This is a genomic window from Streptomyces sp. NPDC013457, from assembly GCF_043089925.1.
Classification (GTDB): Bacteria; Actinomycetota; Actinomycetes; order Streptomycetales; family Streptomycetaceae; genus Streptomyces.
In genome coordinates this window covers 1-54734 of record NZ_JBICBL010000020.1, presented here as the reverse complement: position 1 = coordinate 54734, position 54734 = coordinate 1, and the positions used below count along the sequence as shown (strand labels likewise).

General features: G+C 72.0%; 55 protein-coding genes (1 of these 55 running past the window's edge). 28 read left to right on the top strand and 27 right to left on the bottom strand.

Features of this window, described 5'->3' with window-relative positions; translation table 11 throughout:
* Together ACF1G2_RS34940 and ACF1G2_RS34935 are read right to left on the bottom strand one after the other, a co-directional pair.
* Positions 1-223: the 5' portion of an aldehyde dehydrogenase family protein gene (locus ACF1G2_RS34940; protein WP_391802186.1), read on the bottom strand. Its footprint begins 1301 nt before the window's first position; the window shows 223 of its 1524 coding nt (coding positions 1-223); the start codon lies at positions 221-223; its stop codon lies off the left edge, out of view.
* Positions 224-268: 45 nt separating this feature from the next.
* Positions 269-1534 (bottom strand): GAF domain-containing protein, encoded by a 1266-nt coding sequence (locus ACF1G2_RS34935; RefSeq protein ID WP_391802190.1) that lies wholly within the window; start codon positions 1532-1534, stop codon positions 269-271.
* Positions 1535-1891: 357 nt separating this feature from the next.
* On the opposite strand from ACF1G2_RS34935, the gene ACF1G2_RS34930 reads away from it, so the two are divergent.
* A complete protein-coding gene (locus ACF1G2_RS34930) occupies positions 1892-2746 on the top strand; it encodes a bifunctional 5,10-methylenetetrahydrofolate dehydrogenase/5,10-methenyltetrahydrofolate cyclohydrolase (protein WP_391802185.1) in 855 nt (284 codons plus the stop codon).
* Between the two features lie 121 nt (positions 2747-2867).
* On the top strand, positions 2868-3449 hold the full coding sequence (locus ACF1G2_RS34925) for a hypothetical protein (protein ID WP_391802184.1): 582 nt from the start codon (positions 2868-2870) through the stop codon (positions 3447-3449).
* 143 nt (positions 3450-3592) lie between these two features.
* Here ACF1G2_RS34925 and ACF1G2_RS34920 read toward each other — a convergent pair whose 3' ends face one another.
* Entirely contained in the window at positions 3593-4951 is a 1359-nt protein-coding gene (locus ACF1G2_RS34920; protein ID WP_391802183.1) for an SWF or SNF family helicase, read from the bottom strand.
* On the bottom strand, positions 4948-8031 hold the full coding sequence (locus tag ACF1G2_RS34915; protein WP_391802182.1) for a DEAD/DEAH box helicase: 3084 nt from the start codon (positions 8029-8031) through the stop codon (positions 4948-4950). The genes ACF1G2_RS34920 and ACF1G2_RS34915 overlap by 4 nt, the downstream gene beginning before the upstream one ends.
* Positions 8032-8305: 274 nt before the next feature.
* Between ACF1G2_RS34915 and ACF1G2_RS34910 the strand changes: the two genes are divergently transcribed.
* The 3 genes from ACF1G2_RS34910 to ACF1G2_RS34900 all read left to right on the top strand — a co-directional run bounded on the left by ACF1G2_RS34910 (position 8306) and on the right by ACF1G2_RS34900 (position 10329).
* Positions 8306-9394 (top strand): fatty acid desaturase family protein, encoded by a 1089-nt coding sequence (locus tag ACF1G2_RS34910; RefSeq protein ID WP_391802181.1) that lies wholly within the window; start codon positions 8306-8308, stop codon positions 9392-9394.
* Positions 9395-9410: 16 nt separating this feature from the next.
* Entirely contained in the window at positions 9411-9593 is a 183-nt protein-coding gene (locus ACF1G2_RS34905; RefSeq protein ID WP_361444727.1) for a hypothetical protein, read from the top strand.
* A 190-nt stretch (positions 9594-9783) separates the two neighbouring features.
* Positions 9784-10329: an MOSC domain-containing protein gene (locus ACF1G2_RS34900; RefSeq protein ID WP_391802180.1), complete on the top strand. Its 546-nt coding sequence runs from the start codon at positions 9784-9786 to the stop codon at positions 10327-10329.
* A gap of 54 nt (positions 10330-10383) precedes the next feature.
* On the opposite strand, the gene ACF1G2_RS34895 is transcribed toward ACF1G2_RS34900, so the two are convergent.
* From ACF1G2_RS34895 to ACF1G2_RS34880, 4 genes are all read right to left on the bottom strand, one after another.
* A complete protein-coding gene (locus ACF1G2_RS34895) occupies positions 10384-11775 on the bottom strand; it encodes a tannase/feruloyl esterase family alpha/beta hydrolase (RefSeq protein ID WP_391802179.1) in 1392 nt (463 codons plus the stop codon).
* A 195-nt stretch (positions 11776-11970) separates the two neighbouring features.
* Positions 11971-12825, bottom strand: a complete 855-nt coding sequence (locus tag ACF1G2_RS34890; RefSeq protein ID WP_391802178.1) for a hypothetical protein — start codon at positions 12823-12825, stop codon at positions 11971-11973.
* 123 nt (positions 12826-12948) lie between these two features.
* Positions 12949-13254 carry a hypothetical protein gene (locus ACF1G2_RS34885; protein ID WP_391802177.1) on the bottom strand — a complete coding sequence of 102 codons (306 nt, stop codon included), beginning with the start codon at positions 13252-13254 and terminating at the stop codon, positions 12949-12951.
* Between the two features lie 86 nt (positions 13255-13340).
* On the bottom strand, positions 13341-13955 hold the full coding sequence (locus ACF1G2_RS34880; protein ID WP_391802176.1) for a class I SAM-dependent methyltransferase: 615 nt from the start codon (positions 13953-13955) through the stop codon (positions 13341-13343).
* A 151-nt stretch (positions 13956-14106) separates the two neighbouring features.
* On the opposite strand from ACF1G2_RS34880, the gene ACF1G2_RS34875 reads away from it, so the two are divergent.
* The 5 genes from ACF1G2_RS34875 (at position 14107) to ACF1G2_RS34855 (ending at position 19566) form a co-directional block, all read left to right on the top strand.
* Positions 14107-15009: an MHYT domain-containing protein gene (locus ACF1G2_RS34875; protein WP_391802175.1), complete on the top strand. Its 903-nt coding sequence runs from the start codon at positions 14107-14109 to the stop codon at positions 15007-15009.
* A 102-nt stretch (positions 15010-15111) separates the two neighbouring features.
* Complete coding sequence (locus ACF1G2_RS34870) at positions 15112-18105, top strand: nitrate- and nitrite sensing domain-containing protein (RefSeq protein ID WP_391802174.1); 2994 nt, start codon at positions 15112-15114, stop codon at positions 18103-18105.
* Positions 18102-18536: a roadblock/LC7 domain-containing protein gene (locus ACF1G2_RS34865; RefSeq protein WP_352192636.1), complete on the top strand. Its 435-nt coding sequence runs from the start codon at positions 18102-18104 to the stop codon at positions 18534-18536. The genes ACF1G2_RS34870 and ACF1G2_RS34865 overlap by 4 nt, the downstream gene beginning before the upstream one ends.
* A gap of 15 nt (positions 18537-18551) precedes the next feature.
* The gene (locus ACF1G2_RS34860) at positions 18552-18968 is read left to right on the top strand and encodes a DUF742 domain-containing protein (RefSeq protein WP_391802173.1); all 417 of its coding nucleotides are present in this window, start codon (positions 18552-18554) and stop codon (positions 18966-18968) included.
* Complete coding sequence (locus tag ACF1G2_RS34855) at positions 18949-19566, top strand: ATP/GTP-binding protein (RefSeq protein ID WP_361444698.1); 618 nt, start codon at positions 18949-18951, stop codon at positions 19564-19566. Before ACF1G2_RS34860 ends, ACF1G2_RS34855 begins: the two co-directional genes overlap by 20 nt.
* Positions 19567-19685: 119 nt before the next feature.
* Here ACF1G2_RS34855 and ACF1G2_RS34850 read toward each other — a convergent pair whose 3' ends face one another.
* Positions 19686-20111 carry a PPOX class F420-dependent oxidoreductase gene (locus ACF1G2_RS34850; protein WP_391802172.1) on the bottom strand — a complete coding sequence of 142 codons (426 nt, stop codon included), beginning with the start codon at positions 20109-20111 and terminating at the stop codon, positions 19686-19688.
* A gap of 163 nt (positions 20112-20274) precedes the next feature.
* On the opposite strand from ACF1G2_RS34850, the gene ACF1G2_RS34845 reads away from it, so the two are divergent.
* From ACF1G2_RS34845 to ACF1G2_RS34825, 5 genes are all read left to right on the top strand, one after another.
* Complete coding sequence (locus ACF1G2_RS34845) at positions 20275-20679, top strand: roadblock/LC7 domain-containing protein (RefSeq protein ID WP_391802171.1); 405 nt, start codon at positions 20275-20277, stop codon at positions 20677-20679.
* Positions 20680-20834: 155 nt separating this feature from the next.
* Positions 20835-21773 (top strand): DUF6397 family protein, encoded by a 939-nt coding sequence (locus ACF1G2_RS34840; protein WP_391802170.1) that lies wholly within the window; start codon positions 20835-20837, stop codon positions 21771-21773.
* A gap of 203 nt (positions 21774-21976) precedes the next feature.
* Positions 21977-22687 (top strand): DUF6333 family protein, encoded by a 711-nt coding sequence (locus tag ACF1G2_RS34835; RefSeq protein ID WP_391802169.1) that lies wholly within the window; start codon positions 21977-21979, stop codon positions 22685-22687.
* 216 nt (positions 22688-22903) lie between these two features.
* Positions 22904-25195: an LAETG motif-containing sortase-dependent surface protein gene (locus ACF1G2_RS34830; RefSeq protein WP_391802168.1), complete on the top strand. Its 2292-nt coding sequence runs from the start codon at positions 22904-22906 to the stop codon at positions 25193-25195.
* A 600-nt stretch (positions 25196-25795) separates the two neighbouring features.
* The gene (locus tag ACF1G2_RS34825) at positions 25796-27343 is read left to right on the top strand and encodes an ATP-dependent DNA ligase (RefSeq protein WP_391802167.1); all 1548 of its coding nucleotides are present in this window, start codon (positions 25796-25798) and stop codon (positions 27341-27343) included.
* 15 nt (positions 27344-27358) lie between these two features.
* Here the strand turns inward: ACF1G2_RS34825 and ACF1G2_RS34820 are convergent, their stop codons facing one another.
* A complete protein-coding gene (locus tag ACF1G2_RS34820) occupies positions 27359-27874 on the bottom strand; it encodes a DUF6328 family protein (RefSeq protein ID WP_391802166.1) in 516 nt (171 codons plus the stop codon).
* A 146-nt stretch (positions 27875-28020) separates the two neighbouring features.
* On the opposite strand from ACF1G2_RS34820, the gene ACF1G2_RS34815 reads away from it, so the two are divergent.
* From ACF1G2_RS34815 to ACF1G2_RS34800, 4 genes are all read left to right on the top strand, one after another.
* Positions 28021-28431 (top strand): hypothetical protein, encoded by a 411-nt coding sequence (locus ACF1G2_RS34815; RefSeq protein ID WP_391802165.1) that lies wholly within the window; start codon positions 28021-28023, stop codon positions 28429-28431.
* A 195-nt stretch (positions 28432-28626) separates the two neighbouring features.
* Positions 28627-29430 (top strand): polysaccharide deacetylase family protein, encoded by an 804-nt coding sequence (locus tag ACF1G2_RS34810; protein ID WP_391802164.1) that lies wholly within the window; start codon positions 28627-28629, stop codon positions 29428-29430.
* Positions 29431-29822: 392 nt separating this feature from the next.
* Positions 29823-30521, top strand: coding sequence for a hypothetical protein (locus tag ACF1G2_RS34805; protein ID WP_391802163.1), 699 nt, complete (start codon positions 29823-29825; stop codon positions 30519-30521).
* Positions 30518-30886, top strand: coding sequence for a peptidase inhibitor family I36 protein (locus ACF1G2_RS34800; RefSeq protein WP_352192593.1), 369 nt, complete (start codon positions 30518-30520; stop codon positions 30884-30886). The genes ACF1G2_RS34805 and ACF1G2_RS34800 overlap by 4 nt, the downstream gene beginning before the upstream one ends.
* Before the next feature lie 49 nt (positions 30887-30935).
* Here the strand turns inward: ACF1G2_RS34800 and ACF1G2_RS34795 are convergent, their stop codons facing one another.
* The 6 genes from ACF1G2_RS34795 to ACF1G2_RS34770 all read right to left on the bottom strand — a co-directional run bounded on the left by ACF1G2_RS34795 (position 30936) and on the right by ACF1G2_RS34770 (position 35313).
* On the bottom strand, positions 30936-32123 hold the full coding sequence (locus ACF1G2_RS34795) for a globin domain-containing protein (RefSeq protein WP_391802162.1): 1188 nt from the start codon (positions 32121-32123) through the stop codon (positions 30936-30938).
* 84 nt (positions 32124-32207) lie between these two features.
* A complete protein-coding gene (locus ACF1G2_RS34790) occupies positions 32208-32660 on the bottom strand; it encodes an RrF2 family transcriptional regulator (RefSeq protein ID WP_391802161.1) in 453 nt (150 codons plus the stop codon).
* A gap of 56 nt (positions 32661-32716) precedes the next feature.
* Positions 32717-33556 (bottom strand): hypothetical protein, encoded by an 840-nt coding sequence (locus ACF1G2_RS34785; protein ID WP_391802160.1) that lies wholly within the window; start codon positions 33554-33556, stop codon positions 32717-32719.
* A 95-nt stretch (positions 33557-33651) separates the two neighbouring features.
* A complete protein-coding gene (locus tag ACF1G2_RS34780; protein WP_391802159.1) occupies positions 33652-34044 on the bottom strand; it encodes an SHOCT domain-containing protein in 393 nt (130 codons plus the stop codon).
* A gap of 148 nt (positions 34045-34192) precedes the next feature.
* Positions 34193-34648 carry a peroxiredoxin gene (locus ACF1G2_RS34775; RefSeq protein ID WP_391802158.1) on the bottom strand — a complete coding sequence of 152 codons (456 nt, stop codon included), beginning with the start codon at positions 34646-34648 and terminating at the stop codon, positions 34193-34195.
* A 95-nt stretch (positions 34649-34743) separates the two neighbouring features.
* On the bottom strand, positions 34744-35313 hold the full coding sequence (locus ACF1G2_RS34770; protein ID WP_391802157.1) for a PadR family transcriptional regulator: 570 nt from the start codon (positions 35311-35313) through the stop codon (positions 34744-34746).
* A gap of 340 nt (positions 35314-35653) precedes the next feature.
* Between ACF1G2_RS34770 and ACF1G2_RS34765 the strand changes: the two genes are divergently transcribed.
* Positions 35654-36448, top strand: a complete 795-nt coding sequence (locus ACF1G2_RS34765; protein ID WP_391802156.1) for an ArsR/SmtB family transcription factor — start codon at positions 35654-35656, stop codon at positions 36446-36448.
* 29 nt (positions 36449-36477) lie between these two features.
* Here the strand turns inward: ACF1G2_RS34765 and ACF1G2_RS34760 are convergent, their stop codons facing one another.
* The 5 genes from ACF1G2_RS34760 to ACF1G2_RS34740 form a co-directional block, all read right to left on the bottom strand.
* On the bottom strand, positions 36478-36969 hold the full coding sequence (locus tag ACF1G2_RS34760) for an SRPBCC family protein (RefSeq protein WP_391802189.1): 492 nt from the start codon (positions 36967-36969) through the stop codon (positions 36478-36480).
* Between the two features lie 98 nt (positions 36970-37067).
* On the bottom strand, positions 37068-39566 hold the full coding sequence (locus ACF1G2_RS34755; RefSeq protein WP_391802155.1) for an ATP-dependent Clp protease ATP-binding subunit: 2499 nt from the start codon (positions 39564-39566) through the stop codon (positions 37068-37070).
* Positions 39567-39832: 266 nt separating this feature from the next.
* Positions 39833-40981, bottom strand: coding sequence for an MFS transporter (locus ACF1G2_RS34750; protein WP_391802188.1), 1149 nt, complete (start codon positions 40979-40981; stop codon positions 39833-39835).
* A gap of 80 nt (positions 40982-41061) precedes the next feature.
* Entirely contained in the window at positions 41062-41628 is a 567-nt protein-coding gene (locus ACF1G2_RS34745) for a Chromate resistance protein ChrB (RefSeq protein ID WP_391802154.1), read from the bottom strand.
* Positions 41629-41740: 112 nt separating this feature from the next.
* Complete coding sequence (locus ACF1G2_RS34740; RefSeq protein ID WP_391802153.1) at positions 41741-43348, bottom strand: poly(3-hydroxybutyrate) depolymerase; 1608 nt, start codon at positions 43346-43348, stop codon at positions 41741-41743.
* 180 nt (positions 43349-43528) lie between these two features.
* On the opposite strand from ACF1G2_RS34740, the gene ACF1G2_RS34735 reads away from it, so the two are divergent.
* A complete protein-coding gene (locus ACF1G2_RS34735) occupies positions 43529-44080 on the top strand; it encodes a tetratricopeptide repeat protein (protein ID WP_391802152.1) in 552 nt (183 codons plus the stop codon).
* A 46-nt stretch (positions 44081-44126) separates the two neighbouring features.
* Here ACF1G2_RS34735 and ACF1G2_RS34730 read toward each other — a convergent pair whose 3' ends face one another.
* Complete coding sequence (locus ACF1G2_RS34730; protein WP_391802151.1) at positions 44127-44444, bottom strand: cupin; 318 nt, start codon at positions 44442-44444, stop codon at positions 44127-44129.
* Positions 44445-44581: 137 nt separating this feature from the next.
* Positions 44582-45898 (bottom strand): amidohydrolase, encoded by a 1317-nt coding sequence (locus ACF1G2_RS34725; RefSeq protein ID WP_391802150.1) that lies wholly within the window; start codon positions 45896-45898, stop codon positions 44582-44584.
* A 150-nt stretch (positions 45899-46048) separates the two neighbouring features.
* On the opposite strand from ACF1G2_RS34725, the gene ACF1G2_RS34720 reads away from it, so the two are divergent.
* On the top strand, positions 46049-46390 hold the full coding sequence (locus ACF1G2_RS34720; RefSeq protein WP_391802149.1) for a DUF5713 family protein: 342 nt from the start codon (positions 46049-46051) through the stop codon (positions 46388-46390).
* Between the two features lie 126 nt (positions 46391-46516).
* Here ACF1G2_RS34720 and ACF1G2_RS34715 read toward each other — a convergent pair whose 3' ends face one another.
* Entirely contained in the window at positions 46517-47101 is a 585-nt protein-coding gene (locus tag ACF1G2_RS34715) for a TMEM165/GDT1 family protein (protein WP_391802148.1), read from the bottom strand.
* A gap of 309 nt (positions 47102-47410) precedes the next feature.
* Between ACF1G2_RS34715 and ACF1G2_RS34710 the strand changes: the two genes are divergently transcribed.
* The 3 genes from ACF1G2_RS34710 to ACF1G2_RS34700 all read left to right on the top strand — a co-directional run bounded on the left by ACF1G2_RS34710 (position 47411) and on the right by ACF1G2_RS34700 (position 50666).
* Entirely contained in the window at positions 47411-48016 is a 606-nt protein-coding gene (locus ACF1G2_RS34710; RefSeq protein ID WP_391802147.1) for a TetR/AcrR family transcriptional regulator, read from the top strand.
* Between the two features lie 14 nt (positions 48017-48030).
* Positions 48031-49473 carry an MFS transporter gene (locus tag ACF1G2_RS34705; RefSeq protein WP_391802146.1) on the top strand — a complete coding sequence of 481 codons (1443 nt, stop codon included), beginning with the start codon at positions 48031-48033 and terminating at the stop codon, positions 49471-49473.
* A gap of 89 nt (positions 49474-49562) precedes the next feature.
* A complete protein-coding gene (locus ACF1G2_RS34700; RefSeq protein ID WP_391802145.1) occupies positions 49563-50666 on the top strand; it encodes a PP2C family protein-serine/threonine phosphatase in 1104 nt (367 codons plus the stop codon).
* Between the two features lie 80 nt (positions 50667-50746).
* On the opposite strand, the gene ACF1G2_RS34695 is transcribed toward ACF1G2_RS34700, so the two are convergent.
* The gene (locus tag ACF1G2_RS34695) at positions 50747-51160 is read right to left on the bottom strand and encodes a cupin domain-containing protein (RefSeq protein ID WP_391802144.1); all 414 of its coding nucleotides are present in this window, start codon (positions 51158-51160) and stop codon (positions 50747-50749) included.
* Positions 51161-51212: 52 nt separating this feature from the next.
* Here ACF1G2_RS34695 and ACF1G2_RS34690 point away from each other — a divergent pair, with 52 nt between their 5' ends.
* Positions 51213-52229, top strand: a complete 1017-nt coding sequence (locus ACF1G2_RS34690; RefSeq protein ID WP_391802143.1) for a GlxA family transcriptional regulator — start codon at positions 51213-51215, stop codon at positions 52227-52229.
* On the opposite strand, the gene ACF1G2_RS34685 is transcribed toward ACF1G2_RS34690, so the two are convergent.
* Positions 52226-52810 carry a nucleosidase gene (locus ACF1G2_RS34685; protein ID WP_391802142.1) on the bottom strand — a complete coding sequence of 195 codons (585 nt, stop codon included), beginning with the start codon at positions 52808-52810 and terminating at the stop codon, positions 52226-52228. The genes ACF1G2_RS34690 and ACF1G2_RS34685 overlap by 4 nt on opposite strands.
* A 78-nt stretch (positions 52811-52888) precedes the next feature.
* Here ACF1G2_RS34685 and ACF1G2_RS34680 point away from each other — a divergent pair, with 78 nt between their 5' ends.
* Complete coding sequence (locus ACF1G2_RS34680; protein WP_352192870.1) at positions 52889-53092, top strand: cold-shock protein; 204 nt, start codon at positions 52889-52891, stop codon at positions 53090-53092.
* 50 nt (positions 53093-53142) lie between these two features.
* On the opposite strand, the gene ACF1G2_RS34675 is transcribed toward ACF1G2_RS34680, so the two are convergent.
* Entirely contained in the window at positions 53143-53514 is a 372-nt protein-coding gene (locus ACF1G2_RS34675; protein WP_391802141.1) for a hypothetical protein, read from the bottom strand.
* 109 nt (positions 53515-53623) lie between these two features.
* On the opposite strand from ACF1G2_RS34675, the gene ACF1G2_RS34670 reads away from it, so the two are divergent.
* Positions 53624-54734 (top strand): Hsp70 family protein (locus ACF1G2_RS34670; protein ID WP_391802140.1); only part of this gene is annotated, 1111 nt, incomplete at its 3' end.

Here is a 54734-nt window from a genome sequence, read left to right as displayed (position 1 = left end):
GGCCCCAGGCGGGGGCCGCCGCGTGCGCCGCGTCCAGGGCGCTCTCCACGTCCTCCGCCGTGCCGCGGGCGATCTCGGTGAAGGGGCGGCCGTCGACCGGGCTCGGGTTCTCGAAGTACCCGCCCCGGGCCGGGGCCACGTACTCACCGCCGATCCAGTGGTCGTAGCGGGCCTGGTACGACATGATCGCGCCCTCGGTGCCGGGTGCGGCATAACGGGTCATGGACATGGCCTCCCTCGGAGCGCGCCCGCCGTCCCTGGCCGGCGCTCACCGCCGAGTCTGCGAAGCCGGACGTTGCAACCCTGTTGCGCCCGCCGACAGTTCGGCGTCCAGAGCCCGCAGCCGGGCCACCGCCGGGGGTCGCCCCTCAGCCGGAACGACCTCCGACAGCGCCCGCCACATCTCGACGTCGTCCTCTCCCCAGGAGCTGTACGTCCAGTCCGCGAGGAGCGCCGGATCTCCCCGGTTAACCAGCGCCGCCCGCAGCCGGTCCGCGAGCCGTTCGCGCAGCCGTACGACCCCGGGGGCCCGCGACGCCGGCAGCAGTGGACCCGCGTAGTCGGCGAGCGCACCCGACAGCGCACCCGAGCCGAGGCGCCGGTCCACCGTGACGAAGTCCGCGTCCACCGTCGCGGCCAGCCGGTACGGGCGGGAGCGCAACAGCTCCGGACCGAGCAGCCCGCGGAGCCGGGACAGTTCGGCCCGCAGCGTGACCGGGGTGACCGACTCGTCCTCGTACAGCAGCGTCAGGAGTTCGTCGCCGCCCACCCCCTCCGGGCGGTGGACGAGCATCACGAGGATCTCGCTGTGCCGCCTGCTCAGCCGCAGCCGCCGGCCGGCGACGCTCAGCAGAGCCTCGTCCCGGCCGAGCGCCGCCAGCCGTACGCGGTCCGCGGCCGGCGCCGGCGCGAGGAGGGCCAACTGGGACTCCGCCGCACGCGCCACCGCCTGCACGAACGCCAGGCTGTGCGGATGCGCCAGCCGGTCGCCGCCGGTGATGTCCACCGCGCCGAGCAGCCGCCCGGTGCGCGGATCGTGTACGGGAGCGGCGGCACACGTCCACGCCTGCACCGGCCGCCGGAAGTGCTCCGCGCTGAACACCTGGACCGGCCGGTCCACGGCGATCGCGGTGCCGGGAGCGTTCGTGCCGGCCACCGACTCCGACCAGCGCGCTCCGGCGACGAAGTTCATCGCCCGCGCCCGCCGCAGCGTCCCGGGGTGACCCTCCACCCACAGCATCCGTCCCGCCGCGTCGCAGACCGCCAGCAGATGTTCGCCGTCCGTCGCATACGTGCCCATCAGCTCACGGATCACCGGCATCGCCGCGGAGAGCGGATGCTCCTCGCGGTGACCCGCGAGCTCGTCGTCGGCGAGCTCCACACAGGCCGCACCGTCCGGACTGACCCGGGCCCGCGCCGAGCGCCGCCACGACTCCGCCACCAGCGGACGTACCGGAGGAAGGTGGACCTGGCCGCCGCTGGTGAACACCTCGTGCGCCCGGCGCAGCGCACCGGCGTCCGGCTCCGGAGCCATCCACGCATCGCTCAACTCGGCCTCCAGGTCGAGGTATCACGCTCGAATCGCCCGTATCGTCGAACCGCTCGTATCGTCGGTCCGTCGAACCGCCCGGTCCGTCTCTCCGTCCGTCATCGTCGTGCGCGCCGAGCGTGTCGACAAGCTTCCCGGCGCCACCGCGTACGCACCCTGTCCGGACACCGCCCCTGTGGGCTCCCTCGGGCCTCACGTAGAGTAGGGCTCGGGCCGTGACTGGCGCTTGAGGTGGATCACCACCGGGGAGCGGTCCCGCCGGACCCCGCGCACCCGCGCGGATCCGACGCTGCCGTGCGCCTGGGCGATCTCCCTGTCATCGACGACGCCCAGGAGTGGCCCATGTCCACCAGCACCGCATCCCTCATGGACGGCACCGCGCTCGCCCGCCGTACGGTCGAGGAGACCTCCGCACGTGCCGCCGAGATCACCCGCCGCACCGGCGTCACGCCCTGTCTCGCCACGGTGCTCGTCGGCGCGGACCCCGCCTCCGTCACGTACGTGAAGATGAAGCAGAACCGCTGCGCGAAGGCCGGAATCCGCTCCAAGCACGTCGAGCTGCCCGCCGAGACGACGACCGAGGAACTCGTCGCAGCGATCACCGCGCTCTCCCAGGACCCCGAGGTCCACGGCATCCTGCTCCAGCATCCGGTGGGTCCGCACATCGACGAGCGTGCCGCCTTCGAGGCGATCGCGCCGGAGAAGGACGTCGACGGCGTCACCATGGCCTCCTTCGCCGCCATGGGCTTCGGCCTTCCCGGCTTCGTCTCCTGCACGCCCGGCGGCATCATGCGCCTGCTCGACGCGTACGACGTCGAGCCGAGCGGCAAGCGGGCCGTCGTCGTCGGCCGCTCCGCGATCCTCGGCAAGCCCGCCGGCCTGCTGCTGCTCGGCCGCGACGCCACCGTCACGTACTGCCACTCGCGCACCACCGAGCTCTCCTCGATCGTCCGTGAGGCGGACATCCTCGTGGCCGCCGTGGGCAAGCCGCGCTTCATCAAGGGCGAGGACATCAAGCCCGGCGCCGTCGTGATCGACGCGGGCTACAACCCGGGCAACGTCGGGGACGTCGACTTCGAGACGGCCGCCGAGCGCGCCTCCCTCATCACCCCCGTACCGGGCGGAGTCGGCCCGATGACGATCGCCGTGCTCCTCGCCCAGACCGTCGAGGGCGCGGAGCGTCAGCTCGGCCTCTAGTACGACGAGTGGCGGCCAACGGCCCCTACAGGTAAGGGAATTGTCACAGTCCTGTACGGGACGTGCTGCAACTCGACGGGCGACCGGGTCCGATGGGGTACTTCGGGCGACCCTGGTCGCCATGTCACCGCGCATCGGCGAGCTGTCGTCGTCCCTCCGGCACCTCCTCGTGCCGCTCCTCCTCCTCGTCGTGGCGATCATGCTGGCGAGCCGTCAGGACGCGGAGAGCCGGCTCTCGGCCGCTCCCGGGGCACGGTCGGCCGCTTCGGACGATGCCACCGTCGACGCCGCGCCCGCCGCGGGCGGACGGCTCGCACCACAGGGAGGGGCGGCCGGCGGGCCCGCCGCCGTCCCGTACGACCGCCTGAGGGCCGGGCAGTGCTTCGACATCGACCGGGCCGAGCCGGGCACTGTCGTACGGCGCGACTGCGACCGGCCCCACGACGCCCAACTCGTCACCGTGTTACGGCTCGCGGGCGACCACCGCACGGACGGGGACATACGGGACGCGGCAGCGGCCCTGTGCCGCGAGCCGCTGCACCGCAAGGCGGCACGGCAACCGTCCGGCACGCGCTGGACCACGTTCGTCCAGTACCCGTACCGCGCCGGCTACCTCCTCGGCTCCGACACCGTGGCCTGCAGCCTCACCGCCTACACCCGCCCCGGCGCCACGGCGCGCCCGCTCACCGCGCCCCTGCTGTGAGCGGGCCGTAGGCCGCCGCCCTGCCGGCCACCGCGCCCTGCTCGGCACCGTGCCCTGCCGACCGCTGCGCCCCGCCGACCGCTGCGCCCCGCCGGACACCGCGACCCGGCGAACACCGCGACCCGCCGGACACCGCCCTCCCGTCATTCCTCCCGCGCCGACAGCGCCGCGAGCGCGGCGGCGGGGTCATGGTCCGCGGGGCCTGCCGGGATCCACTGGCCGCGCTCCTTGCGGAACGGCCACCAGCGACCGTCCTCGCCCAGACGGAGCTGCGCCTCCGCACCGACCACCGTCCAGCCCGCCGCCCCGGCCTGTCGCAGCACGGGCCGGGCGTCGTCCTCCCAGGCCTCCCCGAGCACCGCCCGCGCCCGCGCGAGGGCCTCCGCACCGGGGGTCCACTCCTCCTCCAGTACGGCGAGGGCGGCAGCGCCCCCGTACCGCCACGCGCGCGCCGCCACGTCCAGCTCCGACCGCCGCCGGCCGGACCCGTCCGCGAGACGCGCCGCGATCCACGACGGGGGAGACCCGGCGGCCAGCCGCACCGCATCCTGAGCGATCGTCAGGGCCTGTTCCGCGCCAGGGCCCGTGGCCGCCACCATGCCTGTGCCCGACCTTGTTCCCGACCACGTGCCCGACCCCGTTCCCGAGCCTGTTCCCGACCGTTCCCGACCCGGAGCGGCGAGCGCCTCGGCGAGCAGCCGGTGCGCCCGGGCGGTGGCGTCCGCCGCGAGGACCTCCAGCGCCGACGGATCGATCCCCGGCTCGGGCGCGGTCTCGGTGTCCAGGGACGGCGGCTCGCCGGGCGTCGGCGGAAGCACGGGCGGAGCCGGCAGCGGGGGCAGGATGTCGCGTGCGGCGAAGGCCTCCTCGGCCGGTACGCCCTCCGGAACCGACTCCTCGACGGCGGACTCCTCCGTCCCCGCCCGCGCCGCGCTGCGTTCCTGGAGCGCCTCGACGAGCGCCCGCTCACCGCGCCCTCGCATCAGCAGCAGTACGAACGGGTCCTCGTCGAGCAGCCTGGCCACCTGGTAGCAGAGGGCCGTCGTGTGCGGGCAGTGGTCCCACGCCTCGCACCCGCACTCGGGGTCCAGATCGCCGATGCCCGGCAGCAGTTCGAGCCCGGCCGCCGCCGCGTCCTCCACCAGGTGCGGCGGCATCTCGTGATCGAGCAGGGCGGCGATGTGTCCCGCGCTCTCCACCGCCAGGTCGAGCAGCCGGTCCCAGTCGTCCTCCGAGAGCTCCTGGAGGAGGACGTCGCTGCGGTACGAGGAGCCGTCACGGTCTTTGACGACCGCCGTGATCCGGCCCGGACGCACCGACACCGCTCCCACCGCGCCCGCCCTCGCCTGCCGCCGCCCCTGCTTCAGCTGCTCGCCGTCGAGCGCCGTGTCCTCCAGGGCCTTCAGCCACGCCCGGCCCCACCATGTGCGGGCGAACGTCGAGCCCCGCGCCGGCGGCATCGCCGCGAAGGTCCACTCCTCGTCGTACGCGTACCCGCTCATCGTCCGTCCCCGTTCCTGTTCCGGTCCGCGTTCCCGTTCCCGTGCCGGTCGCCGCCGTCGTCACGGCCGCTGTCGCTGTCGCTGCCTCTGCGGTCGCCGTCGCTGTCGCCGTCGCCGTCTCCACGGAGCCGGACCAGATCCGCCAGCTCGGCGTCCGTCAGTTCGGTCAGGGCCGCCTCGCCCGAGCCGAGCACGGCGTCGGCCAGCGCCCGTTTCCGCAGCAGCATGTCGGCGATGCGGTCCTCGATCGTGCCCTCGGCGATCAGCCGGTGGACCTGCACCGGCTGCGTCTGCCCGATCCGGTACGCGCGGTCGGTGGCCTGGGCCTCGACCGCCGGGTTCCACCACCGGTCGTAGTGCACGACATGCCCGGCGCGGGTCAGGTTGAGCCCGGTTCCGGCCGCCTTCAGCGACAGGAGGAAGACCGGCACCTCACCGGCCTGGAAGCGCGTGACCATCGTCTCCCGCTCGGCGACGGGAGTGCCCCCGTGCAGGAACTGCGTGCGGACGCCCCGCGCCGCCAGATGCCGTTCGAGGAGCCGCGCCATCTGCACGTACTGGGTGAAGACCAGCACGCTCGCGTCCTCGGCGAGGATCGTGTCGAGCAGTTCGTCGAGCAGCTCCAGCTTTCCTGAACGGCCTTCGATGCGCGGCCGTTCCTCCTTCAGGTACTGGGCCGGGTGGTTGCAGATCTGCTTGAGCCCCGTCAGCAGCTTCATCACCAGACCGCGCCGCTCCATGCCGTCCGCCTCGGCGATCGCCGCGAGCGTCTCGCGCACCACCGCCTCGTAGAGGCCCGCCTGTTCCTTGGTCAGGGAGACGGCCCGGTCGGTCTCGGTCTTCGGCGGGAGCTCGGGCGCGATGCCCGGGTCGGACTTGCGACGGCGGAGCAGGAAGGGGCGGATCAGCGCGGCCAGTCGCTCGGCGGCCGCCGGATCCTCGCCTCCCTCGACGGCGGCCGCGTACCGGGACCGGAACGTGCCGAGCCGGCCGAGGAGACCGGGCGTCGTCCAGTCGAGGATGGCCCACAGCTCGGAGAGGTTGTTCTCGACCGGGGTGCCGGAGAGGGCGACGCGCGCCTTGGCGCCGATGGTGCGGAGCTGCCGGGCGGTGGCCGAGTACGGGTTCTTGACGTGCTGGGCCTCGTCCGCGACGACCATTCCCCAGGTAGGGGCGGAGAGTCGGTCCGTGTCCAGTCGCATCGTGCCGTACGTCGTGAGGACGAACTCGCCGTCGGCCAGGGCCTCCAGACTGCGCGCCGGACCGTGGAAGCGGCGCACGGGCGTGCCGGGGGCGAACTTCTCGATCTCCCGCTGCCAGTTGCCCATCAGGGAGGTCGGGCAGACGACGAGAGTGGGTCCCGCGCCCGACGGCTCGCTCTGCCGGTGCAGATGGAGCGCGATGAGGGTGATGGTCTTGCCGAGTCCCATGTCGTCGGCGAGACAGCCGCCGAGACCCAGCGAGGTCATGCGGTGCAGCCAGTTGAGACCGCGCAGCTGGTAGTCGCGGAGCGTCGCGGCGAGCGCGGCGGGCTGGACGACCTCCTGCGGGCCGCCCTCGGGGTCGTCGAGGCGGGCGCGCAACTGCTCGAGCCAGCCGGTCGCCTGGACCTCGACCCGTCGGCCGTCGACCTCCGTGGTCCCCGTCAGTACGGCCCCGAGCGCGTCCACCGGGGTGAGCTTGTGGTCCCTGGCGGCGCGGGCGCGGCGTACCTCAGCCGGGTCGACGAGGACCCACTGGTCCCGCAGCCGGACGACCGGGCGTCCGGCCTCGGCGAGCTGGTCGAGCTCGGCCCGGGTGAGCTCCTGGTCGCCGATGGCGAACCGCCAGTTGAAGGCGAGCAGCGCGTCGGCGGAGAGGAAGGAGGGGAGCGCGGAGGAGCGCGGGTCGGGGGAGCGAGGGTCGTCCTCGTCGGCGTCGTCCCGGGAGCCCGCGTAGGCGTCGCCCCAGGGCCCGAGTCCGGCCTGCCCGCCGCCGTCGGGCGCGCCGCCGTCCGGCCCGCCGCCGGCCCGCTCGCCGCCGCCGTCCGGAGGGCCGATGACGGCGCGGGCGGTGAGGCGGTGGGCCAGGTCGCGAGGCCAGTGGATCTGGAGACCGGTGGCGGCGAGCGCCCGGGCCGCCGGGCCGAGCAGCTCCGTGACCTCCTCGTCGGCCAGCTCCACGGAGTCCGGCACGGCCGCCGAGAGCAGCGGTGTCAGCGGTGCCCAGGCGCGGGCGGCGCGGCGCAGTGCGAGCAGGGCGTCCATCCGGGCCCGGGGTCCGAACGACGCGCCTGCCGGGCTCGAAGCGGCCCAGACCTCGGCCGCGTCCGCGATGAGCGCAGGGTCGGCGACGCTGTGCATCTGGAGCACGGCCCGGAAGGCCGGCGCTTCCCGCTCGTCGAGCCCGGGCAGCTCCAGACGAAGCGAGAGCCGTACGCCCGCGTCATGTCCGGCGGCCACATCCGCCGCCCAGGCCCGCTGTCCGGGCAGCTCCTGAGGCTCGTCGGCGGCGAAGGCCGGTCCGCCGGCGGCGAGAGGGGCGGCGGGGGTGCGCGGCAGACCGTCCACGACGGCGTCGACGAAAGCGCGCAGCAGCTTCTCGGGATCGGGGAGGAACAGCGGTTCGGCGTCCGGCGCGGATCCGTGGCCCGACAGGGGTACGGCATGGGCGGCGGGCGGCATCGACGCGGCGAGCGCCCGGAGTTCGGCCAGTTCCTCGGGGCCCAGCGGTCCGGCCCGCCAGGCGTCGCGATCGGTGGCCGTGAGGCCGGGCAGCAGCAGACCCCGCGCCGCGAGGTGCAGCGCGAGGAGGGTGGCGGCGCCCCAGAACGCGGTCGCGGGCGAGGCTCCGTCCGAGAACCGGGCGCGTGTGAGGAGCGGCAGGGCGTCCCGTACGGGGATCAGGGCGGCCGCGACCGACTGCGGGCGCACGTCGTCGGCCACCACGGTCAGCCGGTCCTCCATAACCGGCAGTCCGTCGGCGGGCGGGGTCCCCTTGGCGGACCAGAAGGCGATCCGGCCCGCTCTGGGCGGATCGGCGGGCAGGAAAACGGCGGAGCAGCGGGCGAGTTCATCGAGTCTCTGGGACGGCGACAACACATTCCTCAAATTTGACTACTGGGGCCGAGCGGCCGAGGGTACAGGAACGCTCCGGGCATCCGGGAGCGCAATCGCCGTGACCTGGCTCACCTCCCGCGACTCCGGGCCGGGGAGCGAACCCCTAGGGGTGGAGCCAGCCCCACCCCGGCCCCCGGGGCAGCCCCCGGGCACCTCGGGGGGTGACGCCATGGCTGCGGAGGATCACCGATCCGTACGTTCGAGGGAGTCCGGGCGGCCCGCCCGGGCCACCGCCCCACGGACACCGGAGACCTACATGCCCCAGGCCACCGCAACGCTCGCGGCGCCCGATCGGAGCCCCGCGACCCGCCGCGGCGGCGACCGCGGCGGCAGTGAATTCGCACCGCTGCTGCGGACCATCAAGGAGCAGGGACTCCTGGAACGCAGGGTCGGCTGGTACGCGCGCGGCATGGCGGTCAACCTCCTCGGCCTCGCCGCCGTCGTCGCGGGCCTCGTCCTGCTCGGTCCCTCGTGGTGGGCCCTCCTCCTCGCCGTGCCGCTCGCCCTGCTCTCCGCCCGCGTCGCCTTCGTCGGCCACGACGCCGGACACGCCCAGATCAGCGCGGACCGCCGGCGGAACCGGATGATCCAGCTCGTCCACGCCAACCTGCTGCTCGGCATGAGCCAGGAATGGTGGAACGACAAGCACAACCGCCACCACGCGAACCCCAACCACCTCGACAAGGACCCGGACGTCGCGGCCGACATCCTCGTCTTCGCCCAGCATCAGACGGCCGGTCGCGCCGGGTTCCGCGGCTGGCTCACGCGCCACCAGGCCTGGCTCTTCTTCCCGCTGACCACCCTGGAGGGCATCGCGCTGAAGGTGTACGGGTTCCAGGCCCTGTTCTCCGAGGACGGGCCCTACCGGACCCGGCGCGAGCGACTCGTCGAGGGCGCCCTGCTCCTCGCCCATGTCCTCGGGTACGCGACGCTGCTCCTCACCACCCTCACCGTCGGCCAGGCCCTCGCCTTCGCCCTGATCCACCAGATGCTCCTCGGACTCCACCTGGGCATGGCCTTCGCGCCCAACCACAAGGGCATGGAGATGCCGGACGCCCACCCGGACGGCGAGAGCTGGGGGCATCTGCGACGCCAGGTGCTCACCTCGCGCAACATCCGGGGCGGACTCCTCACCGACTGGTTCCTCGGCGGACTGAACTACCAGATCGAGCACCACCTCTTCCCGAGCATGCCGCGGCCGCATCTTCGGCTCGCTCAGCCCGCCGTGCGTGCGCACTGTCGTACGGTGGGTATCCCCTACACAGAGACCGGTTTCGTCGAGTCCTACCGACAGGCGCTCGGACATCTGCACGAGGTCGGGGAGCCGCTGCGCTCGGCAGCGTGACAAGGAGGCGTCGGACATGTCGACACGGACGAAGATCGTGATCGGGGGAGTGGCCGTCGGCCTCCTCCTGTGGCCCCTCATCGGATTCTGGTTCTCCCTGCTGATCGTGCTCGGTGTCCCGGCCGTGGCCTATCTGGCCCTGGATCCCAGCCAGCGGCGCCGACTGCGCCGGATCTCCCGCAAGGAGCTCAACCGCTGAGGACACCGCCCTGCGTGCGGGCCGTCGCGCGTGCGGGCCGTCGTGCGAGCGGGCCGCCCCGCGTGTGGGCCCGCGCGGTGGTCGGCCATGAGGCGGCGGCTGCGCGGCGCCGGCCTCGACGTACGTCTGGCGTACGCTCGACGGCGATCACGGTCATGTGATCATCGGATCGGAGAAGGGGGCTCCCGTCATGAGCAGCGCCACCGTCACGACGGTCAGCAGCAACGGCGTCTACTCGTTCACCAAGCCGAACCGGGACAGCGTCACGCTGCTCACCGGTCTCGGCGTGGAGGGGGACGTCCACGCCGGTGCCACGGTCAAGCACCGTTCCCGCGTGGCCAAGGACCCGACCGTGCCGAACCTGCGTCAGGTGCACCTGATCCACGCGGAACTCTTCGACGAGGTCGCCGGCGCCGGTTTCGAGGTCGCCCCCGGCGCCCTCGGCGAGAACATCACCACCCGGGGCATCGACCTCCTCGGCCTGCCCGTCGGCACCCGGCTGCACCTCGGAGCCGAGGCCGTCGTCGAGGTCACGGGGCTCCGCAACCCCTGCGCGCAGATCGACAGCTATCGGCACGGGCTGCTGAAGCAGGTCCTCGGCCGGGACGAGAGCGGGCGGGTCGTCCGCAAGGCCGGGATCATGAGCATCGTGCTCGCCGGTGGCGAGGTGCGGCCCGGCGACCCGATCAGGGTTGAGCTGCCGGCCGAGCCGCACCGCCCCCTGGAGATGGTCTGAGCCCCGGTCCGCCGAAGCGCGTCCTGGACCGCCCCGGGGCCGTGACCCGTCGCGCTAGGGGTGCGGCAGCGCACAGGAGTTGACCACGTCCTCGCCCGCCTGCCGTGCGATCGTTCGGCTCGCGGGCGGCGCCGTACCCTCCTCGACCCACCCGCGCAGCGCGGCGAACGCCGAGCGGTAGCAAGGCAGGATCGGCCGCAGCCGGTCGGGGTAGGTGTCGTACAGCCCGTCCGTGTGCGTCCCGTCCTGGACCGTGTAGTACCGGTGCTTCCCGGACCGGCCGCGCGCGTCGACCATCCCGGCGTACACGTCGGAGTCGGTCGCGATCGGCAGCAGTGTGTCCAGATCGCCGTGCAGGGTGATGAGCGGCTTGCCGATCCGCCCCGTAAGCGCCACCCCGGCGACCGCGCGGCGGACGGACGCGGGGCGGGAGGCGTAGTCGTACGAGGCGTCGGAGGCGCAGGGGGCGAGGATCTCCTCGACCGTCGAACCGGCCGTCGTGCCCGGGCACGCGGGGTCGTACGCCGGATCGAACTCGGCCCGGAAGCTCTTCTGCGTCACGCCCCAGTACGCCTTCTCGTGGTACGGCCAGAGAAAGCGGGAGCCCTCCGCGAATCCGGCGCCGATCAGGTCCTCGTCGGAGGCCCGGCCGAGTGAGCGGGCGACGGTGACCGGAAGACTCGTCAGCAGGTTGGGCCCGTGGGCCGTCCAGAGGACGCCCTCCCAGTCGACGCCGCCGTCGTACAGCTCGGGGCGGTTCTCCAGCTGCCAGCGGGTCAGATAGCCGCCGTTGGAGATGCCCGTCATGTACGTGTGCCGGGGCGCACGGCCGTAGTGCAGCCGCACGGTCTTCTTGGCGGCCCTGGTCAGCTCCGTCACCCGCCGGTTCCACTCGGCGACCGCGTCGCCCGGCTCGCGCCCGTCGGTGAAGAAGTCCGGACCCGTGTTGCCCTTGTCGGTGGCGGCGTAGGCGAAGCCCTGGGCCAGGACATGGTCGGAGATGAGAGTGTCGGTGGCGTACTGGCGCCGGGTGCCGGGCGCGCCGGTGACGACCAGACCGCCGTTCCAGCGCTCGGGGAGCCGGATGACGAACTGGGCGTCATGGGACCAGCCGTGCGTGGCGTTGAGGCGGGAGTCGTCCGGGAAGTAGCCGTCGACCTGCACGCCGGGGACGCCGGACGGATTCCGGGTCCCCTTCGCGGAGAGCCCGGCCTGGTCGGCCATGTCGGTGTACCGGGTACCCGCCAGGCCCGCGGTCGTCAGATCGGCGAGGCACGCGGTCTCCTGGTGCGCGGCCCCGGGGACATGGACGGGGTGGGCGCCCGCGCAGCCGGGCCGGGTGGGACCGGACTCGGCCCCGGCCGGTACGGCAGGGCCGGCGACGGTCAGCGCGGCCAGGAACGCGGTGAGGAGCGGAACGCCTCGGAACAGGCGCGTGGACGGCATGGACAGCCTCCGATGGGACGACGGGAAGGGGTGCGCCGCCACATCGTGCGGCCACCTCTTCCCGAGCGGCCATGGTTCCGCGCCACACCTCGGGTCCGTCTGCCATGTGTGGGAACAGCCTGGGGCGGATCGGTGGGCACACCCGGCGCGGTGTGCGGACCCGTGCGCGGACCCGGCGGGGGGATGAGGCGCGGATCAGGCGGGGCGCACCGCGATCGCGTCCAGGGCCTCCAGGAGCGCGGGCAGCTTGGGGCCGCGGGCCACGGGGAGGACTTCGCGCGGCTCGTCGTCCAGGAGGACGAAGGCCATGTCGTCGGTCCGCGCGACAAGGGACCAGCCCGGTCCGTCGGCCCGGAGCATGCGGGCCTCACCCGTCGCGAAGCTCGACCGCACCCGGCCGACCGGCGGGGCGTCATCGAGGTAGCCGCGCAGCTCGCCGAGGGCACGGCGCACCCCGTCGTACGGGTCGTGGGAGGCCTCCGTCCCCGAGCCGTCCGCACCACCCGCATCACCGGCGGTACCGGCCCCACCCGCGGCACCCGTCTCCACCGCGGCCTCGTCGGCCGTCGCGTCGTCCTCATCCATCTGGGCCCGCCAGGCAGCCCACTGGAGTGCGACCTCGTCGGCACCGAGCCTGCGCTGCGCAGGACCCCAGCCGTCCTCCTCGGGCGGGGACAGCGGAGCGCGGTCGCCCTCCTCCGGCTCGGGGTCGTGCGGGGCCGGCAGGCCGGGCGCGGCCGAGGCGACGGCGAGCGGCCAGCCGGGGAGCGCCGCCACCACCGAACGCTCGTCGGGGGAGAGGTCGTACTCCATCCCGCAGTCCCAGGAGGCGATGGCCACGGCGACCAGCGAGACGTCGTCGACGATCACGGTCCAGCGGGCTCCCACGCCGTCCTGGCCGAGGACCAGCCCGTACCCGCCGGCGTACGGTTCGATCTCCAGCGCCGCGCACGCCGCCGGGTAGTCGTCGCCCAGCACGCTCGGAAACTGCGCGGGCGTGAGCAGCACGGCGGTCAGCACATACAGCGCGTCGTCGTCGGCGGTAGCCACGGCAGCCTCCCCATCTGGTCGTCGGCGCACCTTAACCAGTGGGTAACCCGCGCGTCGAGAGTCTCCGGAAGGGAATGTGGCCCGGAGGGCGACGGAGGGGGCGCGCGGTCCCTTCCGTACGGTTCAGGCCGGGGGCAGCCCGAGCAGCGACCGTGCCACGGTCTCGGGCGACTCGTCCCGTTCGCGCGCCAGGGCGATCACCGCCCGGCAGGCGAGCTCGTTGATCCCGAACGTCATGGCCTCGGGGGAGACCCAGGTGACGGCCTCGTCGATCCGGTCCTGATCGTCCTCCACACAGCCCGCGACATACGTCGCCGCCGCTTCGAAGATGTTGTGCTGCCGTCGCACCGGGGCGGGTTTGCCCGGTGCGTCCGGTGACCTTCGCGCGGCCGGCAGGAGGGCGTTGAACAGTGCTCGCACACGGGCCATGGCCTGCCGCCTCTCCCGGACACGGCTGCCCGGCCCTTCCACGGTAGACAGGTAACTGCCGGGAAAGAAGGGTGCGTCGGGCGTCTCTACGACGGAACTCGGTCGTCCTGCCGTACGGCGAGCACGAGGTAACGGTCTTCCTCGTCCACGTAACTGAGCATCCGCCAGCCGGAACGGGCCAGCAGCGGACGCACGTTGGGTTCGGCGCGCAGGTCGTCGTCGGTGATCTGCCGCCCGTGCCGGGCGGCGAGCGCGACCCGTCCGATGGGATGGAAGAGGGCGAGCCTGCCGCCCGGGCGCACGACCCGGGCCAGTTCGCGCAGGTCGGCGGCCGGGTTCGCCAGGTGGGAGATGAGCCCGGCGCCGAACACGGCATCGAGAGCGCGGTCGCGCAGGGGCAGCCGGGCGACGTCGGTCCTGATCAGCTCCCCGGCCCCGTCACGCCCGGCCCGTACCGCCTCTTCGAGCATCTCGGGGGTGAGGTCCGCTCCGATGACGGTTCCCGTCGGGCCCACGGCCGTGCGGAGCGCGGGCAGCGCCCTGCCGGTTCCGCACCCCGCGTCGAGCACCGCGTCCCCGGAGCGCAGGCCGAGCTCGGCGACGGCCGCGGCGTACGCGGGGCCGTCGTCCGGGAAGCGGGAGTCCCAGCCGGCGGCGCGGGGGCCGAAGAACTCTTGGACACGGGTGGGATCATCGCTCATGCGTGCATGATGCCTCAGCCTCAGGGGTGAGCGCCCGGTGTCCATGTTCGAGCGCGGCACGATCGTTCTGGAACATCTCTGCGTCATATTCCATCAGCTTTCGAAATGCGCCCCTGATGCGCCCCCCTGTGCGGTCTAGCGTCCCTGGGTCATGGGACACCTGGACCACGCCGCCTTCGGCTGGCTGACACCTGTGCTGTCGTACGCGATGGCCTGCATAGGCGCCGCCCTCGGGCTGCGCTGCACCGTACGGGCGCTCGACGCGACCGGCCGATCCCGCCGCAACTGGCTGCTCACCGCCGCGTCCGCCATCGGCACCGGCATCTGGACGATGCACTTCGTCGCGATGCTCGGCTTCGGGGTCACCGGAACCGACATCCGCTACAACGTTCCGCTCACCATTCTCAGCCTGCTCATCGCCATGGCGGTGGTCGGCGTCGGCGTCTTCGCCGTCGGCTACGGACGTGAACGGGGCCGCTCGCTCCTGATCGGCGGACTGACGACGGGGATCGGCGTCGCGAGCATGCACTACATGGGCATGGCCGCCCTGCGTCTGCACGGCCAGGTGACGTACGACCCGATGCTGGTCGGGCTCTCCGTCGCCATCGCCGTCGTCGCCGCGACCGCCGCGCTGTGGGCCGCGCTCAACATCCACGCACCGGTCGCCGTGGCGCTCGCCTCGCTGGTCATGGGGGCCGCCGTCAGCAGCATGCACTACACGGGCATGTTCGCCGTCGAGGTCGAGGTCGTCCCCTCGACGGCCGGACTGCCCGGAGCCACCGCCATGCAGTTCATCTTCCCGCTGGCCGTGGGTCTCGGCTCCTATCTCTTCATCACCTCTGCCTTCGTGGCCCTCTCCCCGACCGCCAAGGAGCGCGCCGCGTACGCCTCGGCCGAGCGGATCACCGAGCCGGACGAACGCGCGGTCGACGTGGCGCCTCCCGGCTTCCGTACCCAGGTGCGGGGAGACGACATCGTGGAGCCCGGGACCGCGAGGCCGGGAGCGGCCGACGCCCCGCCCTCCTACGCGTACCGGGCCCGCACGGTCGACTAGGCCCCGCCCCCTCGTAGGCGACGCGCCCATACCGCTCGGAACGTCGTCGCCCGCCCCGCACGCACATCGCACCAGGACAGACGCAGCCGGAACGAGGAGGCCATGCGAACTCCCCGCAAGACCCAGGACGCCCGGACGACGGCGCCGCCGCAGGCGGCGCGCGGACGGCGCGCGCACGCGGGGCCTCCCGCCGATGAACTACCGGCGCACGCCTCCGAGGCACCCCCCGGCGGGGCCGCATCGTCCGGGCGATCGGATCCCACCGAGCCCTCCCACGCGTCCGGATCCACCGTTCCGTCCGGACCTTCCGCCCCGTCCGGATCCTCCGCGCGGTCCGTGCCGTCGGGCCGTCGCGGGCTGCGTCCCCGGACCGTCCGCGCGAAGATCGTCTCGCTGCTGATGGTCCCGGTCGTCTCCCTGCTGGCCCTCTGGGGATTCGCCACGGTCACCACCGCCCAGGACATCGCCCGGCTGCGCCAGCTCCAGAGGGTCGACGCGGAGATCCGCGAACCCGTCGCCGCCGCCGTCACCGCGCTCCAGGCCGAACGCCGGGCCGCCGTGCGTCAGGTCGCGTCGCCCGGCACAGGACGGGCCGCCGAGCTGAAGGACCAGGCACGGCGCACCGACGCCGCCGTCGCCCGGCTCCGCCTCGACGAGGGACACACCGTCGGCGACAGGGGCGACCTGCCCCGGGACGTCGCCGACCGGATCGGCCGGTTCGTCACCGCGGCCGAGGGCCTGGGCGGGCTTCGTACCGCAGCCGCGGCCGGCAAGGGCGACTGGGACCAGGTGTACACGGAGTACACCGCCGCCATCACGGCCGCCTTCGACGTCGGCGGCGCCCTGACCGGCATCCAGGACGCCGAGGTCGGCGCCGACGCGCGCGTGCTCCTCGAATTCGGCCGCGCCGGTGAGATGCTCGCCCGCGAGGACGCCCTGTTCGGCTCGGCCCACCTCGACGGCGAGCTGAGCGCGGAAAGACTGCGCCGGTTCACCGGAGCGGTCGAGACGCGCCGCACGCTCATCGAGTCCGCCACCGCCGACCTGCGCGGCCCCGAGCGCGCCGCCTGGAAGGAACTCGCCGACCAGCGCGGCTACCAGCAGCTCACCACCGCCGAGGACCGCATCGGAGCGGCCGCCCCCGGCCGGAAGGCGGTCCAGGCCGTGCCCGCCGCCACCTGGGACGACGCCATGGCGGTCGTACGGGGCGGGCTCGCGTCCATCGAGACCGACGCCCGCCGCGCCGCCGCCGACCGGGCGGACCCGTTCGGCGGAGGCGCCTTCACCGCCGGTGGCGCCGCCGTACTGCTCGGCCTCGCCGCCGTCGCCGCCTCCCTCGTGATCTCCGTACGCATCGGCCGGGGCCTGGTCATCGAGCTCATCAGCCTGCGCAACACGGCTCTCGGGATCGCCCGGCGCAAACTCCCCGGCGCCATGCTGCGGCTGCGCGCCGGGGAGGAGATCGACGTACAGGCAGAGGCCCCGCCCGGTCCCGCCCCGCAGGACGAGATCGGTCAGGTCGGAGAGGCCCTCACCACCGTCCACCGGGCCGCGCTCTCCGCCGCCGTGGAACGCGCCGAACTCGCGAGCGGGATCTCCGGCGTCTTCGTCAACCTCGCCCGCCGCAGCCAGGTCCTGGTCCACCGTCAGCTCAACCTGCTCGACAGCATGGAGCGCCGTGCCGACGACCCGAACGAACTCGGCGACCTGTTCCGGCTCGACCACCTCACCACGCGCATGAGACGTCACGCCGAGAGCCTCATCATCCTCTCCGGCGCCGCCCCGGGCCGCGCCTGGCGCATGCCGGTGCCGCTGACCAACGTCGTACGGGCCGCCGTCTCCGAGATCGAGGACTACGCGCGCGTGGAGATGCGCCAGCTGCCCGAGACGTCGGTCATCGGCGGCGCGGTCGCCGACCTCACCCATCTGTTGGCCGAACTCATCGAGAACGCCGCCCAGTTCTCCCCGCCCCACACGAAGGTGCGGATCAGCGGGGAGCCCGTCGGCAACGGCTACGCCCTGGAGATCGAGGACCGGGGTCTCGGCATGGGCAAGGAGACCCTCGCGGAGGCCAACACGAGGATCGCGCAGTCCGAGGCGCTCGACCTCTTCGACAGTGACCGGCTCGGCCTGTTCGTGGTCAGCCGGCTCTCCTCCCGCCACGAGATCAAGGTCCATCTGCGGACCTCGCCGTACGGCGGCACGACCGCCGTCGTCCTGCTCCCCACCGACGTGCTGCAGGGCGCGCTCCCGCCCGGAAGGAGCACGGCGCACGGGCGGACGGCAGAACCGGCGCGCGGGGACGACCCGCGGGAGTACGCGGTGCACCGCGAGCGGCCGGGTGCCGAGGAGGCGCCCTACCCGCGGCACCGCGCGCAGTCGCCCGCCTCCGTGGGCGCCGTACCGCCCCCGGCCCAGACCCAGGCGCTGCCCCCGTCCCGGAACGTGTCCTCGCCCCGGCCCCATTCGTCGCCCGCGTCGGCCTTCCCGCCGGCGTCCCCCGCGTCCGCGTCGCCCTCCGCTCAGCCGTCGCCGTCGCCGTCGCAGCCGCAGTCACCGTCGCCGTCGCAGGCGTCGGCGGCCTCGCTGCCGCGCCCGCCCCGGATACCCGCCCTCGCGGGGCAGCCGGAGGCGCAGGATCAGGGGTCCCCCGAGCAGCCACCGGCCGGCGTCACGACCCTGCGTCAGCGCGCCCGCTCCGCCACTCCGCCGCCGCACACACCCTCCGCGGCGCCCGCGCCCGGTCCGTCGGAGCCGCCCTCCGACGACTCCGGCGACCTGCCCCGGCGTGTACGCCAGGCCAGCCTCGTACCGCAGCTGCGCGAGGCGCCACCGGCCGACCTGCCGCCGACCCCGGCTGTCCAGGGCGCGGAGGAACGGACCCCCGAGCAGGTCAGGGACCGGATGACCGCCTACCGCGACGGCTGGGCCCGGGGAGGCGGCCCGGCCCCCGGCACCAGACGGCCACTGGGAACGGGCGCCGGCCGTGACGCCGGCCGTGAATCCGCTCCGGGCTCCGGCCCCGGCTTCGGTAACGCCTCAGACCACGGCCGCCACTTCGGCCACGACTTCGGCAGTGAAGGAGACCACGCATGATCGACCACGAGAGGATGTCCCACCACCGCTCCGGTGAACTCGACTGGCTCCTCGACGACCTCGTCGTCAGGGTCCGCGAGGTCCGGCACACGGTCGTGCTGTCCAACGACGGACTCGCCGTCGGCTCCTCCAGCGGACTCAGCCGCGAGGACGCCGAGCATCTGGCCGCCATCGCCTCCGGCTTCAACAGCCTCGCCAAGGGCGCGGGCCGCCAGTTCCACACCGGGGGCGTACGCCAGACCATGGTGGAGATGGACGACGGATTCCTGTTCGTCGCCGCCGCCGGTGACGGCTCCTGCCTCGCCGTCCTCAGCTCCGTGAGCGCCGACATCGGCCTGATCGCCTACGAGATGGCCCGGCTGGTGAAGCGAGTCGGCGAGCATCTGCACACCCCGCCGCGGCTCACCGCCACCCCGCCGGCCGCCGGCTGACCGGAGACACCATCCATGAACCAGGACAGCCCCGGCGACGGCCAGGCCCCGCCGGGCAGTCAGTGGTACGACGCGGACGCCGGGCCGCTCGTCCGTCCGTACGCCATGACGGGCGGCCGCACGAAGCCGGGGCCCAGCAACGTACGGTTCGACCTCATCGCACTCGTCGTCGTCGACGACGACCCGCCCGGCCGGGCCGAGGAGTCGCTCCTCGGCCCCGAACACCGGGCCCTGCTCACCCTGTGCAGGGCGGAGACGCAGTCGGTGGCCGAACTCGCCGCCGACGCCGATCTGCCCGTCGGCGTCGTCCGGGTCCTCCTCGGCGACCTCCTCGAAGCGGGCTTCGTCAGGGTCAGCCGACCCGTACCGCCCGCGCAGCTGCCCGACGAACGGATCCTGAGGGAAGTCATCGATGGCCTACGAGCGCTCTGAGAGCACGGGTGCGGGCGGCGGCGTGGACACCACGGCCCTCGCCCTGAAGATTCTGGTCGCCGGCGGATTCGGCGTCGGCAAGACCACGCTGGTGGGCGCCGTCAGCGAGATCCGTCCGCTGCGCACCGAGGAACAGCTCAGCCGGGCCGGGGAGTCGGTGGACGACACCGGGGGAGTCGACCAGAAGACCACCACGACGGTCGCCATGGACTTCGGCCGCATCACGATCCGCTCCGGCCTCTCCCTGTACCTGTTCGGTACGCCGGGACAAGACCGGTTCTGGTTCCTCTGGGACGAGCTCTCCCAAGGGGCTCTCGGAGCCGTCGTCCTCGCCGACACACGACGGCTCGAGGACTGCTTCCCCGCCGTCGACTACTTCGAGCACCGCAAGATCCCCTTCGTCGTGGCGGTCAACTGCTTCGCGGGGGCACGGAACTACGGAGCGCACGAGGTCTCGCGGGCGCTGGACCTGGACCGCGGCACGCCGGTGGTGCTGTGCGACGCGCGCGACCGGGACTCGGGCAAGGAGGTGCTGATCAGACTGGTCGAGTACGCGGGACGCATGCACACGGCGCGGTTGCTCGACTCGGTCGGGTGAGGCGACCGCGACGAAGCGACCGCGACTTGGCGGTCGCGAGGCTGCTCCGGAGCCTCGCGACCGATTCGTCGTGGGTCGCGCAGGTCGTGAGGTCGTGCGGATCGTGCGGTCGTGCGCGGTCAGTCGGAGACGCCGCTCTCGGCGGTCACCTTCTCGATCCGCAGGCGTACGAGGAGTTCGCCGGGGACACCGTTGCGGGAGCCGAACTCCTCGGCGCGTTCCTCGCCCATGTACCGGGCACCGATGCGAGCGGCCCAGCGGCGCAGCTCCCCCGGGTCCTCGCTGATCTCGGCGCTGCCCCGGAGCGAGACGAAGGCGAACGGCGGCCGGTCGTCGTCGACGCAGAGGGCGGCCCGTCCGGTGCGGGCCAGGTTGCGGCCCTTGACCGTGCCCTTACCCGTGTTGAAGACGATGTCGTCGCCGTCGAGCACGAACCAGATCGGGACCACGTGCGGACTCCCGTCGTCGCGTACGGTCGCCAGCTTTCCCGTGCGCGTTCCCTCGGACACGAACGCCCGCCACTGTTCCTCGGTCATCTTCGGCATACCTCCATGGTGCGCCACCGGGGCATGTGCGGCGTGCTCGCCACCCCCGGCATCGCCAGGGGTGCTTGCTCTGTCCACGACAGTGCGTAAGGCTTGCCGCGACAGGCGGACCGCGGGGACTGCGGGGTCACGGGGACGCCACACACAGGGGGAAGGACCACAGATGGCGCTGGACAAGGAACTGGACTGGCTCCTGGACGACTTGACCCGGCGGGTCGAGTACATCCGGCACGCGCTCGTACTCTCCAACGACGGGTTGGTCACAGGAGCGAGCAGCGGCCTGGAACGGGAGGACGCCGAGCATCTGGCCGCCGTCTCCTCGGGCCTGCACAGCCTTGCGCGCGGCTCGGGCCGGCACTTCCAGGCCGGGCGGGCACGGCAGACGATGGTCGAGTTCGACGAGGCCCTGCTGTTCGTGACGGCGGCGGGCGAGGGCAGCTGCCTGTGTGTGCTGAGCGGTGCGGACGCCGACGTCGGTCAGGTGGCGTACGAGATGACGCTGCTGGTCAACCGGGTCGGCGAGCACCTCGGGGTGGCGGCGCGGCAGTCGGGAGTCGGCGGCCTGTGAGTTGTCCACAGGCCGAGCGGGAGCCGGCCTGACGGAGGTACGGTCGTCACCGAGAGTAATCGTCACTCACGGGGGAGACCGTCATGACAGGAGAAAAGACCACTCGCGTCGCGCCCGCGCCGGCCGGGCCGCCCACGCCGGCGGAGCCTGGGCCCATGCCCGCGCCGGTGCCCGCGCTGGCGCTGACGCGGGCAGCGCTGGAACTGGAGCTGCGGCGGGACGAGTTCCAGCTCGCCGTCCAGCTGGGTCTGGTGCGGACCGTGCCGGGAGGTGCCGGCACGCGGGGCGGAGGTCGACGTGTGGAGCGGTCGGAGATCGACCGGCTCAGGGGCGCGCCGGACTTCCCGGCCGGACTGCGCGACCGCGTTCGCACGGTCGGTACGGGCGAGGCCGCCGCCTTGCTCGCCGTGCCGCCGGAGCGCTTCACCAGGCTCGCGAGGACCGGGCACTTCAGCCCGGTGCGGTTCTATCTCAACCGCTACCGCGCGGTGGTCTGGCTCTATCTCGCCGGTGAGCTGGGCGATTTCGCCCTGACCCATCCAGGGCTGCTCACCGGGAGACTCCCGAGGGAGACCAGGGAGCGCCTCGACGGCGGAGAGGACCGACGGCCGCGCAACTGGCGGGCCCGCCGCCTGGGGCTCCTGCTCCGGTCGGCCGAGGACCCCTGGGCGCGGGCCGCGGCCATCGCCTCGCTGCTCGACCCGGGGCAGTTGTCCGAGGTCGTCGACGACCCGTACGAACGCACCCACCTCGACCGTCTGCGCCCCGAACCTCCCTCGGGGCGAACGGAGTCGGCGGCCGCGCGCGACATCGTGGACCGGCTGACCGTGGCGGACGACCCAGACGAGATCCTCTGGCATCGCATGAGCCTCGCCCTCGCTCTGGACGAGGCCCGAGCGGACCGTCCCGCCCCGCGTCCCGACACCGCGCCCGCGCCGGACGCGCCGACACCACGCCCACCCCGCTCTTCCGTCCTGATCCGCCCGCCCGCCCACCGCCCGCCCGCGCACCGTCCGCGCCGCAGTCTCCTCGACCGTCTGAGGCGCCGTAGGGGGTTGGCCGGCGCAGAGCCGGAGGGGAGGCCACGGGGCTAGCTCCTGTCGGCGACAATCGGCGTCCCGGCCCATCATCGACGGCCACGACCAGCACGTTCGCTTCGTAGCGGACGGCAAGGGCCGGCCGCGCGGACGGCCCGGTGGCACCCTTGCGGCCGCAACCGCTCCCGCCCGCGGCCGATGTGACGCCGCGTGATCCGTCTTCGCCCTCTCCGTCGTCGCCCGCACTACGGTGGATGGCTATGACCGACGACACCCTCTGGGACTCCCCGCCCGACGCCCCCATGCTCCGCGGCGGCACCTACAGCCTCACCGTCATCGACGAGCCCTCGCCCCGTGAGGTTCAAGCGCTCCCCGCGCACGATCCCGCACGCGCGCGAGAGGTGGTCGCGTCCCTGATCACCGTCGCCGGCGTCGCCGCGGAACTGGCTCCGCAGCCCGCCACGGAACTGGTGCCGCAGGACACCCGCGCCGACCTCGAGCGGGTGCGGGTGGGCTGCTGGGGCTCGGTCACCGAGATCACCGACGCGGCGCTGGCCTTCCGGGGCGGCTGCTTCCCGTTGGACGACCAGGCAGCCGCCTTTGCCCAGCGATACCCGGGGGCAGCCGTGATCGGGTCGGTCCGCGTCGACTTCCCCATCCGGTACGGGGCATGGGTCTTCCTCCACCCCGACGGAACTCGCCTCTGGGCCGAGGGATGGTCGGGTGAGGGCCCGTGGAACGTACAGGGAAGCGTCGAAGGCATCCTCGACGCCTTCCAGGCGCGGACCGCTCTCGACGCCGACTTCGACCTCGACGCGGAGCCGCCGACGATGGACTTCAGCGAGCTGGAAGACGCCGTGCTGCGCACGATGATGCCGCTGGACCGGCGCGAGCGCGTCCTGTCGGTCTTCCGCGTCGAGCGCACGCCCGAGGCCGTCGATCACCTGGAGGAGACCTGGATGGAAGAGTAACGATCGGGAAACATAAGGAAGTTGTCAGCAATCGATCGTCGTGTTCTTGCCTTCGCACTTGCTATGTCCCCTAGGGTGGTCGGTCTCCAGTGCCGCACCCATCGCCGATCTCAGGAGCCCCGCGCGGCGCTGTACACGGGCTCTCCCAGGGGGACAAAGAACGTGACTGCACAGATACGGCCCTTAGGCCGCACCCGTCGACTGTGGCCACGCACCGTGCTGGCTCTGAGCGCGGCGACCGCCATATCCCTGACCGGGCTTCCGGGGCTGCCGGGCTTCCAGATCGACGAGGCCGAGGCGGCGCCCAAGCCGCAGCGCTGCGACGAGATGTACCTGGGGCACAGCTACGGCAGGACCCCGGCCAACTCCGGCCCGCCGATGACCGGTGACTACGACCCGTTCCCGACGGACGAGAACTACACGTACGTCAACCCGGCCAAGGACTTCGACGGGGTTCTCGCGCCCACCGACAAGCAGCGCGAGAAGGCGGGCACGAACTACCGCAAGTGGCAGCGGCTCTGGGAGAAGAACGGCAACCCGGCCGACCGCGTCATGGAGATGTACGCACGCTACAACGCCCAGTACAACAACTCCACCGGCTACAAGAACTGGGACGACTGGAAGCAGATACGCTGGCTCGCCCCGCACGGGAACCCGCCGCGCGGCTTCGCGTTCATGCAGCGGATGGTCAAGAAGTACAACATGGTCGGCCCGGACTGGTGGTGCGAGGACACCCTCGAATACACCGACGAGAAGGGCAACAAGCAGGAACGCCGCATCGACGCACGCAACCGGGCCAAGGGCGTCAACGTCGAGGCGAAGTCCAACGGACACATCGAGAACGACCAGTTGAAGGGCGACAAGGCGCTCGCCAAGCAGTACCCGAAGGACAAGTTCCAGTACCTGACCGGGCAGACGACCGAGAAGGGGACCAAGGAGAAGGTCGACGCCTTCAACAAGGAGATGAAGGCGGACCGGGGCACCAGTGCGCGGCAGGCCAACATCGTCGAGCGCCGCTCGAACGCCATCGAGCGCCCGCTGAAGCCGAACGTCTACACCGCCGCCGACCCGCGCTTCAACGCCGACCCGCTGAAGGCCGGTCGCTCCTCGATCATGGACCAGGCACTCCGCTCGGGGAAGACCCCCGCGGAAGCCCTCCGTATGCAGAGGCAGTACGAGGCCAACAACCGGGGCGGCTACTTCAACCGGGGCCCCGGCGGGATCGACTTCTCCAGCATGGAACTGAACTACGTCTCCACCCCCGCCAAGGGCAAGGGGATGCGGTACTCCATGAAGACGACGTACGTCCCCGACGCCGAGGCCAAGCCCGGCTGGGGCGGTGAGGCGCGCCTGAACCTCGCCAACGACGCGTTCTTCACCTGGCTGGCACTGACCCCCGACAAGTTCTGGGTGAACCTCAACCCCGTGCAGCCCGACGTCATCATGGACAAGGAGTTCGCCAAGACCGACGCGGGCCGCATCCTGCTGGAGGCGGACCTCACCCTCAAGCACGACTACGCCGACGCCATGAACCCCGACAAGTACGAGCGCGGGGAGCGATTCTGGCGCGCCGCGCCGCGCACCGCCGAGGGTGCGCCCTGCCTGCCGATCATCCGGCAGTGGATCACCCCCAAGACGGCGACGGTCCGTGAGCAGGACGGCGGCATCTACATCCTCGACGCGCCGCTGAAGGTCAACATGGAGGTGGCCAGCGGTCCCAACAAGCCGCCGAACACCTGCGACATCACCGAGGCGCAGTCCAAGCAGGCCGAGGCGCTCATCCGCAGTGAGATCCTGCCGGAGGTGGAGCGCCGCGTGAACCAGGAGGCCGGCTACGCCGACCTGCGCTACGTCTACCGTTCCCGCGTCGCCGCCGAGCACGTCCGCCGTGCGGACGCCGCCCAGCCCACCGACTTCCGCACCGTCATCAACAGCAACGACGTCAAGCGGTGGCCGCTGAGGGGCGAGAACAAGGACTGGGACAAGAAGACCGTCTACGACAAGTACGTCCACTCGTTCAAGAACGGCGACTACAAGTTCGAGCGGGTCTACGACGGCAAGGTCTGGATCCTGTCCATGGGCGGGGTCGACTTCTCCAAGTCCCCCAAGCGCAACATCACACGGACCGAGTTCAACGTCCAGCACCGTGACCTCGACAGGACCACCAGGACGTCTCTGCAGACCGAGACGACACACCGCGGTACCGAAGAGGTCTTCCTCGGTTCGTCCGGTGAGCGTGACGGTGGCGGCGGTCCCACGCCGACGCCCACGCCGACTCCGTCGGGCACCGGCAAGCCCACCGAGCAGCCGACCACTCCGGCACCCGGCCCCTCCACGCCCGGCGGTGACCACAGCGCGCCGCCGGCCACGAAGGATCCGGACGGCGACCTCGCCGACACCGGCAGCAGCACCCCCGTCGGCATGATCGTGGGCATCGCGGCGGTCCTCGCCGTGGCCGGCGGAGCACTGCTGTGGTGGATGCGGCGTCGCAGGACGGCCGGCGAGTAGGCCGTCCGGTCCATGACGGGACCCGGCGGCGGGCCGGTGGGCGCAGAACAGCGTCCGCCGCCCGCCGCCGGGCCTTTGCGCCGGCAGTTCGGACCGACCCCGACCGGCCGGCTGACGTTCGACCTGAACAGGGGATCCTCGATCGCGCCGAGATCCCGGGTCCAGTAGGTGACCCGGGGGTTGGTTCCGACGTCGAGGCCGCCCATCTCGTCGGAGGGCGAGACAGGCGGCATCGCCACGTTCCGTTGCTGCCGGGGGCGCGGTCCAGATAGCCGATGGGCAGCGCCTGCATGGCGACCGTCTTCTCGCCGCCCCTGAAGAGGTACCCCGGCGTACTTCTCCTCGCCTCGATCGACCCGTCGATCTCGGCGTCGAAGCCGACGTACGGGTGGTGGGTAGAGGGTGCGGGCCTTGTCGCCGGGGGCGCCGGGGTCGCCCGGAGTCGTGACCGGACTCCGCGCGGCATCGGACGTGCTCGCCTGGGCGGAGGACCGTTACGGACCCCGGACGAGTAGGTGACCAGTCCGTTCGCGTCGCCCACGCGCCGTCCGGCCCGTGTCCGACGTGCGGCCCGCGCCACCGGCGGGGGAGTATGGGCGCATGCTTCTGGCACGACTCGCCGACGCGTCCCAGCAGGTCGCCGCCACGTCCGCCCGCTCGCGGAAGATCGCGGTGCTGGCCGAGCTGTTCTCGGAGGCCGTGCCCGAGGAGAGCCCGCTCGTGATCGCGTATCTCTCCGGCCGGCTTCCGCAGGGGCGCATCGGCGTCGGCTGGGGCGTGCTCAAGAACGTGGTCCCACCGGCCGTACCGCCCGCCGCGCACCCCGGCCTGACCCTCGCCGGCACCGACGCCGTCATGACCGAGCTGGCCGCCGTCTCCGGCGCCGGGTCGCAGGCCGAGCGCGTCCGTATCGTGCACGAGCTGATGGCTGCCGCGACCGTGGAGGAGCAGGAGTTCCTGATCCGGTTGCTCTCCGGGGAGGTACGGCAGGGAGCCCTGGACGCCATCGCCCTCGAGGGGGTCGCGCGCGCCGCCACCGTGTCCTCGGCCGAGCTCCGCCGGGCCGTGATGCTGGAGGGTTCGCTGCCCCGCGTCGCCCAGGCGGTGCTGGCCGAGGGGACGGCCGGCCTCGAAGGCTTCGCGCTGCGGGTCGGTGTCCCCGTCCAGCCGATGCTCGCCCATACGGCCGCCTCGGTCACCGAGGCCGTCGCGGGTCTCGGACGGTGCGCGGTCGAGGAGAAACTCGACGGCATCCGGATCCAGGTGCACCGCCGCGGCGACGAGGTGAGGGTGTTCACCCGCTCCCTGGACGACATCACCGGCCGGCTGCCCGAAGTCGTCGCCGTCGCCCGGGAGACGGCCGCCGACCCGTTCATCCTGGACGGAGAGGTGATCGCCCTCGACCCCGCCACCCGTCGGCCGCTCGCCTTCCAGGACATCGCCTCGCGTGTCGGCTCCCGCGTCGACGTCGCCGCCGCCAGCGCCACGGTGCCTCTCTCACCCGTCTTCTTCGACGTGCTCGCCGCCGACGGCGAGGTGCTCATCGACCGGCCGGGCCAGGAGCGCCACGCCGCGCTGGCCCGTCTGCTGCCCGAGAACCGGCGGGTCCGTCGCTTCGTCGTGGACGATCCCGGCGTGCTCGGACAGGTGGAGGCGGCCGAACGGTTCTTCACCGACACGCTGTCCCTGGGGCACGAAGGCGTCCTGGTGAAGGCCCTGGACGCGCCCTATGTGGCCGGCCGCCGTGGACGTACCTGGCTCAAGGTCAAACCGGTCCACACACTCGACCTCGTCGTCCTCGCCGCCGAGTGGGGCCACGGCCGCCGCACGGGGCTGCTCTCCAACCTCCACCTCGGCGCCCGGGCCGCCGACGGGACCTTCGTGATGCTCGGCAAGACGTTCAAGGGCCTCACCGACGAGATGCTGCGCTGGCAGACCGAGAAGCTGGGCGAACTCGCCGTGGACGACGACGGCTTCACCGTACGCGTCCGGCCCGAGCTCGTCGTCGAGATCGCGTACGACGGTGTCCAGCGCTCCACCCGCTACCCCGCAGGGGTCACCCTGCGCTTCGCCCGCGTCCTGCGTCACCGGCCGGACAAGCCGGCCTCCGAGGCCGACACCGTGGAGCGAGTCGTCGCGGGAGCCTGACCCGGGGGAGTTCGCTCAGTCTCCGCTGGTGTAGCGACGCCGCACCCAGAGCGGGAGCACGTACCAGCACAGCAGGTACCAGGCGACCAGCCCGGTCACCAGCCACGGCACGTACCCGTCGTGCGTCGCCACCCGCAGGACGAGCAGCAGCGCCGAGGTCAGTGTGGCGAGCAGCAGCAGGAGCCCCACGAACGTCAGCCGCGAGGCCCAGACCACGGTCTGCGGCTTGATCCGGCGCCCCGCCACGATGCGGTGGAACGACACCGGCCCGATCAGCGCCCCCGTCGCCGCCGCGCCCAGCGACACCGTGACCACGTAGATGGCCCGGTCGGTGTCCGACAGGTCGGCGAACCGGGGCGCGAAGACGACCGTGAGCAGGAAGCCGAACAGGATCTGCACGCCCGTCTGGGCGACCCTGATCTCCTGCATCAGCTCGGCCCAGCGCCGGTCCGCGCGTTCCTCCTGCGTCTCGTGACGACCACGGACGAGATCACCGCCGTCCGACTGTTCCCGCACTGGTCGAGTGGACACGGAACCTCCTGTTGTCGGCCCTCTCTTCGCGGGTAACCGCTTGGAGCCCGCTTCAATCCCGGGCCGCCCGAGCCAGGGGGCGGCCGCGCCCGCCCCGGGTGCGCGGGGACGTCGCGGGACGCTCCGGCGCGAGGGATGCTGGAAGCGTGGCAGGACGGCCAACGCCTGGCAGCGAGGAGATGAGCTACGTGTACGAAACCCACATCGACACCGACGTCACCGTGCAGCTGAGCGACTGCGACCGACAGGACGCCCAGGCGGTCTTCGACGTCCTCGACCATGTCTACCGGCTCGAGGACATGAGCGCCCCCGGCCCCAAGGCGGCCTCGGCGCCCGCCCCCACCGTCTGGATGGCGACCTTCGACACGGCCGGCGGGCGTCGGGAGGACGCCGGTCCGGTCCATCTCGCCGGACAGGTCGGCGCGCTGCTGACCGGTGGGTACCACGCGGTCGAGGAGGTCGAGAAGACACTCGCCGCCACCTTCGCGGTGCGGTCGACGCAGTCCGTCTCGGGCGACCAGGAGACCGAGGCCCGCCTGCTCCTCGCATCCCGCTGACCCGGTCGGCCCCGCCGGCCCACTGACACCCCCCGGACGGAGCGGACGGGCGCCGTCCGGGGCGTTTCTCTGCCCCGCACCCCCTATGCATCGCGTGTATACACGATATGTAGAGTGCTCCGTATGCCGCGACGGCGCCCCTGACCAGGCGCATGTCGCCCTTCGAAGCCATCTACGGGGAAAGCGGGTTGCAGCATGTTCCGAACCGATACGCGGAAACGCCGGGGATCGGCCGCCGCCCTTCTGGCGGCGGCCACTCTCGTACTCGCCCTCAGCGGGTGCGGGGTCGATCCGATCACCCCGGCCGAAGCCAGGGGCAAGGCGGCCGGATCGGACGACAAGCGGGGCGGGGAAGGCGCTGAGGGATCGGGCGGTTCGGCCGGGCCCGTCGACTGCGCCAAGGCGAAGTGCATAGCCCTGACCTTCGACGCCGGCCCCGGCAAGGACACGCCCCACCTCCTCGACGTGCTCAAGGAGAAGAAGGTCCCCGCCACGTTCTTCCTGCTCGGCAAGAAGCACGTCGATCGGTATCCCGACGTCGTCAAGCGCATCGCGGACGAGGGGCACGAGGTCGCGAACCACACGTGGACGCACCGCATCCTGACCGACCTGGAGGCCGGCGAGGTGCGGGAGGAGCTGTCCCGCACCCAGGACGCGATAGAGGAGATCACCGGAAGCCGGCCGACTCTCATGCGACCTCCGCAGGGGCGGACCGACGACACCGTCTCGGAGGTCAGCCGGGACCTCGGGCTGGCGCAGATCCTGTGGAGCGTCACGGCCAAGGACTACTCCACGACCGACTCGGACCTCATACGGAAGCGGGTGCTCGAAGGGGCGCAGGGTGACGGGATCATCCTGCTGCACGACATCTACGACGGCACCGTCCCCGCCGTGCCGGGCATCATCGACGAGCTGAAGGAACAGGGGTTCACTTTTGTGACGGTCCCTCAGCTCCTTGCGCCCGGCAAGGCGGAGCCGGGGTCGGTCTACCGTCCGTGATGTGAGACGCACGAACGGTAAAAAAGGGGGTGAGGTGTCTCACATCGGGCACCCTGGAGTCCTCGGAACTCGTCTTGAAGGTTTATCGTTCATCAATGTGTGATGGCGAAGGGGCCCGGTCCCCAGGTCCCCCCCTTGCGGTGACCGCTCTTCGTCGTCGCGGCAATCGGCCCCGGTTGGAATCCCCCGTCCAACCGGGGCTTTGTCGTTCCTCGGGCCGTGTCCCCCGTCGATTCCCGGGCGCGGACCGCTCGTGAGGGGCGCACGCTCCGGCGCGTTCAACCCCTTCGGGTGACTCCCCGCATGCACCTTCCGTGACCGGGCAAGATCGTCACGGGCTGTGACGACCCGTTACTCAGCCCGCTGACCTGGGACGTCACGAGGGGGCCGCCATGCCGGACACGATCGCGCACATCCGCCGTGCCGTCGGCGCCCTCGCCGCCGGGCTGCTGCTCGCGGGATGCGTCACGACCGACGGTCCGGCCGTTCCGCGGACGCCGCAGGCCCAGGACACGCTGCTCAGGGCTGTCGAGCGCACCCTGGTCGACCGCTGTCTGGACGCCCGCGGACTCACCCTCGCCCGGCGGCCGGACACCCCGGAGGAAGACCGGCGCCTCCAGGGGGCGCTCTTCGGCACCGGCCCCCGCGAACTGTCGCTCACCCTGGCTACCGGACACACCGTCACCGCCCACACCGACGGCTGCCTCGCCTCCGCCCGCCGGACCCTGTACGGGGACCAGACGCGCTGGTTCCGCGCCCAGGTGACCGTCGACAACCTGCGCGCCGAGGCCCAGGACCGGATGAAGGACGACCCCGCCCACCGGGCCGCCCTCGCGCGCTGGAACCGGTGCGCGACCCCGTCCGGCCGCCCGCGCACCGAACGGCCCGACCCCACGGTCGTCGCCCGCTGTGACCGGGAGAGCGGACTCGCCGAGGTGCGGGCGCGGCTGGAACCCGCAGAGCTGGCGAAGGTGCGCGCACTGCGCGGCGACCAGCTCACCACCTACCAGCAGCTGCGCACCCGCGCGCTGCGGCGGGCAGCCGAGCTGTCCGCACCCGTCACCGCACAGGAAGGCAACAACGCTTCATGAAGCGCATCCTCACCACGGCCGTCGCCCTGCTCGCCCTCACGGGCGGACTCGCCCTCACCGCACCCGCCCAGGCGGCCGATTGTCCGAGTGGCGAGTTCTGTGCCTGGGAGAACGCCAACTTCGGGGGCCAGCGCGCCAACTGGAGCGGCGACGACGGCTGGTGGGAGAGCTGGATCGCCGACACCGACTCCTCCTGGGCCAACCACGGCATCTCGGGACCGGGCATCAAGGACCACGTCCGGGTCTACGAGAGTGCCCATCAGGGCGGCGCGATGACCATCTGCCTGACTCCCGGCCAGGAGGTCGGGTACAACGGCGTGGCCAATGACCGCGGCGACTCCCACACCTGGGCGATGAGCTGCTGAGCGGTTCTCCCGCCATGACGCCCCCGCCCCCCTCCGGGTGCGGGGGCGGTCAGTTCCCGGCGCCCAGCCACAGGTCCGGGCCGAAGACCTCGTAGTGGACGGCCGAAGCGGCGACGCCGCCCGCCAGCAGGTCGCCGCGCACCTGACGCATGAAGGGCAGCGGACCGCACAGGTACGCCGTCACGTCCGACGGCAGGTCGAGCGTGGTGACGTCCGCGCGGCCGCGGAGCGCGTCCGTCGCGCCCGGCTGTTCGTACCAGAGGTGCAGGGAGCTGTTCGGAGCTGCGTCGACCAGTCGGCGCAGCTCCTCGCGGTGCGCGTGGTCGGCGGGGGAGCGGTCGGCGTGCACGACCGTGACCGGACGGCGCGAGCCGGTGGCGGCGAGGTGGTCGAGCATGGCCAGCATCGGCGTGCTGCCGATCCCGGCGGAGGCGAGGAGCAGCGGTCCCTCACCCTCCGGCAGGACGAGGTCCCCGAACGGCGCGGACACCTCGACGGTGTCGCCCACGCGCGCGTGGTCGTGCAGCCAGGTCGACACCTCGCCCGCGGGGTCCCCGTCGATCCGCTTGACCGTGATCCGCCACTGAGGACGGCCCGGTGCCGCGGAGAGGCTGTACTGACGGATCTGCCGGGCGCCGTCGGGCAGTGTGACGCGCACGCTCACGTACTGCCCCGGCCGGAAGGATCCCGTGGGACGTCCGTCGGCGTGGCGCAGGACGAAGGAGACGGTGTCGGCCGTCTCCTGATGCCGTCCGGCGATCTCCATGGGCCGGTGTACCCCGCCCTCCTCGACACCCGTCTCGTCGTAGAGCCGGGACTCCAGGGCGATGAGGGCGTTGGCCATCAGCCAGTAGACCTCGTCCCAGGCCTGGGCGACCTCGGGTGTGACGGCGTCGCCGAGCACGTCGACGATCGCGGCGAATAGGTGCTCGTGGACGACTTTGTACTGCTCCGACGTGACACCCAGCGAGGCGTGCTTGTGGGCTATGCGCGAGACCATGACGTCCGGCCGGGTGCCGGGGCTCTCCAGGAGCGCCCCGGCGAAGGCCGCGATCGAGCCGGCCAGTGCCCGCCGCTGGTCGCCATTGACCTGGTTCCCGCGGTTGAAGAGGTCGCGGAGCAGTTCAGGGCGGGCGGCGAACATCCCGGCGTAGAAGCGCTCGGTGATCTCGCCGAGCGAGGCCCCGACGACGGGGAGAGTGGCTCGGACGACGGGGGTCGCCTGCTCGGACAGCATCGAAGCTCCTATTGTGGTAGATGATCTACGTATTTAAGAGGGTGAGTGGACGGGCGGTGAAGTCCTGTGGACCGAGCGTGGGCGTCAGCCGTCGTGCCGGATGCCCAGCGAGACGAGCACCGGCCCCGTGGGCGACTCGACCAGGTCCGCCACGGTCAACGGGTCGAGCGACGCGTAGAACGCCTCCTGCGCCTGGCGCAGCGCGCCGCGCAGTCGGCAGGCCGCGCGCAGAGGGCAGGGGGTCTCGCCCTCGCAGTCGACGACCTCCTCCTCGCCCTCCAGCGTCCGGACCAGCCACCCGACCGAGGCCCGTCGCCCGGTCTCCGTGAGGGTCAGGCCGCCGCCGCGTCCGCGTCGCGCCTCGACGACGCCGAGGTGCTGGAGCCGCGTGACGACCTTCGCCATGTGGGCGTAGGGCACGGCCATCACCTCGGCCACCTCCCGCGTGGTGATCGCAGGTTCCTGGCCGGGTGTTCCGAGGACCGCCAGACGCATCACGGCACGCAGCGCCAGGTCGGTGAATTTCGTCAACCGCACACCGGGACCGTATCAAACAAGTATTCTCGATACCTATTTAGGGGGTGGGGCCCTGCTCAGTGTGAGCGGCGAGCCGAGAGGTGGCGCCAGAGCCACGTGCCGCCCACCACCAGGGGAGTGACCACCAGGACGAGAGCGAGCAGCGGCCACCGCCCGCCGCCGAGTTCCCGGTCCGTGAAGAGGACCACGATCACCGCCACCAGGGGGAGCACGATCGACGCGAGCGCCCGCAGCGAGGCCACCACCATCTCCGGCTGAAGCCGGCCCGTGCGCGGCGGAGGAGGGTCCGGGGTGCCGCAGTAGAAGACGACGGCGCGATGCAACAGCTTGGTCGTGGCCTTGTGGTACGAGACTCCCATGTACGGCAGCCACACCAGAGGCGCCACCAGGCCGGTCAGGATCACCGCGATCAGCAGCAGCCACTGACCGATCCGGGCGAGCCTGCCCGGGCCGTCGTCGTCCGGCGTGACGATGCCGAGAAGACGGGCCATCCGCAGGGTCAGCTTCCAGAGCACCGCGATCCGGCCCGGGCGGGGCTCTGTGTCGTCGGCGGGAGCCGGGCGGGCGCGCAGACCGGCCGCGGCGGCCGTCGTGTCCGCGTACACCCCCTGCAGGACCAGGAGCTCGGCGGCGCGTTCGGGGTCGGTGGTGTCCCGGCCGTCCAGACCTGCCAGGACGAGGATCGCCCGCGCCTGGAGCAGCAGCGCGCCGCAGAAGGCGACGGGGATCAGGAGCATGAACGGCCCGCCCACGAAAGCCCCTTCGGCGGTGACCGCCCGCCGGCCGCGTGCCGCGACCAGGGCACGCAGTTCGGTGGGGGTCGCCTCCGGATGGTCGCGGCGCAGCCGCTCCACGGCCCGCCCGGCCGGCGGGCCCATGTGTCGCAGGGCGAACATGGCGAGCAGTTCGGGCAGCCAGCCGGGCTGGGTCCAAGCCTCCCGCAGAAGCGAGCGGGAGAGAACGGGAGCCGGTGTCTCCGCGGCGCCCTTCCTCAGGACAGGACCTTGGCCTTCGCCTTCTCGAACTCCTCGTCCGTGATGGCGCCCTTGTCCTTGAGTTCGGCGAGCCGTGCCAGTTCGTCGGCGTGGCCGCCGCCACCCGTACCCGCCGTCGTGCGGATGTACGACTGGAACGCGGCCTCGTTCTCCTTGGCCTGCGCGATGTCCCTCCGGGTCATGCTCTTGCCGCGGGCGATCACGTAGACCAGCACGCCGAGGAAGGGGAGCAGGATGCAGAAGATCAGCCACCCCGCCTTGCCCCAGCCGCTCATCTCGTGGTCGCGGAAGATGTCGGTGATGACCCTGAACAGGAGGAACAGCCACATGATCCAGAGGAAGAACCAGAGCATGGTCCAGAAGAGGTTGAGTGCGGGGTAGTCGTCCATTCCTGCGCTCCGTTCCTGCGGTGGCCGCCCGAAGTCGGCCACTCGTATGAGCGAGTTTCGCCCACCCCCCGCCGGCCCGCATGTCGAAGGCTCTCCGGATCTTGAATATTGGATCCACGGTCCGATATCCACGATCCGATATCCACACTCAGGCCGTGCGTGCCCTCAGCGCCGCCAGAGCACGGTCGGCGTGGGCGCTCATCCGCAGCTCGCTGCGGACGACCTCCAGGATCCGGCGGTTCTCGTCGATGACGAAGGTGACCCGCTTGGTCGGCGCGAGAGAGAAGCCGCGCTTCACGCCGAACCGGTCGCGGACCGAGCCCTCGGGATCCGAGAGCAGCGGATAGCCGAGGGAGTGCCGGTCGGCGAACTCCTGCTGTCGCTCGACGACGTCGGAGCTGATGCCGACGGGGCGCGCTCCCGCCTCCTGGAACTCGGCGGCCAGGTCACGGAAGTGGCATGCCTCCGCCGTGCAGCCCGCCGTCATGGCCGCCGGGTAGAAGAACAGGACGATGGGTCCGTCCGCGAGGAGGCCGACCAGCGATCGGGGTGTCCCCGTATCGTCCGGAAGAGTGAAGTCCTCGACGATGTCACCGACGTTCATCCGGCCCGCCCCTTGTCTCCGACCGGCCCGTCCGGTCGTCGACGGGTGACGCTACCGCAGGGTAGGAAGGTGCGTCACCGGCGGGCGGACGAGTCTCAGGCCCGCTGCCGCGCGGCGAGCCGCCGGTCCAGAATCGCGAGTACCTGCTCGCCCCAGCGCAGGTTCTCCTCTTCGAGGTAGCGGCCCCGCATCAGCGTGAGATACGGCCCGATCCGCTCGGCCTCGCTCAGGTACGTGGCCTCGTCACGGCCGGCGAGCATCCACTCCCGCAGCCGCTCCCACCGGGCGAGCTTGCCCCGGGCCCACTCCATCCGCTCCTGGACGAAGCCGCGTACCGCCTCGGTGTCGCCCTCGTCGCAGGCCTGCACCTGGACCATCAACTCGTCCCGGATCGCGGTCGGACGCGGCGGCTGGGCCGTGTACGCCATGAGGTCCTGCCGGCCCGCATCGGTGAGGGAGAACATGCGCTTGTTGGGGCGCCGTTCCTGTTCCACGACACGTGCGGCGATCAGTCCGGCCTCGGAGAGCCGGTCGAGCTCGCGGTAGAGCTGCTGGGGCGTGGCGGCCCAGAAGTTGGCCACGGACACGTCGAAGATCTTGGCCAGGTCGTATCCGGACGCCTCGCCCTCCAGGAGGGCCGCGAGGACCGCGTGCTTCAGGGACATCCGGACACGCTAGCAGCCCGGTTGACCAGGTGGTTTCGCGTCGATTCGACAGGTTGGGGCGGTGCGGTGGGTTCCGCGGGGCGCGGCGGGGCACGGTCGGGGTGCCGCACCCGTTCGGCCCTGCCGAGCGGACCGGTCCGACGCCTGCGCTCGCCACGTCTGCCCGTCGAGAGCGTGCGGGACCCCGAACTCCGCGAAATCCTGGTCTTACGGGAAAGTCTCCGCGGAGGAGGTGGAAGGACTGGTGGTGGCGGCCCTGCGGCGTGGTCGGCCTTTGACATGCAGCTGATTGGCTGCCTATCGTAGAGGCAGTCAAATGGCTGCATGTTGAGGTGGGGCGATGGACGAGGTGTTCAAGGCGCTGTCCGATGCCAGTCGGCGACGGCTGCTCGACAGCCTGAACGCCCGCAACGGCCAGACCCTGCGCGAACTCTGCGCGGGCCTGGACATGGCACGGCAGTCCGTCAGCAAGCACTTGGCGCTCCTGGAGGCGGCTGGGCTGGTGGTCACGGTGCGGCGCGGGCGGGAGAAGCTGCACTACCTGAACGCCGCTCCGATCCACGCCATCGGGGACCGCTGGATCAGCCGGTACGCCCGCGAGCGCGTCAGCGCGCTCGCCGACCTGAAGTCAGCATTGGAGCAGAGCCCGATGGACAGCAACGCGTTCGTCTACACCACCTACATCCGCACCACGCCCGACGAGCTCTGGCAGGCGCTCACCGACCCGGACTTCACCCGGCGCTACTGGGGTGTCGCCTTCGAGACGACCTGGACCGCCGGATCCCCGATGGTCTGGGACGAGGGCGGCCGCAGGACGAGCGACCCCGAGCAGGTCGTCCTCGCCGCCGACCCCGGCCGCCGCCTCTCCTACACCTGGCACACCTTCACACCCGAGTGGGCCGAAGCGGTCGGGATCGGCGACGAGGTGTACGCCAAGCTCGCCAAGGAGCGCCGCTCGAAGGTCACCTTCGACATCGAACCGGCCGGCGACATGGTCAAGCTCACCGTCGTCCACGACGACCTGGAGCCCGGCGGCACCATGCGCGGCATGATCGGCGAGGGATGGCCGGCTCTGATCTCCAGCCTCAAGTCCCTGCTCGAGACGGGCGAGGAACTCCCGGAACCCCCGCGCTGAACCGTCCCGCCGCCCGGCGTCACGGCAGATCAGTCCGTCGCTTCGCGGACGTCCTTTCCCTGCTCGGCGAACGCCTTGAAGTCCCGCATGTGCTGTTGCGACTGCTTGCGGAAGGCACCGGGCATCAGAAGCGCCACCAGTTTCATCATGAAGCCGCTGAACCGGTATTCGTTCTCGCTCTCCCAGAGCGTCGTCCCCGGGCCGGACTCGGTCAGCCGGTCGCGCACCGCGCTCCACATTCCCTCGCCGACGATCTCGCGGTCGAAGCGAACGACGCTCGTTCTCGGGATCTCGCGCAGGTCAGCCGGCTCCCGGCGTGTGATGGTCTCGGTGCACTCCATCTTCCGCCGGTCCATCTGCATCACGACCCGCGACGTGGTGCCGAGCTGCCCGTGCTCCCCACTCAGCGGCTCGTGCGCCACGAGCCCCCGCAGCCAATTCGGCAGGTGTGCCGGGTCGGCGAGCAACTGGGCCACCTTCTCCCGCGGCAGGGCGATCTCCATGGAGACGGTGTATTTCATGGGGCGCATCACTCTTTCCTGCTGGGTATAGGACCTCATGGCCGCGGGGCCTGAAGCCGAGGACAACACGCTTCAGGCCCCGCGGGGTTCGAGGGGCGTCAGCGCGTGGCGGCTTCCTGGTGCTGCACCTGGCACACCAGCGCGTCGTTCACGACGTCCGCGACGATCGTGTCGCCCGGGTCCGCCTCACCGCCCAGGATCAGGTCGGCGATCCGGTTGTCCAGTTCCGTCTGGATCGTGCGGCGCAGCGGCCGCGCGCCGAACTCCGGCTGGTACCCGTGCGCGACGAGCAGCTTCTTCGCCGCCTGGGTCACCTCGAGCTCCAGCCCCTGCGCACGGACCCGGCGCTCGCTCTGGCGCAGCAGGAGGGCGAGGATGTCCCCGAGATCGTCCTCGCCCAGACCGTGGAAGATGATCGTCTCGTCGATGCGGTTGAGGAACTCCGGCGTGAAGTGGCCGCGCAGATCCTGCCTCAGATCGTCGCGGATCTCCGAGACGTCGCCGTGGTGGGCCAGGATCCGCTGGGCGCCGATGTTCGACGTCATGATGACCACGCAGTGACGGAAGTCGACCGTCCGGCCCTGCGAGTCCGTCAGCCGCCCGTCGTCCAGGACCTGGAGCAGGGTGTTGAAGACGTCAGGGTGGGCCTTCTCCACCTCGTCGAAGAGCAGGACGCTGTACGGCCGGCGGCGCACCTTCTCGGTGAGCTGGCCCGCCTCCTCGTGGCCGACGTAGCCGGGCGGCGCACCGACGAGTCGGGAGACCGTGTGCTTCTCCTGGAACTCGCTCATGTCGAAGCGGACCATCCGCGTCTCGTCGCCGAACAGCAGCTCCGCCAGCGCCTTCGCGAGTTCGGTCTTGCCGACACCGGTCGGGCCGAGGAACAGGAAGGAGCCGACCGGACGGTTCGGGTCGCCCATGCCCGCCCGGTTGCGCCGCACGGCCTGCGCGATCGCCGTGACCGCCTCGTCCTGGCCGACCACCCGGCTGTGCAGGGCGTCCTCCAGCTTGAGGAGCTTCTCCTTCTCGCTCTGGGTCATCTGGGCCACGGGGATGCCGGTACGGCGCGACAGCACCTCCGCGATGTCGTCGACCGTCACCTCCATCACGCCCTCGCGCCGCTCCTCGAGCCCGGCCAGTTCGGCCTCCAGCCGCGCGATCTCGTTCTTGTGCCCGTTGGCCTTCTCGAAGTCCTCGGCAGCCACGGCCTCGTCCTTCTCACGGCGCAGCTTCGCCAGCCGGTCCTCGCGGTCGACCACCTCGGTCGACTTGCCCAGTGAGCGCAGCCGCACCCGGGCGCCGGTCTGGTCCATCAGATCGATCGCCTTGTCGGGCAGGAAGCGGTCGGTGACATAGCGATCGGAGAGCTCGGCGGCGCCCACGAGCGCGGCATCGCTGTAACGGACCTGGTGGTGGGCCTCGTAGGAGTCCCGCAGCCCTTGCAGGATCTGGACGGTCTCCTCGACCGACGGCTCCGGGATCAGCACGGGCTGGAAGCGCCGTTCCAGGGCGGCGTCCTTCTCCACGTACCGGCGGTACTCCTCGATCGTCGTGGCGCCGACCACATGCAGTTCACCCCGTGCCAGCGCGGGCTTGAGCATGTTGCCCGCGTCCATGGCACCCTCGCCCGCGGCGCCCGCGCCGACCACGGTGTGCAGTTCGTCGATGAAGAGGACGGTCGAGGCGGCGTCGGCCTTCACCTCGTCGATGACGTTCTTCAGCCGTTCCTCGAACTGGCCGCGGTACTGCGCGCCGGCGACAAGACCGGACAGGTCCAGGGCGATGACCCGCTTGTCCTCCAGCGTCTTCGGGACCTCGCCCGCCACGATGCGCTGGGCGAGCCCTTCCACGATCGCGGTCTTGCCCACGCCCGGCTCGCCGATCAGCACCGGGTTGTTCTTCGAGCGGCGGGAGAGGATCTCGACGGTCTGCTCGATCTCCTCGGCCCGCCCCACCACGGGGTCGAGCTTTCCCGCCCGCGCCTCCTCCGTCAGGTCCCGGCCGTACTCGTCGAGCGTGGGAGTCCTGCTCTCCGGCCGTGGCGTGGCGGCGCCGTCGGGCCGTACCGCGCGCTCGGCGGTCGACCGCAGTCCGTCGACATCCGTCCCGTACGCCGTCAGCAGTCTCGCCGCAGCCGAGTGCGGGTCGTCGAGGAGTGCGCCCAGGATGTGCTCGGGGCCGATGTACGAGACCCCCGAAGCCTGGGAGCGCTCGTATGCCCGCAGCAGGACGCGTTTGGCCGACGGGGTGAGTCCGGGTTCCGCCGACGGGATGCCGCTCTCGCCGGGCAGCGCGCCGGCGATCGAGGTGGCCAGCTGGTCGGGATCGGCGCCCGCTTGGGCGAGCAGGGAGCGCGCCGGGTCGATCTGGGTGCAGGCCCAGAGCAGATGCTCGGTGTCCAGGTCGGCGCTGCCGTCCTGGGAGGCGCGGACGGTGGCCCGGCCGATCAGGTCCCGCGCGGAGTCCGTCAGGAGTCTGCCGATCGGAACGCGCTGCACGGCCGGGGGAGAGGCGGCCGGCGACATGCCGAAGAAGCGGTTGAGAAGCTCGTTGAACGGATCCGATCCACCGAGGGAACCGAAAGGGGACATGGTCATGTGGTGCCGTCCAGGTGCGTCGACGTCCGGGCAGTACTCCCTACCACTGGACCAGCCGCCGGCCGACACCACCTGCCGAGCCGTAGCCGCGCGGCGCGGCGGAGACGGGCACCCGCCGCCCCGGCTCTCGCCTTCGGCGGTCCGCGCCGAGAACGAGGCCTCGGCCCACCCGGTCCGCCGATCGGGTGAGCCGTGCGAACCGGCGACCGGGGTGCCCCACCCGATGCGCGTGGCGCCGCGGGGAATCCAGGTAGGTGCCCCGTCGCTCAGAGCGGCGTCTCGGCCTTCCGGCGTCGCAGCGAGGCCAGGGTGAGCAGCGGGCCGACGGCCAGGAGTACGGCGAGGGCCGCGAAGCCGTACGTCAGGGTGGAGACGGTGGCGACGGCGGCCACCAGCAGGGGCCCTCCGGCATCGCCGAGCTCGCGGCCGAGCTCGGCCGACCCCATGGTCTGGCCCATGCGCTCCTCGGGCGTGCTGGTAGCGAGGGCCGTGAAGCCGAGCGGCGTGATCAGCCCGGTGCCCGCACCGATGAGGACCGCCGCGCCGAGGACGCCGGCCAGGCCGGGCAGCGTCGCGCAGAGCAGGCCGGCGGCGGTGGTCGCGAGCCCCACGGCGAGACCGTTACGCGTCGTCAGGCGGCCTGCGTCCAGGGCGCGTCCGGCGTACGGCTGGACGACGGCGGCGCACGCGGCCAGGACGGAGACGGCCGCGCCGGTGGCCACGGTGCCGAGCCCGGCCACGGCGCCGGAGACGGGCAGGAAGCCGACGCCGACCGACAGTGCGGCCGTGGCGGCGGCCAGGGCGGCGGTGGGGGCGAGGAACGAGCGGTCGGCCAGACGCCGGGCCAGATCGGCCAGGGTCTGCCGCTGCTTGGGCAGCGGCGGTACGGCCGGTACGGCGAGCAGGGCCCACAGCGCGACCGCCGCGGCGAGCACCGCCATGACCGCGAACAGCAGTCGCAGCCCGCCGGCCCAGACCAGAAGTCCGCCGAGGAGCGGCCCGAGGGTGTAGCCGATGGACTTGTAGAAGCCGTAACTGCCGAACGCCCGGCCCCGTTTGGCGGCCGGGTTGAGACGGGCGACGAGCGCGGAGGCCGAAGGGGAGAACGCGGAGGCGGCGGCGCCCTGGCCGAGCCGGGCGGCCCAGAGCCAGCCGGGGCTGTCGGCGACGGCGTACAGGGCGGAGGCGGCGGAGAAGAAGAGCAGACCGCCGAGCAGGACCGGCTTCGCACCGATCCGGTCGGCCAGGGATCCGAAGACCGGCTTGAGGACGACCTCGGCGCCGTCGTACAGCGCGAGGAGTCCGCCGAGGACGAGCAGGGACGTGACGGCGTCGTCGGAGAAGCCGCCGAGGTTGGCGGCGATGCCGTGGGCGCCGAACGCGGTGGTGAACCCGGCCGCGTACAGCGGCCACATGGACCGCTTCGGCGCGGCGGCCCCACTGCCGGCGGCTCCGGTGGATGCCGGAGGTGTGCCGGGGGACGGGAGTGTCCCGCTCATGCCCGCCCCTCCTGACCGCCGTGCAGAGTGGCGAAGACGCGCTCGGCGAAGTCCTCGCAGACCGCCGCGCACACCTTGAGGCGGTCGCCCGCCTCGCGCGCCTCGGGGGCCCCGAAGACATCGCGTGCCGTCAGGTCCCGGTGCCAGCGGCGCAGCCGCTCCAGGCTCTGCTCCTCCTCCTCGAGCTCGGCGAGCGTGAACTTCTCGTTGCGGATCTCCTTGGCGATCTCCTGCTCGAACTTCCCGCAGTCGGCCAGGAACTCGACCCAGTCGGCGCTGCGGGCGGCGGTGAACATCGCTTCAAAACCCGACGCGTCCTCCGGCGAGCGCCCGGCGGCCTGCAGAGTCACGGCCTGCCCGCCGCCCGTGTCCGTCAGCTCGATCGCGCGCGCCACACCGTCGGCGAAGGCCGGCACGTCCGGTACGGCCCAGACGCCCTGCCCCAGGGAGAGAGCACCCGCCTTGCGCAGCTCGCGCCAGACGGCCACGCGGTGCCGAGAAGGATCGGCGGGCACTTTGAGGACCAGGATCAGCCACCGTATCTGCGCATCATCTCGCGTCACGCATTGAAATGTAGCAGGCGTTACATCAAGCCCGGTACGGCTTGGTGAGGGTTCGGCACAGCGGAACGGCCCCCGGGGATCGATCCGCGGGGGCCGTTCGTCTTCGGGCCGGTCAGCGGTACTCGACCGTCAGGGTCACCGGCGTGTCCCTGTTCACGAAGAGGTACGCGTTCGAGGTCGGGGCCGACTCGAACCGCAGCCGGACCTGCGTCGTACCGCTGCGGCCGAGCGCCGCGAGGGCCTGGGCCGACAGGTCCGTGGAGGTCGCGGAGCCCGAGGAGAACGCCGCGACCTGCGCCCCGCCCGGAACGGTCGCGGGCGCCGACCAGTCCGACGGCTCCACGGCGCAGCCGCCGAAGCAGCCTGTCGTCACGTCCGCGAGCAGCCGGTTGCCGACCGGGGAGGTCCAGGGGTCGCCCGCACCGCTGCTGCGCACCACCGACAGGTACGCGCGTGTGATCTCCTTGCCCGCCGGGATCCTCGACGTGTCGAAGGAGAGCAGCGTCCGGTTCACCTTGGCGTCCGTGCCACGGCCGAGCGCGAGCCCGTAGGTGTCCTCCAGCGTGCCCACCGCCGCCCCCGTGCCGTCGGCCGAGGCCTTCACGTAACCGTCCTGAGCATCGAGGCTCGGCAGCGTCACCCGGTCGGCCACGGGCGGGGGAGTGGAGCCGCGCAGCGCCCGGACCATGGCCATGATCGTCTCGATCTGGTCGCCCCCGTGCCGGGCGTAGTCGGAGTCGCCGAGATAACCCCACCAGTTCCAGCAGCCGTTGGGGTTCTCGAGCGTGGTCGTCGCCCTGGCCTGCGGATAGAGCACGATCATGTCGTTGGTGTCGGCGTACTCGTTGAGATACGCCTTGTCCACGAACTGGGTTCCGAAGCCCTGGTATCCGTAACCCTGCTTGCAGCCGTGCAGCGCCACCATCAAGGAGCAGGACGCACCCTCGGAACAGGACTTCGGCACGTACACGAAGCCGTTGTCGTCGAGCGACAGCGCCGTGGCGGATCCGCCCGGGGCGTAGGCGTTCTGGTCGAACCGGATCAGCGTGCCGCCGGGGGTCGTGCCGGGCGGCGCCACGGAGCCACGCAGGTGGCCGAGGAGATCACGCTCGGCGTCGAAGCCGCAGTTGTTGATGAACGGACTCTGCGTGACCGTGCAGGAGTTGGGGCCGAGCGGACTGATCCAGGCGTGACCGGCCGCCGTGCTCCGGTTGTACTGGACGCGCGCGCCGAACCGCCCGTAGTAGTCGGCGAGCGCGTCCGCCACCGGCCGCTTCACGGTCGAGTCGCCCGATCCGCTGAACACGTACACCGGATCGCCCGCGAGGTTCGCGACCGGGTCGACGAGTCCCTGCGCCGACCAGTTCCGGGTGGTCTGCTCCAGCTGTGCGAGCTGGAGGTCCTGGACGGTGTTCATACAGGCGTTGAGGGCGGTGGCGAGCGTGTTCTGGGCACAGTCGTAGGGACCCGAGGCGAACACCGCCGAGCCGCTGAACGTGCCCGAGTACGCCACATGGAGCTGTGTGGCCATGTAGCCGCCCGACGAGATGCCCGAGCTGTAGACGGCGTCGATGTCGTACGGCAGCAGCTCACCGGGGACGGGTGTGGGGGCCGCGGCCAGGGCGGGTGTCACGGACGGGAACAGGGTCGCGACGGCGCACAGCAGCAGGGCTGCCAGCCGGCGTGGCCCGCGCGGGCGGGGGGTACGGGGTGGGCGCATGGGATCTCCCGGGCGGCTCGGTCATGCCATCGGCATGTCGGGGTGGTGGCCGGGAGATTAGGGGCGGGCGACGGGGGCCTTCTATGGGCCCGGGCGCCACAACCGGCAGGCAGGAGTATGGCGTTCCGTCATCTGGCAGCCGCCACCACACGCGCGTGGTCGACCTGCGACGATGCCATCATGAGCGACTCCCTGAACGACGAAGGCACCGCGAACGACTCCCGCTCCGGCCCCGAACGGGACGCCCTGCTGACCGCCGCGGTCGGACTGCGTGAGCAGGGCCGTCAGGAGGAGGCGCGGGACCGCCTGGTGGCGCTCGCCGCGCGCCACCCCGACGACGCCGAGGTGGCCTACCAGACAGCCTGGGCGCACGACGTGCTCGGCCTGGAGGCCGAGGCCGTGCCCTACTACGAGCGTGCGCTGAAGGCGACGACCGGCGCGGGGCTCTCGGAGAATGACCGCAGGGGCGCGCTGCTCGGCCTGGGCAGCACCTTCCGCGTCCTCGGCCGGTACGAGGAGGCCGTCGCCACCCTGCGCGGAGGCGTCGAGCAGTTCCCGGACGACGGCGCCTTGCGCGCCTTCCTGGCGATGGCCCTGTACAACACCGGCGAGCACCACGAATCGACGCGTCTGCTGCTGCGCCTGGTCGCGGCCACGAGCGAGGACCCCGGCGTACGCCGGTACCGCCCGGCCATCGAGCACTACGCCGAGGACCTGGACGAGACCCTCTGAGCGCTGGGGCGCGGGGCTCGGGATGGGGATGGGGATGGGATCGGGATCAGTCCATGACGGCGGTCAGCAGGACCACCGCGTCCTCCAGAGCGGTGAGTCCGTGCCGCTCCTTGGGGATGATCTTCAGCTCCCCCGTGCCCAGCTCCTCCGACCACTCCGCCGCCGTAAGCTTCACCCGCCCCCGCAGCACCTGCAGACTCGCCGCGGGCGGCGCGGTGTGCTCGTCGAGTGAAGCGCCCGCCAGCAGGGCGATCACACTCTGCCGGAGCACGCCGTCGTGCATCACGACCTGGGCGCTCCGCTCGTGCGGCGCGGTGCGCGCGGCGGCCAGATGCTCGTCGGCGAGGGCTGCGAGGTCACTCATCGTCTCTCCCTGGTTCCAGTTCCAGCCTCTCGCCTGTCACGCGTGGCGCAACTCGGGACTTCCGCAACACGCCCTAGGGGGGTGTCTCGCCGATCATGCCGGGCTCGCGGGGTCTGGCCTGATCGACGAGACATCCCCTAGGGGGTCAGTGCGCCGGTCAGATGGTCGTACGCCATGTGCGCGTGCAGCCGGACGCCGGTGACGAGGGTGTCGTCGTCGGCGTAGAAGTGCGGATTGTGGTTGGTGACCAGGCCGCGTCCGCCCGGCAGCGGGACCGGGCGGCCGTCGGCGTCCAGTGAGGCGTCCTGGACGCCCAGCATCACGTACAGGCCGCCGAAGCGGTTCACGAACTCGGACACGTCGTCGTACCCGAGCGTCGCCCCGGTCTCGACCGTCCGCTCCTCGCCGACCACCCGGCGGATCGTCGGAAGCCCCGCCGCGACCCACTCCGCGTTGTTGTGCACGGGCGGGACCGGCTGCAGGTACTCGACCGCCGCCGTGGCTCCGTACGCGGCGGCCGAGTGCTCGGCGAGCGTGGCGAGTCGCCGCTGCACCTCAGCCATGTCCGACTCGACCGCGCAGCGGACCGTGCCCCACAGGGTGACGGTCTGACCGATGATGTTGAACCGGCCGACGTCCTCGATGTGGCCGATGGAGACCGTGACCGGGTCGAACGCCGAGACCTGCCGGTAGAGCTGACCGATGCCGGTGAGCACCGCGCCCACCGCGGGCATCGGGTCGACACCCTGCCAGGGTGTGGAGCCGTGGACCTGCTTGCCGGTGACCACGATCTTCACCAGGGTGGAGGCGCCGTACTGGTTGCCCACCCGGTACCCCACGTACCCCTTGGGGTACGGCGTGACGTGCATCCCGAACGTCATCGTCGGCACCGGGTCGTCGCACGCGCCCGCGTCGAGCATCGCCCGCGCACCGCCGCGCTCGGTGACCGGCGGGCCCTCCTCGGCGGGCTGGAAGACGAACAGCACGGTCCCGGGCAGCCGGTCGCGTACGCCGGCGAGCACGGTGGCGGCCCCCATGAGCATCGCGGTGTGGCAGTCGTGTCCGCAGGCGTGCGAGACGGGGAAAGGGCCTCCGGGGTAGTCGGTGTCGACGGCCCGTGAGTCGAAGTCCTCACCGCACAGGTCCTCGACGGGCAGCGCGTCGATGTCGGCGCGCAGCGCCACCACGCGCCCGGCCCGCCCGCCTCCGGCCGCCGATCTTCCGCCTGTGCCGCCGCCACCGTGCAGCACGCCGACGACCCCGTGCCCGGCGATGCCCGTACGGACCTCGTCCAGCTCCAGGGAGCGGAGATGACCGGCGATCAGCCGGGCGGTGCCGGCCTCGCGGTTGGAGAGCTCCGGGTGCCGATGCAGATGGTGCCGCCACGCGACGACCTGAGCGGCCGTCTTCTCGGCGCGCTGGTCCAGCTCCTGATGGATCGGATCGGTGCTCAAGGGCCACCCCTCGTCGTCGGACCGTCCCTTCAGGGTGCCACTGCGGTCCTGCCGCGCCCATGGAACGAACCGGCTCCGACCGAGGTGGCGTTGTCAGTGGCGTGATGCACGATGGGGAACGTCCGGTGATCATGCGGGGAAGGGACACACATGACGATCACGAACGAGCAGGTGGCGGGGTACGCCTTTCTCAAGGCGCTGTACGAGGACGGGTACTACCCGGACCACGTCGTCGACAAGGGGCGGGACATCCTGCTGAGGCTCTGCGCGCGGATCGAGGCGGAGCAGCCGGCCGACCTCACCGGGCTGTACGCGCTCACGGAGGTGGCCACCGAGGAGTTCAACGCGCTGGAGGCGGACTTCGACGAGGCGGGGAGCGAGATCGAGACCGTCGCGCGCGAGGAGATCGCCGAGAACTTCTGGTTCGTGGCCACGGCGTACGGTTTCGCGGACGCCGACGTGGAGGAGCTGGTGGCCGCGCGCGAGTGGTGACGGCGACGAACGCGGCGCCCGGGCGGCGCAGCCCGCCCCGGCCGGAAGGCGGCCGGCCGGGGCGGGGTGTCAGGTCGGGGCGGGTGTCAGGCCGGCCGAAGTCGGCCGGCCGGGACGGGTGCCAGGTCAGCCGACGAAGATCTCGGTCAGCGACCAGATCGCCAGCGCCGCCATGCACAGACCGCCGATCCGCTGGACCGTCTTCAGCGGCACACGCTTGGCGATGAAGCGGCCCGCGATCAGGGCGAGGGCCGAGACGCTCATCAGGGCCGCGGCGGAGCCGATCGCCGTGGACCAGGTGCCGTTGGTGGCGGCGAGGCTGGCCGTGGTGATCTGTGTCAGGTCGCCCCACTCGCTGATGAAGACGGCCATGAACGCGGTCGAGTAGACCGGCCAGAAGCCGGTCACCGCCTTGCCGCCCGCCTCGTCGTCCTCGTCGTCGCCCCCGCCGCGCAGCAGCATGAAGGCGCCGAAGGCGAACAGCAGGGCAGAGATCAGCTTCACGGTCCAGTCGGGCAGCAGCCCGATGAGGCTGCCGGCGCCCACGGCGATGGCGACATGCGCGATGAACGCGGTCGACGTGCCGAACCAGACGTACAGCGGACGCATGCGCGTGCCCATGGCGAGGGACGCGAACATCGTCTTGTCGGGCAGCTCGGCGAGGAAGATCAGCCCGAAGGCGGTGAGGATCGCCAAGGGGTCGAGGTGCATACCGGGGGCTCTCTGTTCGATCCGGGCCCGGGATCCGCACGGCACCACGCTGGGCGACGGGAAGAACCACTCGGCCCGGCATGACGGACCACGCCCACAGGATGGACATGGCGAATGCCTGGCCGAAGGTCTCGCCCGTCCGCGCTGTCGCACAGACCCGGCCACCGGGAACCCGAGGGCTCCAGTGTGTCGACGACCGGTTCGCAGGGCTACTCCCCTTCGCTGTCGAACAGTGTAGCGGAGCGCGCTCTCGATCTTGGGTCGGCAGCTCGGTAGACACTGTCTACTACCTCCTGGTAGACAGTGTCTATGAACGACGAGACCGAGGCCGGGCTACGCGGCCGACTGATCGAGGCCGGCGTCGACCTGGTGCACACGGAAGGCGCACAGGCGCTGTCCCTCCGCGAGATCGCCCGGCGCGCCGGCGTCTCCCACGGGGCGCCACGCCGGTACTTCCCGACCCACCTCGACCTGCTGTCGGCCATCGCCCGCGAGGGCTTCGCCGAGCTCGCGGGACGGATCACCACCACCGTGGGGGCGGAGGCGGAGACCCGCGACGGGGCGCGTGCCCAGCTCGACGCCCTCGCCCGCGTCCACCTCGACTTCGCGCTGACCCGGCGCGGCATGTACGAGCTGATGTTCCGGCACGACCTGCTGGAGAGCGGCCGCCTCGGGCTGCGCGAGACGAGCCTGCCGCTGTTCGACCTCCTCGGAGGGCTCGTCGACCGCGCCCGTCCCGACGCGGCCGTCCCGGGGCCGGCCGTCGTCGCGGCCGCGCTCTGGGCGAACCTCCACGGCATCGCCCAGCTCTGGGCCTGGGGCAGCCTCCAGCTCGCCGCGCGCACCGACGACGTCGAGCCGCTGCTCCGGGCCGTCCTCGACGCGCACCTCGGCCCCGCGGGGCGGGACCGGTGATACGCCAACGGTGGGTGACCCTCGCCTGCAGCGTCGTGGGCGCCGCCGTCGTCGCCCTCGACGGCACCCTGCTCACCATCGCCCAGCCCACGCTCCAGCGCGATCTGCACGCGGACTTCGCCGAGGTCCAGTGGACCAGCACCGGATACCTCGTCGCGGTCGCGAGCCTCCTCGTCTTCGCGGGCCGGCTGGGAGACGCGTACGGCCACCGGCGGCTCTTCGCCTTCGGCACGCTCGGCTTCGCCGCCACCTCCGCGGCGATCGCCCTGGCGCCGGGGATCGGCTGGGTGATCGCCCTGCGGGTCCTCCAGGGCGTGTTCGGCGCACTGCTGCAGCCTGCCACCCTGGGCATGCTCCGGGCGGCCTTCCCGCCCGACCGGCTCGCCATGCCCATCGCTCTGCGCATGAGCGCGATCGGCCTCGCGGCGGCCTTGGGCCCGCTCGTCGGCGGCGCCCTCGTCGCGGCCTACGGATGGCGCGCGGTCTTCGCCGTGACGGCGATCCCCGCGCTGGCGATCGGAGTCCTGGCAGCCGTCACCCGTCCGACGGACCCTTCGCCGGCCCCCGAGGGCGGCCCGGCGGGTCCGGGCGACCGGCACGGCGGTCCGGTGAAGACGGCAGCAGGCTCCCGGTCCGCGCTCGACCTGCCAGGTGCCGTCCTGCTCGCGGTGACGCTCGCCTGTCTGGTCCACGTGCTCGTCGCGGTGTCGGAAGCGGGCTGGACGACGCCGACGGGCCTCGCTCTCGGCGGAGCCGTCGCGGCGGGAGCGGCCTTCGCCCGGCACGAGAGGCGTACGGCCCGGCCTCTCCTGCCCGCCGCCCTCCTGAGGTCCCGGCCCGTCGTGGCGGGCCTCGCCACGCTGCTCGCCACCTCGGCCGTCCTGTTCGGGGCGCTGTTCGTCGCGACCTACTTCCTCCAGGACGTCCGCGGACTGGACCCCCTGTCGACCGGCCTGTGGGTGCTGCCCCTCGCGGTCCTCATGGTGCTCGGCGCGCCCGCCTCGGCCCTGCTGCAACGGCGGTTCGGTCCTCGCCGTACGACCGTCGGGGGCGCAGCCCTGCTCGCCGCCGGTGTGCTCCTGCTCTCCCGGCTCGACGAGTCCGCCACCGCGGCGACGACGGGTGTCTGCTTCGGGCTGCTGGGCGCCGGGTTCGGCACGGTCATGGCCACCGCCACCGCCGTCGTCGTGCACGAGGCTCCGGTGGCCGACGCCGGAGTCGCGGGCGGACTCCAGCAGACCGCCATGAACGTCGGCCCCGCGCTCGGCGTCGCCGCCGCGACCCTGCTGATGACGCTGGACCCGGCCTCGGGCTTCGTACCGGCGATGAGGACCGCGCTGCTCGTGCTGACCGGTCTCGCGGCGCTCGGCGCCGCCGCCGCTTTCGGGCTGCCCGGGCGGCGAGTCTCGACCTCGACCTCAGCCTCACCGTCCACCTCGGTCTCCACCTCAGGCTGAGCCTTCGCCGCGCCGGCGTGTCCGGTCCGGACACGCCAGCGCGGCGCGGGCACCCGGGCCGCACCACCACCGCTCCGTACGATCACGAAATGCCCTCTGGTACTCACCGTGGCGGCCCCAGGAAGCGGCCGCGCAAGCAGATCGTCATCGGCCGGGTCCTGCCGGTGCTGGTCATGGCCGTGACGGTGGTCGCCGACCTCCTGGCGGCGAACGAGGAACGCTACGACCGGCTGCTCGGCGCCGCCCCCGCGCTCGCCGCCGTGACGTGGAGCGTCCGGGGAACCGTCCTCATCGGCGTGGTCGCGATGGCCCTGAGCGCGCTGCTCGGGGTGACCAGCGAGGACCCCTTCTTCCCCGTCATCGCGGCCAATATGGTCGCGCTGGCGTTGGTGACCGTGGCCGCCGCGTATGTCAGCCGGGCCCGGCTCCGCTACGAGCGGGACCTGCGCGAGGTGACCGCCGTCGCCGAGGTCGTCCAGCGGGTCGTGCTCCGCCCCCTGCCGCCGCGGCTCGGACCCGTCGACCTCCACCTGCTGTACGTCGCCGCCGCGGCCAAGGCCCGGATCGGAGGCGACTTCTACGAGGCCGTACACGTGCCCGGGGGAGTACGGATCATGCTGGGAGACGTCCAGGGGAAGGGGCTGGGCGCCGTGGAGACCGCGTCCGTCCTGCTCGGCTCCTTCCGTGCCGCGGTCGACGGGGCGCCCGACCTTCCGGCCCTCGCCGACCGCCTGGAGGAGGGCCTCGGCCGTTACTCGGCATGGGACCCCGACTCCGACGCGGCCGAACGCTTCGCCACCGTCGTCCTCGTCGAGATCCCCGACGGCGAGGCCGTCGCGCGCCTCCTCAGCTGCGGGCACCCGGCCCCGCTCCTCCAGCACGGCGCCGACGTGCGGCCGGTCCCGTTCTCCGACCCGTCCCTGCCGGTCAACCTGTCCGGCCTGCTCGACTCCGGCCACCACGTGGAGGAGGTCCCCTTCGTGCCGGGGGACCGGTTGCTGCTCTACACCGACGGAGTGAGCGAGACCCGCGACCGGGAGGGCACCTTCTACCCTCTGGAGGAGCGGATGCGTCACTGGGTGGAGGAACCGGGCGCGCGTGTTCCCACCCTGCTCCACGACGAGCTGACGGCCTACGCGGACCACGGTGTCGACGACGACGTCGCCGCCGTGCTCGTCGTACGGCAGCCCTAGCCCCTCACCCTGTCGCGCCCTCAAGCCTCCGGGCCCTCGGGTACCGACTCGTACAGCACCGTGTGGAAGCGGCCGGGGACTCACGCGTCCAAAGCGTGGCCCGTCGTCGCGTCCACGTGGTCGGGGATCTGCTCGTGGCGGTCGCCCACCGAGAGGGTCCCGGTGGGCTCGAACATCAGGATCGACGCGCCGGCGGGGGCGTACGGGCGGTGCTCCACACCCTTGGGGACGGTGAAGACCGAGCCCCGGGGGAGGGCGACCGTCCGCTCCGCGCCGTCCTCGCGCAACGAGATGTGCAGCTCTCCCTCGACGACCAGGAAGAACTCGTCCGTGTCGTCGTGGGCGTGCCACACGTGCTCGCCCGCGACCTTGGCCACGCGCACGTCGTAGTCGTTCACCCGCGTCACGATGCGCGGGCTCCACAGCTCCTCGAAGGACGCGAAGGCGGTGGCAAGGGCGATCGGAGCGCTGTCATCAGCGGTTTTCCTGCTCATGGAGCCATCCTGGCCCGTGACGGTCACCGAGCGTGAGTGCTAGAAATAGCATATGTCGCAAGGATCCTCGCACGCCGGGACGCACCGTGTCGTCGTCATCGTCGACGCCAACTCCAACCCCTTCGAACTGGGCTGTGCGACCGAGGTCTTCGGCCTGCGCCGCCCCGAACTCGGCCGCGACCTGTACGACTTCCGGCTCTGCTCGCCCGAGCCGGAGACCCTCATGCGCGACGGCTTCTTCACGCTCAGCGGTGTCGCAGGGCTCGAGACCGCCGACACCGCGGACACGCTCATCGTTCCCAACCGACCCGACGTCGAGGTGCCCCGCAGACCCGCCGTACTCGACGCCGTCCGCCGCGCCCACACGCGCGGCGCCCGCCTGATCGGCTTCTGCAGTGGCGCGTTCACCCTCGCGGAGGCAGGGGTCCTCGACGGCCGGCGGGCCACCGCCCACTGGCAGTGGGCCGACCGCTTCCGCGCCCGCTTCCCCTCCGTACACCTCGAACCGGACGTCCTGTTCGTCGACGACGGCGACATCCTCACCGCCGCCGGCAGCGCCGCGGCCCTCGACCTCGGGCTCCATGTCGTCCGCCGCGACCACGGCGCCGAGGCCGCCAACGCGGTCAGCCGCCGGCTCGTCTTCGCCGCCCACCGGGACGGCGGCCAGCGGCAGTTCATCGAGCGGCCGGTCCCCGAGACCCCCGACGAGTCCCTTGCCCCGCTCCTGGCCTGGGCGCAGGAGCGTCTCGGCTCCCCACTCACCGTGACCGACCTGGCCGCCCGGGCGGCGGTCAGCCCGGCGACACTGCACCGCAGGTTCCGCGCGCAGCTCGGCACCACCCCGCTCGCCTGGCTCACGCGCGAGCGGGTGACACTCGCCTGTCGGCTGATCGAGCGCGGTGAGTCCCGGTTCGACGTCGTCGCCCGCGCCAGCGGGCTGGGCACCGCCGCCCATCTGCGCGCCCTGATGAACCGCGAGACGGGGCTCTCCCCGTCCGCGTACCGCCGGCGCTTCGGCCCGGCCACGTCCGTGTCCGCGCAGCCGGCTCCGGGGGCGGCGATCTCCTAGGAGTGGTACGGGGTGTTCTCCGCCGCCCACCGCGCAAGTGCTCGGGCGCACTCCGCGACCGACTCCCGCCAGGTCCTCGCCGCTCCGTCGCCGGCCTCGTCGCTGACATGCTTGACGATCCGGATCGGCACCCCGGCAAGGACCGCCGCGCTCGCGAGGGCGTAGCCCTCCATGTCGACCAGCGGAGCACGGGCCGCGAGCCGGGCGCGGGCGGCCTCGTCCGAGATGAAGGCGTCGCCGGTCGCAAGCGCCACGTCGCCGCCGTCCGGCAGGCTGAGCGGCGCCCCGTACGTCTCACCGGTCAGGGTCGCGAGCAGCTCCCCGTCGAGATCGTGCTGGATCACCGTGCCCACCACGTGCGTACCCGTCCACCCCGGCCGCAGCGCCCCGGCGGTCCCCAGGTTGACGACGCCCGACGGGCGCGGGCCGCGGCCCAGGACGGTGCCGAGCGAGGACGCCGCGTTCACCTTGCCCATGCCGGTGAGCAGGATCGGCAGATCCGTGTCGAGGAACTGAGCCTCTTCCTTGACGGCAAGGACGAGCAGGGGCCGGTCGGCGGTGATGTCTCCGATGAGTTCCATGGCGCCACGCTACCCGCCGGGACTTCCGGCCCGCGCCGAGGGAGGATGGAGGTGTTCGCCCGTGCCGAGGAGATCACCATGGCAACCGGAACAGTGAAGTGGTTCAACGCCGAGAAGGGCTTCGGCTTCATCGAGCAGGACGGCGGAGGCCCGGACGTCTTCGTCCACTACTCGGCCATCGCCACCACCGGCTATCGCGAACTCACCGAGGGGCAGAAGGTCGAGTTCACCGTCGTGCAGGGTCCCAAGGGGCCCCAGGCCGAGAACGTCAGTCCCGCCTGAATCCGGCAGAACCGCCTGGCCAGCTTCGAGCCGCCACCTCGCGGCGGCCCTCATCTCAGCAGGTCCGTGGGGACGTGCGGGGCGAGTTCCCGTACCGCCCGCTCCGGATCGGGATCGGAGACGGCCAGCCGGCCGAAGGGGGCGTCCCGGCGCAGCTCGACGCAGACCACCGGAGTGCCCGGTTTCACCGCCACGAAGTCCAGGCCGTCCGGCAGGACGCGGATCCCGACGCAGATCCGGTCGGGTATCCACAGCCCGCGGCCGCGGCCTCCGCGCAGCGCGCGCCACCAGTCGGGCTCGATCCGTACCTCCCGCAGGGCGCCGACCGGCACCCGCACGTCGCGGCGGCGCGCGGCCAGCTTCTCGCGCGAGGAGAGCCGGACGACGACATACCCGGCGTCGTCCACCGTGACCCGCGCCATCGCACCTCACCGACCGTTTTGGACCTCGACCGAATCAGGACATCTCCCTCCATGATCGGGCCGTGTGCGGGTAGGTGCCAGACAGGGACGACGGGCTGAGGAGAGGGACATGTCACGCGCAGTCGGTATCGACCTCGGAACGACGAACTCGGTGGTCTCCGTCCTCGAAGGAGGCGAGCCGACGGTCGTCACGAACACCGAGGGTGGCCGGACGACGCCGTCCGTGGTCGCCTTCGCGAAGACGGGCGAGGTGCTGGTCGGCGACGTCGCGAAGAGGCAGGCGGTGACCAACGTCGAGCGGACCGCGCGTTCGGTGAAACGGCATGTCGGCGACGCACGGTGGCGTTTCCCCGAGAGCGGCGGGATCGACGGCCGCAGGTACACGGCGCAGGAGATCTCGGCCCGTGTCCTGCAGAAGCTGAAGCGCGACGCGGAGGCGTATCTGGGCGAGGACGTCACGGACGCGGTCGTCACGGTGCCCGCGTACTTCAACGACGCCCAGCGCACGGCCACGAAGGAGGCGGGCGAGATCGCCGGGCTGAACGTGCTGCGGATCATCAACGAGCCGACGTCCGCGGCGCTCGCCTACGGCCTCGACAAGGAGGACGACCAGACGATCCTCGTCTTCGACCTCGGCGGCGGCACCTTCGACGTCTCCCTGCTGGAGATCGGCGAAGGGCTCGTGGAGGTGAAGGCGACCAACGGCGACACCCACCTCGGCGGTGACGACTGGGACCAGCGGATCGTGGACCACCTGGCCAAGGAGTTCGAGAACGGGTACGGGGTGGACCTGACCAAGGACAAGATGGCCGTCCAGCGTCTGCGCGAGGCCGCCGAGAAGGCGAAGATCGAACTGTCCGCGGCGACGGAGACGGCGATCAACCTGCCGTACGTGACGGCGTCCGCCGAGGGCCCGCTGCACCTGGAGCAGCGGCTGACGCGTGCTCAGTTCGAGCAGCTGACCGCCGACCTTCTGGAGCGCTGCAAGGCGCCGTTCCACCAGGCGGTACGCGATGCCGGGATCGACGTGCCCGACGTCGACCACGTGATCCTCGTGGGCGGCTCGACGCGCATGCCCGCGGTGTCCGAGCTGGTACGGGAGTTGACGGGCAAGAACCCGCACAGGGGTGTGAACCCGGACGAGGTCGTGGCCATCGGCGCCGCCCTGCAGGCCGGTGTGCTGAAGGGTGAGGTCAAGGACGTCCTGCTTCTGGACGTGA

What these genes read in the sequence shown, in the direction of transcription:
- ACF1G2_RS34865 (WP_352192636.1), top strand. Translation starts at nt 18,102, where the DNA reads ATGATCGACCACGAGAGGATGTCCCACCACCGCTCCGGTGAACTCGAC.
- ACF1G2_RS34825 (WP_391802167.1), top strand. Translation starts at nt 25,796, where the DNA reads ATGCTTCTGGCACGACTCGCCGACGCGTCCCAGCAGGTCGCCGCCACG.
- ACF1G2_RS34770 (WP_391802157.1), bottom strand. Translation starts at nt 35,313, where the DNA reads ATGTCCCTGAAGCACGCGGTCCTCGCGGCCCTCCTGGAGGGCGAGGCG.
- ACF1G2_RS34685 (WP_391802142.1), bottom strand. Translation starts at nt 52,810, where the DNA reads ATGGAACTCATCGGAGACATCACCGCCGACCGGCCCCTGCTCGTCCTT.
- ACF1G2_RS34935 (WP_391802190.1), bottom strand. Translation starts at nt 1,534, where the DNA reads ATGGCTCCGGAGCCGGACGCCGGTGCGCTGCGCCGGGCGCACGAGGTG.
- ACF1G2_RS34925 (WP_391802184.1), top strand. Translation starts at nt 2,868, where the DNA reads ATGTCACCGCGCATCGGCGAGCTGTCGTCGTCCCTCCGGCACCTCCTC.
- ACF1G2_RS34755 (WP_391802155.1), bottom strand. Translation starts at nt 39,566, where the DNA reads ATGACCATGTCCCCTTTCGGTTCCCTCGGTGGATCGGATCCGTTCAAC.
- ACF1G2_RS34740 (WP_391802153.1), bottom strand. Translation starts at nt 43,348, where the DNA reads ATGCGCCCACCCCGTACCCCCCGCCCGCGCGGGCCACGCCGGCTGGCA.
- ACF1G2_RS34760 (WP_391802189.1), bottom strand. Translation starts at nt 36,969, where the DNA reads ATGAAATACACCGTCTCCATGGAGATCGCCCTGCCGCGGGAGAAGGTG.
- ACF1G2_RS34715 (WP_391802148.1), bottom strand. Translation starts at nt 47,101, where the DNA reads ATGCACCTCGACCCCTTGGCGATCCTCACCGCCTTCGGGCTGATCTTC.
- ACF1G2_RS34800 (WP_352192593.1), top strand. Translation starts at nt 30,518, where the DNA reads ATGAAGCGCATCCTCACCACGGCCGTCGCCCTGCTCGCCCTCACGGGC.
- ACF1G2_RS34880 (WP_391802176.1), bottom strand. Translation starts at nt 13,955, where the DNA reads ATGAGCGATGATCCCACCCGTGTCCAAGAGTTCTTCGGCCCCCGCGCC.
- ACF1G2_RS34700 (WP_391802145.1), top strand. Translation starts at nt 49,563, where the DNA reads ATGCCCTCTGGTACTCACCGTGGCGGCCCCAGGAAGCGGCCGCGCAAG.
- ACF1G2_RS34845 (WP_391802171.1), top strand. Translation starts at nt 20,275, where the DNA reads ATGGCGCTGGACAAGGAACTGGACTGGCTCCTGGACGACTTGACCCGG.
- ACF1G2_RS34885 (WP_391802177.1), bottom strand. Translation starts at nt 13,254, where the DNA reads ATGGCCCGTGTGCGAGCACTGTTCAACGCCCTCCTGCCGGCCGCGCGA.
- ACF1G2_RS34750 (WP_391802188.1), bottom strand. Translation starts at nt 40,981, where the DNA reads ATGTGGCCGCTGTACGCGGCCGGGTTCACCACCGCGTTCGGCGCCCAC.
- ACF1G2_RS34855 (WP_361444698.1), top strand. Translation starts at nt 18,949, where the DNA reads ATGGCCTACGAGCGCTCTGAGAGCACGGGTGCGGGCGGCGGCGTGGAC.
- ACF1G2_RS34860 (WP_391802173.1), top strand. Translation starts at nt 18,552, where the DNA reads ATGAACCAGGACAGCCCCGGCGACGGCCAGGCCCCGCCGGGCAGTCAG.
- ACF1G2_RS34930 (WP_391802185.1), top strand. Translation starts at nt 1,892, where the DNA reads ATGTCCACCAGCACCGCATCCCTCATGGACGGCACCGCGCTCGCCCGC.
- ACF1G2_RS34835 (WP_391802169.1), top strand. Translation starts at nt 21,977, where the DNA reads ATGACCGACGACACCCTCTGGGACTCCCCGCCCGACGCCCCCATGCTC.
- ACF1G2_RS34720 (WP_391802149.1), top strand. Translation starts at nt 46,049, where the DNA reads ATGACGATCACGAACGAGCAGGTGGCGGGGTACGCCTTTCTCAAGGCG.
- ACF1G2_RS34805 (WP_391802163.1), top strand. Translation starts at nt 29,823, where the DNA reads ATGCCGGACACGATCGCGCACATCCGCCGTGCCGTCGGCGCCCTCGCC.
- ACF1G2_RS34810 (WP_391802164.1), top strand. Translation starts at nt 28,627, where the DNA reads ATGTTCCGAACCGATACGCGGAAACGCCGGGGATCGGCCGCCGCCCTT.
- ACF1G2_RS34695 (WP_391802144.1), bottom strand. Translation starts at nt 51,160, where the DNA reads ATGAGCAGGAAAACCGCTGATGACAGCGCTCCGATCGCCCTTGCCACC.
- ACF1G2_RS34895 (WP_391802179.1), bottom strand. Translation starts at nt 11,775, where the DNA reads ATGCCGTCCACGCGCCTGTTCCGAGGCGTTCCGCTCCTCACCGCGTTC.
- ACF1G2_RS34850 (WP_391802172.1), bottom strand. Translation starts at nt 20,111, where the DNA reads ATGCCGAAGATGACCGAGGAACAGTGGCGGGCGTTCGTGTCCGAGGGA.
- ACF1G2_RS34735 (WP_391802152.1), top strand. Translation starts at nt 43,529, where the DNA reads ATGAGCGACTCCCTGAACGACGAAGGCACCGCGAACGACTCCCGCTCC.
- ACF1G2_RS34785 (WP_391802160.1), bottom strand. Translation starts at nt 33,556, where the DNA reads ATGTTCGCCCTGCGACACATGGGCCCGCCGGCCGGGCGGGCCGTGGAG.
- ACF1G2_RS34780 (WP_391802159.1), bottom strand. Translation starts at nt 34,044, where the DNA reads ATGGACGACTACCCCGCACTCAACCTCTTCTGGACCATGCTCTGGTTC.
- ACF1G2_RS34870 (WP_391802174.1), top strand. Translation starts at nt 15,112, where the DNA reads ATGCGAACTCCCCGCAAGACCCAGGACGCCCGGACGACGGCGCCGCCG.
- ACF1G2_RS34875 (WP_391802175.1), top strand. Translation starts at nt 14,107, where the DNA reads ATGGGACACCTGGACCACGCCGCCTTCGGCTGGCTGACACCTGTGCTG.
- ACF1G2_RS34690 (WP_391802143.1), top strand. Translation starts at nt 51,213, where the DNA reads ATGTCGCAAGGATCCTCGCACGCCGGGACGCACCGTGTCGTCGTCATC.
- ACF1G2_RS34675 (WP_391802141.1), bottom strand. Translation starts at nt 53,514, where the DNA reads ATGGCGCGGGTCACGGTGGACGACGCCGGGTATGTCGTCGTCCGGCTC.
- ACF1G2_RS34905 (WP_361444727.1), top strand. Translation starts at nt 9,411, where the DNA reads ATGTCGACACGGACGAAGATCGTGATCGGGGGAGTGGCCGTCGGCCTC.
- ACF1G2_RS34900 (WP_391802180.1), top strand. Translation starts at nt 9,784, where the DNA reads ATGAGCAGCGCCACCGTCACGACGGTCAGCAGCAACGGCGTCTACTCG.
- ACF1G2_RS34680 (WP_352192870.1), top strand. Translation starts at nt 52,889, where the DNA reads ATGGCAACCGGAACAGTGAAGTGGTTCAACGCCGAGAAGGGCTTCGGC.
- ACF1G2_RS34910 (WP_391802181.1), top strand. Translation starts at nt 8,306, where the DNA reads ATGCCCCAGGCCACCGCAACGCTCGCGGCGCCCGATCGGAGCCCCGCG.
- ACF1G2_RS34710 (WP_391802147.1), top strand. Translation starts at nt 47,411, where the DNA reads ATGAACGACGAGACCGAGGCCGGGCTACGCGGCCGACTGATCGAGGCC.
- ACF1G2_RS34765 (WP_391802156.1), top strand. Translation starts at nt 35,654, where the DNA reads ATGGACGAGGTGTTCAAGGCGCTGTCCGATGCCAGTCGGCGACGGCTG.
- ACF1G2_RS34730 (WP_391802151.1), bottom strand. Translation starts at nt 44,444, where the DNA reads ATGAGTGACCTCGCAGCCCTCGCCGACGAGCATCTGGCCGCCGCGCGC.
- ACF1G2_RS34795 (WP_391802162.1), bottom strand. Translation starts at nt 32,123, where the DNA reads ATGCTGTCCGAGCAGGCGACCCCCGTCGTCCGAGCCACTCTCCCCGTC.
- ACF1G2_RS34775 (WP_391802158.1), bottom strand. Translation starts at nt 34,648, where the DNA reads ATGAACGTCGGTGACATCGTCGAGGACTTCACTCTTCCGGACGATACG.
- ACF1G2_RS34840 (WP_391802170.1), top strand. Translation starts at nt 20,835, where the DNA reads ATGCCCGCGCCGGTGCCCGCGCTGGCGCTGACGCGGGCAGCGCTGGAA.
- ACF1G2_RS34920 (WP_391802183.1), bottom strand. Translation starts at nt 4,951, where the DNA reads ATGAGCGGGTACGCGTACGACGAGGAGTGGACCTTCGCGGCGATGCCG.